Genomic DNA, 56,758 nt, shown 5'->3' on the forward strand with positions numbered 1-56,758 from the left:
CGGGGTGCCGTCCGGGTGGTGCAGGCCGACGATCTCGCCGTCCCTGCGGGCCGCGCCCGGCCGGGTGCCCTGGACAATGATGCGGTCTCCCACGGCGGCTTCCATGCCGTCCTCCCTGGGTCGGTACCGGGCCGGGGCGCGCCCCGGCCGTTCGTACTCCCATCGCACCACTGACGGGGAGGCCCGGCAGGGGCCGGTCGGTCCTCGGCACCGGGCCCGCCGGCCCGGGCCGTGGACGCCCGCCCCCGGTGGACGGGGCCGCCGGGGACGGGAGACCCGCCACGGACGGCCCCTCGGGGCCCACCACCGGGGCCGTCAGGCCCTCGGGCGACCGGGTACGTGACCGGAAGACTGAGTTACGGGAGCCCTTGCCCCCCGCTACGGAGGAGGCGCGACATGTCCGCCACTGTCACCGCATCCGGGCATCCGTCCTCGCACACGTCCCTGCGCCGGCACGTCCTCAGGGCGACCGGCAGGGACCACAGCCCGCTCTGCCGCCCGCTCGACCGGGCGTACAGCCGCCTCGTGGCAGGGCTGGCGCTGGCGATGCTCGGCACGCTGGTCGTGGCCGTCGTCACGGCCCTGCTCGTGTACCGCGCCGAGACGCGCACCGCCCAGCAGACCGCTCGGCACCGGCACACCGTCACGGCGGTCACCACGGGCCCGGCGCTGTCGGCCGACCCCCGCGCGGGCGGCGGGCGGGAGTACGCCCCGGCCCGCTGGGTGTACCCCCTCGGGCCCGGCACCGGGAGCGTGCCCGTGCCGGACGGCACCCTCGCCGGGACGGCCGTCCGGGTCGGACTGAACGACGCCGGAAGCCCCGCCGGTGCGCCCGAGCCGGCCGATCTGATCCTCACCGACGCCGTGCTCGCCGGCTTCGGCACGGTGACCGTGCTCGGCTTCGGCGCGGAGGGCGCCTTCGCGCTGCGCCGGCACGGACTGGACCGGCAGGCGGAGAAGGGCTGGGAGGCCGCCTGGGAGCAGGTGGAGCCGCGCTGGTCCGGGCGGCGGTGAACGGCGTCAGAGATGGAAGCGGCGGGTCTCGCCGGGCCGGATCGTCGCCTCGGTGCCGCGCAGGCGGATCCGGACCGGTTCCTGGCGGTCCTCGCGCAGGCCGACCGTGACCGTCCTGCGGTCGACGGCGACGGTGAGGCCCCAGTGCCCCCGGTAGCGCAGGTCGAGTTCCAGACGGCCGAGGGCGGACGGCAGGCGGGGGTCGAGCCAGAGGGCGTCCTCGCGGACCTCCAGGCCGGTGTAGCAGCGTTGCAGCAGGTCGACCGCGCCCGCCATGGCGCCGAGGTGGACGCCTTCCGCCGTGGTGCCGTGCTGGCTGTCGCGGAGGTCCGCGACCAGGGCCTCGCGGAAGTGGTGCCAGGAGGCGCGGCGATCGGAGCGGGTGAGCACCCAGGCGTGCACCACGGAGCTGAGCGTCGAGCCGTGCACGGTGCGCCGCAGGTAGTAGTCGGTGGTGCGGCGCAGCAGCTCGTGGCCGGCCGGGTGGCCGAGGCGCCGCAGCAGGTCGCGGACCTCGCGGGCGGAGAACAGGAACCAGAGCATGAGCGCGTCGGCCTGCTTGGAGGCCTTGTAGCGGTTGACGGTGTCGCCCTCGGCCTCCAGGATCCGGTCGAGCCGGCGCAGGTCGGGGTAGCGGCGCCGGTAGCCCTCCCAGTCGAGTTCCGCCAGCCGCTCGTATCCGTCGAACTGGCTCAACACGCCGTCGTGGAACGGGACGTGGAGGTGTCGGCCGACCTCCTGCCAGCGGTCCAGTTCCAGGTCGTCCAGGGCGAGGCGTTCGCGCAACTCGTCGCGGCGGTAGCCGGGCAGGGTGTCCAGGGCGTCCCGGGCACGGGCCAGCACCCAGGAGGCCAGCACGTTGGTGTAGGCGTTGTCGTCCAGGCCGGGCCGGGCCGCCCAGGGGTAGGCGTCGTGGTACTCGTCGGGGCCGAGCACGCCGCGGATCGACCAGTGCTCGTGGGAACGGTCGTAGAGGGCGGCCGAGGACCAGAACCGGGCGATCTCCAGCAGCGTCTCGGCGCCGGCCGTGGCCAGGAAGTCCCGGTCCCCGGTGGACTGGTAGTACTGCCAGATGTTGTACGCGACGGCTGATCCCACGTGCCGCTGCAGGTGGCTGTGGTCGGGCAGCCAGCGGCCGGACAGCGGATTGAGGTGCAGCTGCTGGGACTCCTCCCGGCCGTCGGCGGCGCTCTGCCACGGGTAGGCCGCCCCGCGCAGGCCGAGTCCACGGGCCTGGCGGCGGGCGGCGTCGAGGCGGCGGTGGCGGTAGCGCAGCACGGCGCGGGCCAGCTCCGGGAAGCGCAGGTTGAGCAGCCGCAGCACGAACAGCTCGTCCCAGAAGACATGGCCCCGGTACGCCTCGCCGTGCAGCCCGCGGGCCGGGACGCCGACGTCCAGGTCGATCGAGTGCTCGGAGTAGGTCTGCAGCAGGTGGAACAGGTTCAGATGCAGCGGGCCGGCGCCGTCGAAGTCCGCCTCGATCCGGCAGCGCCGCCACAACTCCGCCCAGCGCAGCGCGTGTTCGGCCAGCAGCTGGTCGAAGCTCCCGGCCTCGGCGGCGAGCCGGCGGGAGGCGCGCAGCGGGGTGTCGATCGCCCGGTCGCGTGAGGTGTGCACCGCGACGGTCTTCGTCACGGTGAGGGGCCGGCCCTGTTCGGCGTCCAGGGTGAGGTGGTGGGCCGCCCAGCCCTCCCGGCACTCCGTACTCACCCGCGTCGCGCGGTCCGTACTCGTCCGGGCGCACAGGGCGATCCGCAGCGGGGAGTGGGCGGCACCGGCCTCCAGCCAGAGCAGACCCGCCTCGTCCACCCCCTGACCGGCCGGGACGAGGTGGCGCTCGGTGAGTCCCCGGTAGCGGGGCACGCCGGTGTTGGCGACATCGCCGTCCAGGGCCGAGCGGACCTCCAGCGGCCCGGACCAGTTCTCCGGGGTGAAGGTGCTCTCCAGGACGAGCAGGTGCGGCTGGGCCTGGCTGGCGAGGCGGCGCTGCACCAGGCGGGTCCGCCGCCCCCGTTCGTCCACCACCAGCGCGCTGCGGGTCAGCAGGCCCCGGCGCAGGTCCAGTTCCAGGGTCTGCTCGGCGGGCGGCCGGGCGAACCACGTGCCGTCGGCCGGGCGGAAGGTCAGTGGCAGCCAGTTCGGGCAGTTGACCAGGTCCTCGTTGGCGACCGTGCGCCCGGCGACCGTCGACTCGGCCCGGTCGTAGCAGCCCGCCAGATAGGTCCCCGGGTAGTGGACGCCGTCGGCGACGGACTCCGGCGCGGCGCCCCGGCTGACCAGGTAGCCGTTGCCGACCGCGCACAGGGCCTCGCGCAGCCCCTCCTCGACGGGGTCGGAGCCCTGGTAGCGGAGTGTCCACGGGTCCGGCATGTCCGGGTGTCCCGCCGGCGGGTCTGCTGCCACGACGCGACCTCCGTGCCGACTGGCCTGCCTCCAGTCTGCGCAGCCCGGCGCCGGACCGCTCGCCGTCGGCGTCGGCGTCGGCCGCCGGTCGGCTCCGCATGGGGCGTCGACCGGGGGCCGGCCCCGTCACCGGCGTGCCCCCCTCTGGGTTCGGCCCGCGAAGAACGTCGTTCGGCCCGCGACGTCTTTCGGCGGGCCGGTCGGGGCCGGTCGGCCCTGCCTTGGTGGGCGGCGGGCGCGGAGGCTGGAGGGGTAGCACGGCGAAGGCCGAGGAGGCGCCATGTCGACCGTCCACCCGCCGCGGAACACCGTCGAGGCCCTGCTGGCCGACGGCACCACCGTCGAACTCCGGCCGCTGGGCCCGGACGACCACCGGTCGGTGCTCGATCTGCACACCGAAGGGATGTCCGAGGAGAGCCGGCGGCTGCGGTTCCTCGGAGTGAGCCGCAACGCGCCGCAGCAGGCCGCCGACCGGCTGTGCGGGGCGCCGCGGCCCGGCCTGCTGGCGCTGGGCGCCTGGGCGGGGGAGGAGTTGGTCGGCGAGGCGGACTGCGAGCTGCTGGACGAGCCGCCGCAGACCGCCGAGCTGGCGCTCGCGGTGGCAGACCGCTGGCACGGCCGGGGCGCGGCCACCCTGCTGCTGGAACACCTGGTGCACGCCGCGCGGGCCGTCGGCATCCGCTTCTTCGAGGCCGACACCCTGTTCGGCAACCGGGCCGTCCACCAGGTCTTCGCCGACCTCGGGCTGCCGGTCGAGCGCCGTTACGCCCAGGGGGAGGTCAGGATCCGGGTGCCGCTGGACGACGAGGGCGGCGAGCGCTACCGCTCGGCCGTGGACGAACGCGGTCGCCGCGCCGACGTCGCGAGCCTGACGGCGCTGCTGCGTCCGGCCTCGGTAGCGGTGATCGGGGCGTCCCGGCGGGCGGGCTCGGTCGGGCGGACCGTTCTCGGGAAGATCCGGCGGGGCGGCTTCGAGGGCGAGGTCTGGGCGGTCAACCCGCACGCCCGGGAGATCGACGGCGAGCCCGCCCATCCGTCGGTCCGCGCGCTGCCCGCCGTGCCGGACCTCGCGGTGCTCGCGGTGCCCGCCGGAGCGGTCCCCGATGCGGCCGAGGAGTGCGGTGCCGTCGGCGTCCGGGCGCTGGTGGTGCTCACCTCCGGCCTGGGGCCGGAGGAAGCCCGCCGACTGATGCGGGCCTGCCGCCGGCACAGCATGCGACTGGTCGGCCCGAACAGCCTCGGCATGGCCCAGACCGATCCCACCGTACGGCTGGACGCCGAGTTCGGCGGCGCCTTCCCGAGGCCGGGCACCGCCGGAGTGGCCGTGCAGAGCGGCGGCGTGGGGATCGCGCTGCTCCAGCGGCTGGCCTGGCTGGGCATCGGGGTGTCGAGCTTCGTCTCACTCGGCGACAAGTACGACGTCAGCGGCAACGACCTGCTCCAGTGGTGGGAGTCGGACGGCCGTACCGACCTCGCGCTGCTCCACCTGGAGTCCTTCGGCAGCCCGCGCGCCTTCGCCCGTACTGCCCGCCGCGTCACCCGGACCATCCCGGTGCTGACCGTCGACGCCGGGCGCTCCACCGCCGGCCGCCGGGGCGCAGCCTCGCACACCGCGGCCGCCGCCACCCCCACCGTCACCCGGGAGGCGCTGTTCCGTCAGGCCGGCATCACCGCGACCCGCAGCATCGAGGAACTCGTCGAGGTGGCGGCCCTGTTGCACGCCCAGCCGCTGCCCGCACCGCGCGGCGCGGTCGCCGTGGTGTCCAACGCGGGCGGAATCGGCGTCCTGGCCGCCGACGCCTGCGCCGAGGCGGGCCTGACACTGCCAGAACTCCGCCCGGAGCTGGGTGAGTTGCTTCCGCCCGGCGCCTCCGTCCGCAATCCGGTGGACACCACGGCGGCGGTGCGCCCCACCGAACTCGCGCTGTTCCTGCGCGCGTTGGAGCTGGAGGAGGCCGTCGACGCGATCCTGGTCTGCCTGGTGCCGACGGCGCTGTGCGAGACCCCCGGCCAGGATCCGGCGCCCGCCCTCCTGGAGGGCCCGGCCCGACGCCGCGTCCCGATCGCGGCCGTGCTGCTCGACCAGCAGGTGCCCGTGCGCTACCGCGGCTGCGCCGACGGCGGCAGCCTTCCGGTCTACTCCGACAGCCTCTCCGCCGCCCGGGCCCTCGCCCACGCCAGGGACCGCGCCCGCCGGCTCGCCGAGCCGTTCTCGCCGGCGGCCGACGCCCCGGACTGTGACCGGCGCGCCGCCCGCAGTGTGGTGGACGGCTACCTCACCGCCCACCCCGAGGGCGGCTGGCTCGACCCGCTGTCCACCGCCGACCTGTTGGAGGCCTACGGGCTGCCGCTGACCACGACCGTCTGGGCCCGCGACGAACACATGGCGGCCGTCTCCGCCGACGGGCTGCGTCGCCTCGGGCACGAGGGGAAGGTGGTGCTGAAGGCGTACTGGCCCGGGCAGGTGCACAAGAGCGCCGCGGGCGCGGTGCGCACCGGGCTGGCCGGCGATTCCGACGTGCGCTCCGCCTACCGGGAGTTCACGCGTAGGTTCGGCCCGGATCTGGCCGGAGCGGTGGTCCAGCCGATGGCCGCGCCCGGTGTCGAGCTGCTCGCGGGAGTCGCGCAGGACCAGGTGTTCGGCCCGCTGATCGTCCTCGGCCTGGGCGGCACCGCCGCCGACCTGCTGGCCGACCGGGTGGCCCGGCTCGCCCCGCTGAGCGAACGCGACCTGAGCACCATGATCACCGAACTGCGCAGCGCGCCGCTGCTGTTGGGCAACGGCGGGGCGGCTCCCGTCGACCTCGCCGCCGTACGGTCCGTCCTCGCCCGGCTGTCCCGGCTCGCCGACGACTTCCCCGAACTCGTCGAGGCCGACCTCAACCCCGTCATCGCCCGCCCGGACGGCGCGCTCTGCGTGGACGCCCGGGTCCGCCTCGAACGCCGTCCGTCCTTCGACCCCTACCTGCGACGGCTGCGGCGTCCGACGGCCGCAGAAGGGGAGTGAACCGTCATGAAGCACAGCATCCTCGACGGAACGGCGGCCGACACCTTCCCCGCCGTCGAGTCCGCACGCACGCCCGCCCGCACCCGGGTCCGCGACTGCATGAGCCATGCCGCCGTCGCCGTCACCCCCCGCACCGACTTCGCCACCGTGGCCGCCGTGCTGATCGCCTCCCGGCTCGGCATCGCGCCCGTGGTGGGCGCGGACGGCACCGTCACCGGTGTGGTCGCCGCCTCCGACCTCCTCGCCGCCCATGCCGCGCAGGACCCGGACCGGGAGCTGCTCGCCCGGGACCTGATGGCCTCCCCGGCGGTCACCGTCACGGAGGACACGACCGTCACCGAGGCGGTGGCCCTGGTCGCCGAGCACTCCGTGCACCACCTGCCCGTCGTGGACGCCGACGGCCGCCTGACCGGCCTGCTCTCCACGCACGACCTGCTGGACGCACTGCGCCGCGACGACGAGGCCGTCCGCTCCGAGGCGTTCGCCCTCGCCCTCACCCCTGGCAGCGGAGTCGTCCCGGCCTCCCTGCACATCCGCTGCGAACGGGGCCTGCTCTCGGTCACCGGCCGCACCCGCACCCGCGGCGACGCCGCCACCCTCTGCCTCCAACTCGCCCGCATCGACGGACTCAGGGCCCTGGCCGACCACCTCACCTGGGACCTGGACGACATCGATCCGGGGCCGCCCGGTCGCTGACGGCGCGGACACCACGGGCTCCGGCGGTGGGCCGAGCGGGTGAGGCTCGGCGCAGCGCCGACCGGCCGCGTCCGGATCGTTCCGCGGTGGCGGCCGCTGCGTGATAGACGTCGGGGACGCGGCCGCCGCCGCGTGTCCACCCGCAGACCGGCGCCGAGGAGGGCGATGCGCTTGTCGGCCGACCACCGGTCCCCGGCACCCGGCGCGGACTCATCGGATCCGGCGGCGCTCGTCCGCACCTTCGGCTACCTGAAGCTGCTGGCGCTGTCGGCCGTCCTCGGGGTGCTGGTCTCGGCCGCGGCCTACGGCTTCCTCGCCCTGGTCTCCGAACTGCAGTCGGCGACCTACACGGACCTGCCGAAGGCGCTGGGCTTCCACGGGACACCGCCCTGGTGGCCGCTGCCGCTGCTGGGCGTCGCCGGGCTGCTGGTCGGCGCGGCCGTCCGCCACCTCCCCGGTACCGGCGGCCACGAACCGACCGCGGGCCTGGTGACCATGGGAGCCCCGAGCGCGATCGAGCTACCGGGAGTGTTCCTCGCCGCACTGGCCACCCTCGGCCTGGGCGCGGTCCTGGGACCGGAGGCGCCGCTGATCGCCCTGGGCGGCGGGCTGGCGGTGCTGGCGGTCGAGCGGCCCGGCCGGGACGTCGCCCCGCCGGTCGTCGCCCCGCCGGTCGTCGCCCCGCCGGTCGTCGCCCCGCCGGTCGTCGCCGTCGTCGGGGCCGCCGGAAGCTTCGCCGCCGTCAGCACGCTGCTGGGGTCGCCGCTGCTGGGCGCCTTCCTGCTGATGGAGGCCTCGGGGCTCGGGGGCCCGACGATGGGGGCGGTGCTGGTCCCCGGCCTGCTCGCCGCCGGTATCGGTTCCCTGGTCTTCCTCGGCCTCGGCAGCTGGACCGGCCTCGGCACCTACTCCCTGACGCTGACCGACGTGCCGCACGCGGACCGACCCGACCTCCCGGAGTTCGGCTGGGCGCTGGTGGTCGGGGTGGCGGCGGCCCTGCTCGGCGCCGGTATCCGTCGGCTGGCCCTCGTGCTCCGGGCGCGGGTCGAGCGGCGCAGGGTACCCGCGACGGTGGTGATGGGCCTGGTGGTCGCCGGGTGCGCCATCGCCTACGCCGAGGCCACCGGCAAGGGCGCGGCCGAGGTGCTCTACTCCGGACAGGGCGTGATGGGCCCACTGCTGGCGGGCCATGCGGGTTATTCGGCCGGTGCCCTGGTCCTGCTCGTCGCCTGCAAGGGACTGGCCTACTCCGCCTCGCTCAGCGCCTTCCGGGGCGGGCCGGTGTTCCCGGCGATGTTCGTGGGAGCGGCCGGGGGCACGGCCCTCTCCCACCTGGCGGGGCTGCCGATCACCGCCGCGTTCGCGACGGGGATCGGTGCCATGTGCGTCGCGCTGCTGCGGCTGCCGATGACCTCGGTGCTGCTCGCGACCCTGCTGCTGGGGACCGACGGGCTCACCGTCATGCCGCTGGTGATCGTCTCGGTGGTGGTCTCCTACGTCCTGACGCTGCGGATCGGTCCGAGCGGTGCGGGGGCGGCCGCCCCTGGGGTCCGGGGCTGAAGGGGAGACGGAGCACGGGGTTCGATGACCGGTGGGGTGTGCGGCACGTCAGGCGGGCGGTGGAGTCGGGCAGGAAGCGGTTCTCCGGTACCTGGGCCGGGGCGTTGCGGCAGCGGCTGCAGGACGCCGGCTTCATGAACCTGGGCATTCAGTTCGCCGCCCCCGATCAGGGTGGTCTTCTTCCTCGTGTCCTGGCTGATCGCCGTCGGCGTGGTGATCATCCTGGGGGCGGTGACGGGCATCGTCCGGCGGGAACGGGGCCTGTCGGTCACCGCCGGCCTGAAAGGACTGCCCCGGCCGGGGAAGCGCGGCCGGGGCTGAGGGATCACGGGGCGGAGCGACGTCCGGCCCGCAGCGGGTCAGGTACCGAGGAGCTTCGCCTTCTGGGCGGCGAACTCGGCCTCGGTCAGGATGCCCTGCTCCTTGAGGGCGCCGAGCTTCTGGAGCTGGGCGATCGTGTCGTCGGTGCTGCTGGGAGCGGCGGCCGGCGGCGGTTCCCGGTACGCGGCGGCCTGCGCGTCCTGCTGGGCCCACCGGCCTGCCTGCCGCCGTGAGACGCGGTTGGAGACGGCCGTGGCCGTCCCCGCGACCACGGCGGTGCGGGCCACTCCTCGAATCAGTCCGGGCACGGGTTCCTCCTTCGGTCGTGCTTCGGTCGGTGCGGGTCGTACGGCACCGGTCAGACCGGGCTGTCGGCGTCCTCGACGGCTGTCAGAGCCGCCAGGACGTCCTGGACCGGGATCCGACCGCTGGCGACGAGCTGGGCGCCGGCGCGGCGCAGGGCTCCCACCATCGGAGCGGCCCAGAGGTTCTCGTAGACGAGGACGGCGGCCGAGTTGCCGGGTTCCAGGGCCTTGGCCGCCTCGCTGATGTCGTCGTCGCCGAGCAGGCCCGAGGAGGCCCCCTCGAACACGGTGAGGTCGAGCTGTCCGTCGCCGGTCAGATCGGCGAGCTCCAGCGCGGTCAGCGAGCCGTCCGTCTCCTTCTTGACGAAGGTCAGGTCCAGGATCCGGATGATGCCCCGTTCGACCAGGTCCAGGAGCAGGGGCATGCCCTCGCCGGTCAGACGGGTACCGGGGAACTCCACGATCAGGTAGTCGATCGGACCGGTTTCGTTGAACTCTTCGTCGATGGTGTCGCTCATGGCAGCTCCTCGTGCTGTTCGGTGGGATCACCTGGGCCGCCCGGAGGCGTACCGCGGGTGCGGGCCGGGACGCGGCCGAGGCCGCTCCAGGTGGCGGGCAGCCGACGGGTGAAGGGGAAGCCGGCCAGGGTGATGCCGGCGGCGGCCAGAACGGCCACCTTCAGGCCGTTGAGCTGGGCCGTCCGGTAGGCCGAGACGACGGCGTCCGCCTCCTCCGGCGGGATCGAGGTCTTGGCGAGGGCAGCGGCGGCCTGGTCGGCCGGTACGAAGTTGAGCCCCGACTCGATCTGGACGCCGGCCTGTCGGCGGACCGTCTCCGAGATCGCCGGGTCCTCGGCCAGCGCTGCCGTGAAGGCGGCCGCCAGGGCGCTGATCACGATGGCCCCGATCAGCGCGGTGCCCAGGGACGACCCGAGGTTCTGGGCGGTGTACTGCAGGCCGCCGACCTCGCTGCGCTCGGACTCGCCGACGCTCGACTGCACGACGTTGCCCAGCTGGGAGGCGAGCAGGCCCATGCCGAGACCGAGCAGCGCCATCGCCAGGGCGAAGGACAGGTCGTCGAGTTCGGGCCTGATGGTGCCGAGCATCCACAGGGTCGCGGCGAAGAGCACCAGCAGGCCGGTCCGGACCACTGTCCGCGGGGACGCGAACCTGTTCAGCGCGGGGCCGCTCAGCGCCGCCACGAGCATCGTGACCGACACGGGCAGCAGTCTCAGCCCGGTCTCGAAGGCGTTTAGCCCCAGCACCACCTGGAGGTACAGCGGAATGGCGAAGAACAGGCCCAGCAGGATGACGTTCTGGCTGAACAGCATCAACAGGCCGGAGCGCAGGCTCGGAATGCGGAACAGGCTGAACCGCACCAACGGGTCCGCCCGGTGCTCCTCCCAGAGATGGAGGAGGTAGAGGAGGACGAGGCCGAGAGCGATGACGAAGACCGTCGGGGAGAACCCGAACACGGTGAACGGGGGGTTGCGCGGTTGGAGCCATCCCCACGAGCTGCTCTGCAGCACGGCCAGCACCACCAGGGCCAGTCCCGCGACCGACAGCAGCACACCGCCCAGGTCGAGCCGGGGCCGGGTCGCGGGCGCGGGCTGCGGCGCGATCCAGCGGATCAGGAGGAGGATGACCACCACGAGGACGGCCTCCCCGGCGAACACCAGGCGCCAGGTCAGGTACGTGGTCACCCACCCGCCGAGCAGCGGGCCCACCGCGATCCCCGCACCCGCGAGGCCGCCGATGACCCCGTAGGCGATCGCGCGGTCCCGGCCCTGGTAGGTGCTCGCCACGAGGGCGGCGAGGGCGGGGAGGACCAGCGCGGCACCGAAACCCTCGATGACGGACCAGCCCAGTGCCAGCACCCCGAGCGTGGGCGCGACGGCGGTGAGCGTCGATCCCACCCCGTAGACGACGAGCCCGCCGGCGAACACCCGGCGGCGACCGAACATGTCGCCGAGTTTGCCGCCGGTGATCATGAAGGCGGCCATGACCAGCGTGTAGAGCGTGATGACCGCCTGGATCGCCGTCACCTCGGTGTCGAAGTCGATGACCAGCTGGCTGATCGACACGTTCATCACCGATGCGTCCAGCACCATGAGGAACTGCGCCATCCCGAGGATGATCAGCGCCTTCCACCGGTTCACGACACCTCCCGAAGGGTTCACACGCCCGCGCGCGTCGACCCGGCCGTCGCAGACCGCGGCGGTGAGGAGCGGCGTGGTCGGCGGGGCCGGGCTCCGTGGGCCGAGCGCGGTGTGCGCTCGCGGGCCCGTTCCCCCGCGGCGACGGCGTCGGCGGTCATCGGTTCCACCGGGCCAGTGTGGCGGCCCCCGCCCCGGTCGGCCGCCCCTGGGCCGCCGATCGGGTGCAGACCCCGGGGCGCCGGTCACCTGTTCCGGGTGCTGAGGGCGTCACGCACGCACCCGCCGGTGCGCCGGGTGCGTGGCCGCCCTGACGCTCTCCAGGACGCGTGCGCCGGCGTGGGCCATCGCGCCGGTCAGGAGGAAGAGGGCGCTGATGAGGATCCATCCGTCCCTCTCGTCGACGCTCAGGGCGGCAGCGGGCGCGGGGCGGTGCGACGCGGGTGCACGTTCCGGAGCGGGGCGCAGCATCTCCTTCGCGATCGCGGCGACGCCCGACAGTGCGTGCCTGATCGCGCCGGCGACGATCATCGACGAGCCGATCACGACCCAGTCGACCCGTCCGAGCTCCGTGGGTCCGGCTGCGCCGGTGCGACGCGGTACCTGGTGGTGGGTGCCGGGCATGTGCCTCGCCTCCTTGTCGGATGCGGTGGGACGATCCCTATCTTCCGACGTTCGCAGGGTCCGCGCGGGGTGCCATGGGCCGTCCGGCCCACGACCCGGGGGCCGGACGCCCGCAGGGCTGCGCGTCACCGCGCCGCTCCTGGGGGCGACCGGGCGACGGGCAGGGCCGGACGGACCCCTGCCGCGGTCCGTGGGGCCCTGCCCGGCCGGAAGGGCCGGCCCTACGGTGGCCGCAGGGCTTCGGTTCCGAGGTTCTTCAGCCAGCCGAGCTAGCGAGGCGGTCGTTATGGAAGACGACTACCTGCTCCGTACCAGTACGGAGGCGTCCCCGGGCACCGCGTCGGTGGCCTTGGAGGGCGAACTCGACATCGCCACCGCGCCGCTCGTGATCGACGCCGTCGTGCGGGCCCTCGCGGCTCGCCCGCCACAGCTGGACCTCGACGTGGCGGCCCTCGCCTTCTGCGACGCCGCCGGTGTGCGCGCCCTCCTCCAGGCGCGCCGGATCTGCCGCGTGCACCACGCGGGGTTCCGGCTCGTCGGCGTCCGGCCCGGGCTCTGCCGGATCCTCGTCGTTCTGCGCCTCACCGACCTCCTGCCCGCTCCGGCCGAGCGGGTCGGGAGCCGGGCGGGTGCCGGCTCCCCGGATCCCCTCCACGCGACTTCTCCCCCCTCCCGCCTCCCGTTCCCGGCGAGGCTGCCGCTACCGAATGAGTCCATGTCATGACCAGCAGCGTCACCGATGCGGACCGCACCGCCCGGGCACCCGGACACCGCCCCTTCGCGACCGGGTGGACCGCCTTCGCCGCGATCATGCTGATTTCTGGAGGCATCATGGCGATCTTCGAGGGGATCGCCGGCATCGCCAAGGACAACCTGATAGTCGTCACCCGTCACTACGTGTACTCGATGAACACCACGGACGGGGAGGGATCCACCTGATCCTCGGGGCCGTCCTCGTCCTGGCCGGCGTGGCGCTGTTCAGCGGTGCCGTCTGGGCCCGTGTCGTCGGCGTGGTCGTCGCCGGGCTGGGAATGATCGCCAACTTCCTGTGGCTGCCCTACTACCCCGTCTGGGCGGTCGTCCTGATCGCGATCGACGTCTTCGTCATCTGGGCGCTGTGTGTCGGAACGGCCGGAAAGGAGACCTGACGGCCCGCAGGACGACCGTCCCGGGCCCGGACAGCGTGGCCGGCCCGGCCCCTGGCGACCAGCCGGGGGCCGGGCCGCTTCTCGCGGACCTCAGTCGTCCGCCGGGGCCGGCTCAGGAGTCGACAGCAGCCGGGCCAGTCGGCCCTGGCCCGCCACCACGTACCCGGTGCTGATCGCGAGCGTGACGGCCGTGAACACCACGATGAGCCAGCTGAGCAGGGTGAAGACCAGGCCGAGCGGACCGAACTGCGTCACACTGCGGTCCACCGAGCGGGGAATGTAGAGCCGCGACGCCGAGGAGAGCGCCGTCAGGGCGGCACCGGTCAGCACGGCCCCCGGCAGCAGCGGGAGCCAGCGGACACGGCCGCCGAGCAGCAGGTGTTGCGTCCACCACCAGAGAAGGGCGCCCGTGAGCAGGTAGAGGAAGATCCCGAGGCCGTGGCCCACTCCGAACCCGGACCGCACCTGCCCCTGGACGGTCAGGGCGGTGAGCCACACCAACAGCCAGGCGAGCCACCGCCAGGCCGCCAGGCGTCCCGACAGGTGGGGCAGGTGCCAGCTCCGCTCGCACAAGCGCTGCAGTACGCGGCTGCAACTCGTGGCCGAGAGCAGGGTGACCAGGACTCCGGCGGCGCCGAAAGCGTCGGTGGTCTGTGTCCGGTTGCTCCGAAGCACCTGTTTGACCTCGTCGAGCGAGGCGCCGCGCAGCCCCAGGACGGTGCGCAGGGACTCGGAGACGCTGTTGCGCACCGCCTGGGGCATGAACGCGGCCAGCACGAACAGCACCGGGACGGCGGTCAGGAAGGCCTGCGCCGCGAGGCGGGTGGCGGTGTCCAGGACGTGGACGTGGACCAGCTGTGCCACCAGCCGGCGCGGGAACGGGGCGTCGCGCAGCGTGGCCGTCCGCCCCCGCAGCCAGGTGGATCCGGCGCGGACCCACCGGGCGCGGCTGGGCCGACCACGCTGTTCCGTCACTTCGCCGTCCCTCCGATCGATGCCGGCGCTCCGGACGGGCGACGGGATCGCGAGGACACGCCGAGCACTCCGGATCCCGTCCAAGACTGGGCGACCGGATGGTCTGCGGCATCTCCGGCGGACCGCCGTTCGGCGCAACGGCCCGCAGCCCGCCGGCCACGGACCGCGGCTCTCGTCGTCCCCGCCGCCCGGCCGCCCCGCCCTGGGCCGGTCCGGCCCGTCGGTGGGGACCGTACGGCCCTGTCCGGCGCTTTCCGGCGGACGGACAGTGGAGGCGGAACCACCCGAGGAGGAGTGAGGACGATGCAGCACCGCAGCGTCAGCGACGTGATGACCCGTGAGGTCGTCACCGCCCGGCCCGACACACCGTTCAAGGAGGTCGCGGCGTTGTTCCACCGCAACGACATCACCGCCATCCCGGTGATCGACGACCAGGGACGGCCGCTCGGCATGGTGTCCGAGGCCGATCTGCTCCGCAAGGAGGCCGTCCTGCCCGACCCGGAGGGTCGCTCCCCCGGGCGCTGGCTCGACGCCGGGGACCGCGCCCGCGCCGAGGCGGAGACCGCCGGCGGACTGATGACCAGCCCCGCCGTCACGGCCCGCCCGGGCTGGTCGGTGCCGGAGGCCGCCCGTGCCATGGACAAGCACAGGGTCAAGCGGCTGCCCGTGGTGGACGAGGTGGGCCGACTGGTCGGCATCGTCAGCCGCCGCGACCTGCTGGAGGTCTTCCTGCGCCACGACGCGGCCATCCGGGACGAGATCAACCACGACGTGCTCGGCCAGACCCTCTGGCTCGCCCCCGGCGACGTGCGGGTCGGCGTGCACGAGGGCGTCGTCACGCTGAACGGGCGGCTGCCGCGCCGCAGTCTGATCCCGATCACCGAGCAGCTCTGCCGCGCCGTGGACGGCGTGGTCGCGGTGCACGCCAGCCTCGACTGGACCGAGGACGACACCGAACCTCGCCTGGAGCACCCCCGCGCCTACCACGCCACGTCTTAGGAGGCCGCCGTGACCAGCACACCGAGCACCGTCGCCGACGTGATGACCCACGCCGTGGTCGCCGTCGGCCGTCACGCGGACTTCCGGGAGGTCGCCGAGACCCTGCAGCGCTGGCGGGTGAGCGCCGTGCCCGTGCTGACCGGCGACGGCCGGGTGGTCGGGGTGGTCTCCGAGGCCGATCTGCTCACCGCCCGCGACCGCGACGGCGAGCGCGCCGACGCCCTGACGGCCGGGCGGATGATGTCCGTCCCGGCGGTCACCGTGCACCCCGGCAGCCCGCTCAACGAGGCCGCCCGGGCGATGGCCCGGGGCCACCTCAAGCGGCTCCCGGTGGTGGACGAGGAGGACTACCTGGTCGGCATCGTCAGCCGGGGCGACCTGCTGAAGGTCTACCTGGGCGACGACCGCGAACTCGCGGACCGGGTCCGCTTCGAGCTCGTCGCCACCTTCGGCCCGGAAGCCGGGCTGGGCACCGACGTCCGCTCCGAGAACGGCCGGATCACCCTGACCGGCGGCCTGCCGGACACCGTCTCCGCCGGCATCCTGGAGCGCCTGGTGCGCTCCGTGCCCGGCGTGGTCGGCGTCGAACTCAGGCTCGCCGCCGCGGCCTGACGGGGCCCGAGCCGTGCTGCTGCCCGCCGCCGACCGGCCCGTCCCCGGCCGCACCGGGCACCGCCCCGGCCCGGTCGCCTTGGCGGTGACCGACCGGCCCGGTGCCCGGCCGCCGTCGTCCCGCGCGGCCGACCCGGTGCGCCCGGCGGCGCGAACGCGCAGAATCGGTGATGTCACCGTCGGCGCGTCCCAGGGAGCAGGCCATGGACACCCCCCAACCCGTACGGGTGTTCCTCTTGGACGACCACGAGGTGGTGCGCCGCGGCGTCCGAGACCTCCTGGAGGCCGAGGAGGACATCGAGGTCATCGGCGAGGCCGCCACCTGCGCCCAGGCCCTCGCCCGGGTGCCCGCGCTGCGCCCGGACGTCGCCGTGCTGGACGTACGGCTCCCCGACGGGGACGGCGTGAGCGTCTGCCGGGACCTGCGCGACCGGATGCCCGACCTGGTCTGCCTGATGCTGACCTCCTTCGACGACGACGACGCCCTGCTCGACGCGATCATGGCGGGCGCGGCCGGCTACGTCCTGAAGCAGGTCAAGGGCGTCGAACTGGTCAGCGCCGTCCGCACGGTGGCCTCCGGCCAGTCCATGCTCGACCCCGCCACCACCCGCAAGCTGATGGAGAGCCTGCGCCACCACGAGGAGAGCGAGACGGACGCCGCACTCGCCGGGCTCACCCCGCGCGAGCGGGAGATCCTCGTGCTGGTGGGGGAGGGCAGGACCAACCGGCAGATCGGCCAGGAGCTCTACCTCGCCGAGAAGACCGTGAAGAACCACGTCTCCCGGCTGCTCGCCAAACTGGGCGTCGAACGCCGCCTCCAGGCGGCCGTCCTCGCCGCCCACGCCGAGGAGCCTGCCGAACCGCGTCACCCGCGCCGGGTTTGAGCCGACCGGGCCCGGAGAGGGAGCCGAACGGCCCAAGCCCCCCGCCGGAACCCGGCCGCACGGTGGAAGTGACCCACCCGTCATGACCGAGCAGACGGCGATGGGGTACTGGAACGACCACGGTACGAACGGGCGGGGCCTCGGCCCGGTGACCACGTGCCCGCCGCTCTTCCAGGACACCTCCCGGCTCCTCCAGGACACCTCGCGCCGCTGCGCCGAGCCGTCCGTCTCCGGCTGACACCGATCCGGGAGGCCGCCATGCCCGCCCTCGCCCTCGACGCCGCCGGCCTGGAGAAGCTCGTCTCCGCCTCCGTCGCCGCACCCTCGATCCACAACAGCCAGCCCTGGCGCTTCCACCTCCAGCCGGCCACCTCCACCCTGGAGGTCCGGGCCGACCGCGGCCGCGCCGTCACGGCCGCCGACCCCCAGGGCCGGGCGCTGCACATCTCCGTCGGCGCGGCCGTGCTCAACCTGCGGGTCGCCGCCCGCCACCTCGGATGGGCGCCCGAGGTGCGGCTGCTGCCCGACCCGGCCGACCCCGACCTGTTCGCGGCCGTCCGACTGGACGCCGCGGCCGCCGCGCCCGTCCCGGGCACCGACCGGCTGTACGAGGCGATCTGGCGCCGGCACTCCATCCGGACACCGTTCACCGGCGAGCCCGTTCCCCCGGCCGTCCTCGACGAACTGGTCGCGGCCGCCCGCACCGAGCGCACCGCCCTCCAGCTGCCCGACCACGCGGAGACCGTCCGGCTGCTCCACCTCACCGCCGAGGCCGAGCGCCGCAACACCACCGACGACGCCCAGCGCACCGAGAGCCGCAGCTGGATCCGCACCGCCGGGGACGCCCCGCCGTACGGCATCCCGGTCAGCGCGCTGGGCCCCCAGGACCAGGCCGGCCACCTGCCCATGCGGGACTTCGCCGCCCTCCACGCCGCCGAGCACCAGGCTCCCGCCCCGTTCGAGCACGAGCCGCGCATCGCGGTCCTGACCACCGAGCACGACACCCCCGAGGAGTGGCTGCGCGCCGGCCTCGCCCTGGAGCACGTCCTGCTCGCCGCCACCGTCCACGGTGTCCGCGCCTCCCTGCTGCACCAGGCCATGGAATGGCCCTACCTGCGCTGGGAGGCCCGCGACCCGCACCGGGGCCCCGGCTACGTCCAGATGCTGATCCGCCTCGGCTACGGCCCCGAGGGCGCCCCGACGCCACGCCTCAGGGCCGGGGAGGTGCTGGACCGCGAGGAGTAGCGACCGGTCGGTCCCGGGCGGCCTCAGGACTCCGGCAGGGGAACCCGCCAGACCAGTTCGGTGCCACCCGCCGGGCGGGTGCGGGCGGTGAAGGTGCCGCCCAGGGCGGCGGCCCGGTCGGCGAGGTTGGTGAGCCCGCTGCGGCGGCCGCCCTCGGGGAGGCCGACGCCGTCGTCGACGACCGTGACGCTCAGGTCCTCCTCGGCGGCGACCGAGGCGTCGACGGCGTGGGCCCGGGCGTGACGGGCGGCGTTGGAGAGGGCCTCCTCCAGGACCGCGACGGCCGCGTCCGCGATCTCGGCGGGCACGGTGGCGTCCAGCAGGCCGGTCATCCGCAGAGCGGGGGTGAAGCCGAGGGAGCGGGCGGCCCGGTCGACGACGTCGACGAGGCGGGTGCGCAGGCCGCTCGCCGCCGGGCCGGACTCCCGCAGCCGCAGGCCGAAGATGGTGGCGCGGATGGTCTTCGCCGTCTCGTCCAGGTCGTCGATCGCCCGCAGGACGCGGTCGGTCGCCTCGGGGTGCTCGATGAAGCGGGTGGCGCCCTGGAGGGTCATCCCTGTGGCGAACAGCCGCTGGATGGCCAGGTCGTGCAGGTCGCGGGCGATCCGGTCGCGCTCCTTGAGCAGCGCCACCTGCTCGGAGTCCCGGCGGCGCTCCGCGAGCTCCATCGCCACCGCCGCCTGACCGGCGAAGCCCAGCAGCGGCCCGGACTCCCCCTCCTCGAACAGCGGCGCGCCGGCCGCCCTGGCCAACAGCAGCACGCCGCGGACCCCGCGCTCGGCCGTGCCGACGGGCACCGCCACCGCCGGGCCCAGGCCCTGCCAGCGCGGCGTTCCGGCGGTGATCCGCGGGTCCTTCTGGACGTCCGGACTCACCACCAGGCCACCGGTGCGGAAGGCCGCACCCATGAACGAGCCCTCGACCGAGAGCACCAGACCGCGGTGCTGCTCCGCACCGAGCCCGACGGCGATCCGCACTTCCAGCTCCCCGGTGTCCGGCAGCGGCACGGCGACGACCGCGAGGTCCGCGCCGGCGATCTCGGTGGCCCGGGAGAGCAGCAGGTCCAGCACCTCCTCCTCGGCGCTGCCCGAGAGCAGGGCGCTGGTGACCTCCGCACTCGCCTCCAGCCAGCGCTGACGCCGTCTGGCCCGGTCGTAGAGCCGGGCGTTGTCGATCGCGACCCCGGCGGCGACGGCGAGCGTGGCGAGCACCGACTCGTCCTCCTCGTCGAAGTCGCCGCCGCCGCGCTTCTCGGTCAGGTACAGGTTGCCGAACACCTTGTCCCTGATCCGGATCGGCACCCCCAGGAAGCTGTTCATCGGAGGGTGGTTCGACGGGAAGCCGTACGAGGACGGATGGTCCGAGATCCGGGTCAGGCGCAGCGGCTCGGGATGGCGGATCAGCTCGCCCAGGATGCCGTGACCGGAGGGCAGGTCGCCGATCAGCTTGACCCGGTCGTCCTCGATGCCGACCGGGATGAACTGGGACAGCCGTTGGCCCTCGCCGATCACTCCCAGGGCGCCGTACTCGGCGTCCACCAGGGTGACCGCCGCCTCCACGATGTGCTGGAGGGCCTGGGACAGCTCCAGGTCGCGCCCGACCGACAGCACCGCCTCCAGCAGGCTGTGCACACGGTCGCGCGTGCCCCGGGCCGTGTCCAGCCGTGCCTGGAGCTCCTCCAGGAGCTCGTCCAGGCGCAGCTTCGGCACAGGGGCCGAACTCTCCGGTGCGCTGGCCAAGGAATCCTCCACGCTCGCCCCCTGCCACTGACCAGCGTAGACGTGCGAGCCGTGCTCCGCCGGACACCGAAGGGGCCCATCGGCCCACCGGCCGGAGCCTACCGGGCCCCTGCCGACGGCGCACCGGCGGCGGACGCTGGAAGTGTGAGAGGAACCGGCCCGGCTCCGCCGCCCCGAGAGGAGTGTTCAGGGCATGAAGGCGCTCACCTACCACGGACCCGGCCGCCGTACCTGGGGCGACGTCCCCGACCCGGTCGTCCGCGACCCGGAGGACGCCGTCGTCCGCGTCGACGCGGTGACCATCTGCGGTACCGACCTGCACATCCTCAAGGGTGACGTCGCCGAGGTGGAGCAGGGCCGCGTCCTCGGGCACGAGGCCGTCGGCACCGTCACCCGGACGGGCCCGGGCGTCCGTACGGTCGCGGCCGGCGACCGCGTCCTGGTCTCCTGCATCTCCGCGTGCGGCCGCTGCGCCTACTGCCGCGGCGCGAGCTACGGCCAGTGCACCGGCGGTGGCGGCTGGATCCTCGGCCACCTGATCGACGGCTGCCAGGCCGAGCACGTCCGCACCCCCTTCGCGGACACCTCCCTCCACAAGCTGCCCGAGGGCGTCAGCGACGAGGACGCCCTGCTGCTCGCCGACATCCTGCCCACCTCGTACGAGGTCGGGGTGCGCAACGGCCGGGTCGGCCCCGGCGACACGGTCGCGATCGTCGGCGCCGGGCCGATCGGGCTCGCCGCGATCCTCACCGCACGCCTGTACAGCCCGTCCCGGATCGTCGCCGTCGACCTCGCGCGGAGCCGCCTCGACGCCGCCGGGCGCTTCGGCGCCGATGCCACGCTGACGGTGGACGAGGCCACCCCGGAGGCCGTGCGCGAACTGAGCCGGGACGGGCTCGGCGTGGACGTCGCGATCGAGGCGGTCGGCGTGCCCGAGTCCTTCGAGCTGTGCACCCGTCTGGTCCGCCCCGGCGGCCGGGTCGCCAACGTGGGCGTGCACGGCAAGCCGGCGGTGCTCCACCTGGAGGACCTCTGGATCCGCGACGTCACCGTCACCACCGGGCTGGTCGACACCGACAGCACCCCGCTGCTGCTCGACCTGCTGGCCGCGGGCCGGCTGGAGGTCGGCGGACTGGTCACCCACCGCTTCGGGCTCGACGAGATGCAGGACGCGTACGACGTCTTCGCCGGCGCGGCCGACACCGGAGCCCTCAAGGTCGCGCTCTTCCGGACGTGACCTCCCGCGCGCAGGAGCCGCAACCATGACCGAACACACCGAACCCGACGCCATCGCCCGCCGGATCGCCCAGCGCTGCGACCAACTCGGCCTGAGCGAAGGGATGCTGGCGTACCGGACCCACATGTCGCCGGCCTACCTTCGGCAACTCCTGCGCAACGGGCCGGAGTTCGACGAGGAGGCGTTCCTCCGGATCGCCACCGCCCTCGGCACGACCTGGCCGGAGCTGCTGACCGGCCGGCGCCCCGACGCCCCGCCGGGACAGGCCGGTGCCGGCCCGCGCCCGCTCCTGCTCCACCTGACCGGACCCCAGTGCTGGGAACTGCTCGGCACCCGCGGTGTCGGCCGGATCGGCCTGCCCGGGCGCGCGGCACCGGTCGTGCTCCCGGTGAACTACGCGGTCGACGCCCGGACGATCGTCTACCGGACCTCCCCCCGGGGCGCCGCCGCCCCCGCCGAGGGCTCTCCCGCCTCCTTCCAGGTCGACCACATCGACGACCACCGCAGCCAGGGCTGGAGCGTCCTCATCCTCGGCGAGGCCCACCGCATCGACGACCCGGAGGAGGAGCGGCGGCTCTCCGCCCTGCCCGGCGCCACGCCGTGGGCGGGCGGCGCCCGCCCGCTGTGGGTCCGCGTCAGCCCGAGTGAGATCGCCGGCCGCCGGATCGGCACGGGGTGACGCCGCCGCCTGCCGACCCGCAGGGGCCGGCCGGCTAGCGCGGCAGCAGCACCGCGACGCCGGTCACCCGGTCCGCGGCGAGGTCGGCGAGCGCGGTGTCGGCCTGCCGTAGCGGGTAGCGGTTGACCCGCACCTCCGGGCGGGTCCGGGCGGCTTCCGCCAGGAAGGCGCGGCCGTCGTCCCGGGTGTTGGCGGTGACGCTGCGCAGCGTGCGTTCCTGGAAGAGGTGGCGCTGGTAGTCGAGCGGGGGTACGTCGCTGAGGTGGATGCCGGCGACGGCGAGGGTGGCGCCGCGGTCCAGCGCGCTCAGGGCGACCGGCACCAGTTCGCCGGCCGGGGCGAAGAGGATGGCGGCGTCCAGCGGTTCCGGTGCGGGGTCGTACGAGTCGCCGGCGAAGGCCGCGCCCAGCTCCAGGGCCAGCCGGCGGGCCGCCGCACCCCGGGTGAACACGGCGACCCGGGCGCCCCGGGCCAGGGCGATCTGGGCGGTGAGGTGGGCGGAGGCGCCGAAGCCGTAGATGCCCAGGAGGCCGCCGGGCGGCAGGTCGGCCCGCTCCAGCGCGCGGTAGCCGATGATCCCGGCGCACAGCAGCGGGGCGAGTTCCTCGGCGGGTGGGCCCTCGGGCAGCCGGTAGGCGAAGCGGGCGTCGGCGGTCGCGTGGTCGGCGTAGCCGCCGTGCCGGTCCCACCCGGTGTAGTGCGACTGCGGGCAGAGGTTCTCCCGCCCGTTCCGGCAGTACGCGCAGGCGCCGCAGGTCCGGGCCAGCCAGGCGATCCCGGCGCGGTCGCCGGTCGTGAAGTCCCCGACCGCGGAGCCCACCGCCCGTACGCGTCCGACTACCTCGTGCCCGGGCGTGCACCTGGGCACCCTGGGGGAGAGGTCCCCCTCCGCCAGGTGCAGGTCGGTGCGGCAGACCCCGCACGCCTCCACCTCCACCAGGATCTCCCCGGGCTCCGGCTCGGGGACCTGCCGCCGCTCCCACTCCAAGGGCCCCGGGCCCGCGCCGCCCACCGGGCCGGGGTGCGCCACCACCCACGCGCCGGTCCCACCCGGCGCCAGTCCCGTCGTGTCCATCACCGACTCCCGCCGTCCACCGGACGCAAGGCTGCTCCTCCCAGCCTGCGCCCGGGAGGGGCACGGTGCGAGACCGGGCGCGGGGCCGACGGGGCCGGGGGGCGTCGGGCCCGCACCCCCGAGGGGCCTGGGCGAGTCGGCCGACGGCGGCACGCATGAGCCTCGTCGGGGCCTTGCCGGTCGGCCGCGCGTCCTACCCGGCCGCCGACCCCAGGCGTGCGGTCCTCCACGCCGTCGTGGAGCGGGAAGCCGGGCGAGTCCTGTCCTTCGGGGCCGATCCCGGCGCGACGGCCCCGGGTCCGCGTGCGGCGGCCGCCGGCGGCGGTGCCGGACCCGCACCACCTGTCCTGCTGTCTGACAGGCTCACGGGCCGATCCTGGGCCGTCGATGACGTGGTGTCAAGTCGTCGTTCGCCCGTTGTTCACTGGTTGAGGGTGGCGGGGTTCCCTGATCGTCTCCGTCATCTGCCGCTTCGGTTCCGCTCGTGTACGGACTCCCGAGGAGGGACAAGTCCACAACTGATCGGATTTGATCGGACAGCTTCGGCGAGGCAGGCTCAGTGCGCACAGTGGCGGATCCGCCACGGTCCGGCACGGAGGGAGCCGCATGTCCGGGACCGAGCACACCGAACCGACCGCACATGTCGTCGTCGGGTACACACCCCAAGACGGTTTCGTCGCCGTCCAGCTCAGCCCGCCCCCGGCGGAATACGTGTGGCACGACCGGCGGGCCGAGCACCAGCAGGAACGGTTCGGCCCGGGAAACCGCTACCAGCAGTGGCTGGCCGTCGACCTCGCCACCGGCGCCGTGTGGTTCGGGGACACCGACTGGCGGGCGCCGTCGGAGGATCCCTCCGCGGAACTCCCGGGACATCGGCGGGCCGAGGCCGGGGACGGGGCCCTGCCCTCGCCCGCCGTCCTCGTCCACCCGTTCAACCACCGTGCCGGCGACGGCCAGGGCCGGTGCACCTGGCGGTTCTTCACGGCCGCGGAGCTCCATGAGCTGTCCGAACGGGTACTGCCCACGGTCCAGCGGGTGATCGACTCCCTGCACCGGGTGGGTCCGGCCGGCGACCTGGAGTGGTCCGCCGAGGCCGCCACGGCCTGGTCCGATCTCGAACGGGCCTGCGAGCACAGCTCCGACGCGACGGGCGCGGTGGTCTGGGCCGACCCTCGTACGAGCCGGGTCCCCGGCACGCGGGTCGAGGTGGCGGAGTTCCTCGCCCGGAATCCGGAGCTGTGCGATCCGTCCTGGTCGACGGCCACCGACGCGGAGCTCGACGCCTACGCCGCCTACGAACCGGTGTCCGGTTACGGCGGAGTTCCGGGGCGGATGTGCGCTCCGGCGCACGTTCACATCGAGGAGGGCTACACGTTCTACGGCCACCGCGCGGCGCTGTACGCCTACCGTGCGGCCGCCTGCGGCGACCGCACGCCGGTCGAGGCCCGGATCTGGCTCCGGACCACCGACGCCGGGCGCACCGCCTGGGAGGCCGCCAAGGTCGTGGGCGCGAGTCTTGCCGACGCCCCGGACTGCGTGCTCGGCCACCTCGCCGAGACGTTCCGCGGTGCCGCGGACGACGACGGTGTGGTCCTCACCGGATTGCCGGCCTATCTGTGGCAACAGCGGGCCGAGGAGAGGACGGCGGTCGACGAGACGCTCGCCGCCACCGGGGAGGAGCTGAAGCGGCTGGAGGAGATGGTCACGGAACTCCGGCGCGTGCGCAACACCGTCCTCACCCGGGTCCTCAGCTGGACCGACGGGCGGGACGACGAGGAGATAGCCGGCCTGGCCACGATGTCCCCGATGGCCGTGGCCGAGTGGCGTGAACGGCTCACGGGGGACCGGGGCGACCGGCCGGAGTAGGGCCCCCGCGGGAGGGCCCGCCCGCGGAGGCCCCGGCGGGAGGGGTGTCCGCGGCGGCCCCTCCCGGCGGGCGGGGTGTCCGGCGACGTCCGGTTCGTCGCGTACGCCTCAGGAGAGCGCGGCCAGTGCCTGCGCGGCGAGCATCTGCTCCAGGGCCAGCAGGGCGTGCGGGGCGTGCCGGGTGTCGATGCGGACGGCGTAGATGAAACGCGTCAACTCCGGCTCCGCCAACGGGCGCGCCACGACCCGGGTGGTGCCGCGGGGGAGCGCCAGCTGCGGCATGACGGCGACGCACAGGCCCGCGGCCACGAAGCCCAGCACGGTGTTGAAGTCGTCCCCCTCGTACTCCAGTCGCGCCCGGAACCCCGGCGTCTTGGCGATCTGGGCGAGCAGTTCCAGGCGCAGCGCCGCTTCCGGAGCCGCGATCCAGGTCTCGGACGCCAGGCTGGCCAGGTCGATGACGTCCCGGTCGGCGAGGTGGTGGCCGGTCGGGACCACCGCGACGACCGGATCCCGCGCGATCAGCGTCCGGCGCAGCGTCCGGGGCGGCGGCTGGGGTATGAAGTCGTAGTCGTAGCTGAGGGTCAGGTCCATGTCTCCGCGCTTGAGGCGGCTGTAGCCCGCTTCGGGCTCAAGCTGGGAGAGGCTGACCTGAACGTCCGGGTACGTCGTGTGCAGCTGTGCCAGCGCCTTCGGGACGATGCTGGTGGCTGCGGAGGCGAAGGCGGCGAGCCGGATCCGTCCGGCCGTGCCGGCGCGCATGGCGTCGAGTTCGACGGACGCCGCCGCCAGGGCGCTCCTGACCCCCTGCTCGGCGTCGAGCAGGACCTCGCCGGCCGGGGTGGGCCGCACGGGCCGGCGCTCCAGCACTCTGAGACCCGTGCGGCGTTCGAGTTCGGCGATCTGCTGCGAGACGGCGGGTGGGCTGTAACCCAGCTCGCGTGCGGCGGAGTTGAAGGATCCGTGGCGGACCACGGCTTCGAGGGTGGCGAGCAGACGGGGGTCCAGTCTCTGCATGGAGTTAACGCTCACTTAACTGTCGCGAAGACGTCTTTTCTTGTACTTGAAGGTGAACGGCAGCAGGATTCTTGCTTGCGGCCCGGATGTGCAAGCCAACGCCTCCGCGCAGTGGCCGATCGCCTCGCCCCGCGGTTGCCTCCGTGTGCCGCAGCGCCGTGCACCCCCTCCTGCGTCGCCCGCCCGCCCGAACGCGTGGCCGGGCGGGCGACGCAGGAGACGGCCGTTGACATCGGACCCAGCCCTGGAAGGAAGTGCTGTGCGCAGGCCCCTCTCTGCCGCGAGCGCCCGCCTGGGCCGTGCTTCCCGGCGGGCCGTGCGAACTCTAGGACAGTCCAAGGGGGTTGAGCCGTCGAGCCGAGGGCCTTGACATCATCGCACGGATCCCCCAGGATCAGCCCGTGAACCTGTCAGACAGCCAGACAGCCAGGCCGATGCCCCGGCGCGTGAGCGCGATGGAAGCGGTGTTCGGCCATCTCCGCGGTGCCATCGAGCGAGGCGAGTACGTGGTGGGGGACAAGCTCCCCTCCGAAGCGGAGCTCTGCCGCACCCTGGAGGTCAGCCGGCCCGTGCTGCGGGAGGCGCTCAGGGCGCTCCAGACCATGGGACTGACCGTCTCCAAGACCGGGAAGGGCACCTTCGTCGTGGCGAACACGGTCGAGGACCCCACCTTCGGCGACTACGCCGCCAGCGACCTCCTGGAGGTGCGCCGGCACGTCGAGATCCCGGTCGCGGGGTACGCGGCTCTGCGCCGCACCCCGGAGGACCTGGACCACCTGGCCCACCTGCTCGACCGGATGGAGCGGGAGACCGACACCACGGCGTGGGTCGCACTCGACACCGTCTTCCACCTGGCAGTGGCCGAAGCCTCCCGCAACCCGGTCTTCCGCAAGGTCATCGAGGAGATCCGCGACGCACTGGCGCGTCAGTCGGCCTTCCTCAACGAACTGGGCGATCGACGCGAGCAGTCCAACTGCGAGCACCGGGCGATCGTCGAAGCCCTGGCCGACGGCTCCGAGCCGGACGCGGTGGAAGCCATGTCCCACCACCTGAGCCGGGTCGAGGCGACCCTCACCGACATCGTGCGCCCCCAGCGCGCGAACACACCGACAGAAGGCAGACCCGAGGCGTGAGCGAGCATTTCCTCAAAGACGAGAAGCGCCCCTCCACCCGTCACGTCGACGCCGGGGACACCGGCTACAGCAAGTCCTTGAAACCCCGGCACGTCAACATGATCGCCATCGGCGGTGCCATCGGCACCGGCCTGTTCCTCGGCGCGGGGGGCCGTCTCGCCCAGGCGGGGCCCTCCCTGTTCGTGGCCTACGCCGTCTGCGGCGTCTTCGCGTTCCTCGTCGTGAGAGCGCTCGGTGAACTCGTCCTGTACCGGCCGTCATCCGGAGCCTTCGTCTCGTACGCCCGGGAGTTCCTGGGCGAGAAGGGGGCGTACACCGCGGGCTGGATGTACTTCCTCAACTGGGCGACCACCGGTATCGCCGACATCACCGCGGTCGCCACGTACACCCACTACTGGCACCTGTTCTCGGACGTCCCGCAGTGGGTGATCGCGCTCGTGGCCCTGGCGCTCGTCCTCACCGTGAACCTCATCTCGGTGCGGATCTTCGGTGAACTGGAGTTCTGGTTCGCCATCGTCAAGGTGAGCGCGCTGGTCGTCTTCATGGGCATCGCCATCGTTCTCCTGGTCACCCGGCACCCGGTGGACGGCACCGTGCCCGGTCCCTCCCTGATCGTCGACAACGGCGGCGTCTTCCCCAACGGTCTGCTGCCGATGCTGCTGATCATCCAGGGCGTCGTCTTCGCCTACGCCTCCGTCGAACTGGTCGGCGTCACCGCGGGCGAGACGGAGAACCCCGAGAAGATCATGCCGAAGGCGATCAACTCGATCATGTGGCGGGTGGGCCTGTTCTACGTCGGCTCGGTGCTCCTGCTGTCGATGCTGATGCCGTGGAACAGGTACACCGGCGGCCAGAGCCCGTTCGTGACCGTGCTCTCCCACATCGGCGTGCCGGCGGCCGGCAGCGTGATGAACCTGGTGGTCCTCACCGCGGCGATGTCCTCGCTCAACTCCGGTCTCTACTCCACCGGCCGCATCCTTCGCTCCATGGCCGTCAACGGCTCGGCCCCGCGCTTCACCGCCCGGATGAGCCGCACCCAGGTGCCCTACGGCGGCATCCTGCTCACCAGCGGCATGTGCGTTCTCGGCGTGGGCCTCAACTTCGTGGTGCCCGCCGACGCGTTCGAGATCGTGCTCAACCTCGCGGCGATCGGCATCCTCGCCACCTGGGGCATGATCATGATCTGCCACCTCTTCTTCTGGCGGAAGACCCGGGCCGGCGAACTGACCCGCCCCGGCTACCGGCTGCCCGGCTCGCCCTGGACGGAACTCGTGACGCTGGCCTTCCTGGTCACCGTCCTGGTCCTGATGTACGCCGACGGCGGTGCCGGCCGTACCACCGTCCTGTGCGTACCGCTGATCGCCGCCGCGCTGGTCGCCGGCTGGTACGCGATCCGGGGCCGCGCCGGGCGCGCGGCCGCCGGGTCCGACGACTGACACCGGGCGGCGGCCCCCGACGCGGAGACGATCCCGCCGCTGTCGGGGGCCGCCGCCCGGCCGACGAACCGGCAGTGACCCACCACCGATCGAGGCAGTGATGCACAGAAGTTCCCCCGCGGACGCACCCGCGATCCGCGAGCCCCGGCACGTCCCCGTGGCCCACGTCACCCGTGGCGGCGTGATCGAGGGAGTCCACCACGGCTCCGTCGTCGTCCTCGACGGCGACGGAGCGGTCCGCTTCCGGCTCGGCGACACCGAGGTCGCCTGTTACCCACGGTCCGCCCTCAAGCCGCTCCAGGCCGTCGCCATGGTGCGCGCCGGGCTGCCGCTCGACGGCGAACTCCTCTCCCTCGCGATGGGCAGCCACTCCGGCGAGGAGCGCCATCTCGCGGGCACCCGCCGGATCCTCGAACTGGCCGGTCTCGGCGAGGACCACCTGCGCAACGTCCCGGACCTCCCGTACGACCCGGCGGTGCGGGACACCTGGGTACAGGGTGGGCGTCCGCCCTCCCGCCTCGCCCAGAACTGCTCCGGCAAGCACGCCGCGATGCTCTACCTCTGCCGGCTCAACGGCTGGCCCCTGGCGACGTACCTCGACCCCGCGCACCCGCTCCAGACCGCGGTGGCCGAGGTCGTCGAGGAGCTCACCGGCCAGCGCGCCGCCCACGTCAGCGTGGACGGCTGCGGCACCCCGCTGTTCGCCGTCTCCCTGCACGGCATGGCCCGTGCCGCGGCCCGCATCGCGACGGCGCCGCCGGGCACTCCCGAGTTCAGGGTCGCGGACGCGCTGCGCGGTCACCCGGAGATGGCGTCGGGGACCGGACGCGACACGGCCGCGCTGATGCGCGCGGTACCGGGACTGCTGGCCAAGGACGGTTTCGAGGGCGTCCAGATCGCCGCGCTGCCGGACGGCCGCGCCATCGCGGTGAAGATCGCGGACGGGGCGAACCGGGCACGGATCCCGGTGGCGGCGGCCGCCCTGGCGCTGGCGGGCGTCGATCCCCGCCTGCTGGTGGACTGCGCCGGCGAGGCGACAGCGGGCGGCGGCCGGCGCGTCGGCAGCGTACGGCCGGTACCGGCACTGGCCCCGCACGCTCTCACCCGTTCCGCGTGACCGACCCCCGACCCGTGACCACCCCACCTCAGGAAGAGGACCCGCACACGATGACGACCGCCACCCGGAGCGAACACGACCTGCTGGGCGACCGCGACGTCCCCGCCGGCGCCTACTGGGGCGTCCACACCCTGCGTGCCACCGAGAACTTCCCCATCACCGGCACGCCCATCTCCGCCTACCCGCACCTGATCGACGCCCTCGCCGCCGTCAAGGAGGCCGCCGCCCTCGCCAACGAGGAGCTCGGCCTGCTGGAGCCCCGGAAGGCCGCCGCGATCGTCGCCGCGTGCCGGGAGATACGCGGCGGAAAGCTGCACGACCAGTTCGTCGTCGACGTCATCCAGGGCGGCGCCGGCACCTCGACCAACATGAACGCCAACGAGGTCGTCGCCAACCGGGGGCTGGAGCTGCTGGGACACGCCAAGGGCGAGTACCCGCACCTGCACCCCAACGAGGACGTCAACCTCGGCCAGTCCACCAACGACGTCTACCCGACCGCCGTCCGGATCGCCACCGCCTACGCGGTGCGTGGCCTGCTCGACGCGATGGCCGTCCTCCAGGACGCCTTCGCCCGCAAGTCCGTCGAGTTCCGGGACATCCTGAAGATGGGCCGCACGCAGCTGCAGGACGCCGTGCCGATGACCCTCGGTCAGGAGTTCTCGGCTTTCGCGGTCATGCTGGACGAGGACCGCAGCCGGCTCTCGGAGGCCGTCGAGCTGATCCACGAGATCAACCTCGGCGCGACCGCGATCGGCACCGGCCTCAACGCTCCGGCCGGATACGCCGAGGCCGCCCGCCGCCACCTCGCGGACATCTGCGGGCTGCCCCTGGTCACCGCCGCCAACCTGGTCGAGGCCACCCAGGACTGCGGCGCGTTCGTCCAGATGTCCGGCGTGCTCAAGCGCATCGCCGTCAAGCTGTCGAAGACCTGCAACGACCTTCGACTGCTCTCCTCGGGGCCGCGGGCCGGCCTGGGCGAGATCAACCTGCCGCCGGTGCAGGCCGGTTCGAGCATCATGCCCGGCAAGGTCAACCCGGTGATCCCCGAGGTCGTCAACCAGGTCGCCTTCGAGGTGATCGGCAACGACGTCGCGATCACCATGGCCGCCGAGGCGGGCCAGCTCCAGCTCAACGCCTTCGAGCCGATCATCCTGCACTCGCTGTCGGAGTCGATCACCCACCTGCGCGCCGCCTGCCTCACCCTCGCCGAGCGCTGCGTCGTCGGCATCACCGCCAACACCGAGGTGCTGCGCGCGACCGTCGAGAACTCCATCGGCCTCGTCACCGCCCTCAACCCGCACATCGGGTACACGGCCGCCACCGACATCGCCAAGGAGGCCCTCGCCAGCGGCCGAGGCGTGGCCGAACTCGTGCTGGAGAAGGGGCTGCTGCCGGCGGAGCGCCTCGCCGCCCTGCTGCGGCCCGAAGTGATCGCGGGCCGCGGCGCTCCCGCGGTCTGACGGACCGCGAAGGAGACCGACAACGCGCCGCCGCACCGGGGTCCGGTGCGGCGGCGCGTTGCTCGTGCCGGTGGACGACGACGCCTCAGCGTTGCGACACGCGCGACACGACCTCGGCGCGCGCGGTGGCGGCGTCGTCGGCGAGCAGGGCCAGCCCGGCGAGTTCCCGGCACTCTGCGAGGGTGTGGGTGGCCAGCGCGGCCCGCAGCCCGGGGAGGGAGGCGGGTGCGGCGGACAGGCTGGTGATCCCGAGACCGACCAGCACCAGGGCGAGTGCCGGGTCGGCGGCGGCCTCGCCGCAGACGCCGATCGGACGACCGTGCCCGGCCGCCGATCGCGCCGCGGCGGCGACCAGTTCGAGCAGCGCGGGCTGCCACGGGTCGAGGAACTCGGCGAGGCCGCCGAGCGTACGGTCGGCCGCGAAGGCGTACTGGGCCAGGTCGTTGGTGCCGACGCTGAAGAAGTCGCAGGAGGCGGCCAGCCGGTCGGCGCGCAGGGCGGCCGCCGGGACCTCGATCATGGCACCGGCCATCGGCAGGCCGTGCGCGCGGACCCGGGCGGCGAACTCGGCGGCCTCACGCGGGACGGACACCATCGGAGCCATGACCCATACCTGCGCGGTGCTGTCCCGGGCGGCCTCGGCGATCGCGGCGAGCTGGGTCTCCAGGAGCTGCGGATCGCGTGCGGCCGTCCGCAGACCGCGCACGCCCAGCGCGGGGTTCTGCTCGTCGGCGGAGTGGACGAAGGGCAGCGGCTTGTCGGCGCCCGCGTCCAGCGTGCGCACGACCACCCGGCGGCCGGCGAACGCCGCGAAGACCTTCCGGTAGGCGGCGGCCTGTTCGGCGAGGCCCGGAGCCTCGGCACGGTCCAGGAAGAGGAACTCGGTACGGAACAGGCCCACCCCCTCGGCGTCGGCGCCGGCCGCGCCGGCCAGTTCGTGCGGCGCGCCCAGATTGACCAGCAGAGCGACCGGGTGGCCGTCCGCGGTGCGGCCGGGCCCCTGGAACCCGGCCAGCAGCTCGCGGCGCCGGTGCTCGTGCGCGGCGGCCCGCTCGACCGCTTCCGGACTCGGGTCGGGCTCGATCACGCCGTCCGCGCCGTGCACCAGGACCTGCCGTCCGTCCTCCAGCTCCGTGGCGCCGGTGCAGCCGACCACGGCGGGCACGCCGAGGGCCTTGGCGAGGATGGCCGTGTGGCTGGTCGGTCCGCCGCGAACGGTGACGAGGGCCAGCACCCGGGCGGGGTCGAGCAGTGCGGTGTCGGCGGGCGCCAGGTCGTCGGCGACCAGGACGTACGGGTGCCCCGGGTCGGGCAGGCCCGGCACGGGCAGACCGAGCAGGTGGGCCACCGCGCGGTCGCGCAGGTCGTCCAGGTCGGGGGCGCGTTCCGCGAAGTAGCCGCCGGCGGCGACCAGCGCGGCGCGGAAGCCGTCGAAGGCGGTGGCGAGCGCGTGGGCGCCGTCGGTGCCCTGCTCGGCGAGCCCGGCGGCCCGGTCGGCGAGCGCGGGGTCGGCGGCCATCATCGTCAGGGCCGAGAGCACCTGGGAGCCGGTGCCGCTCGCACGGGCGGCGCGCTCCTCCAGGTCTGTGACGACCGCACCGAGGGCGGCGCGGACCGCCGCCGCCTCGGCCGCCGGATCGGCGACGGTCCTCGGCGCGGGCAGCGACGGGACGGGTGCCATCCGGGCGACCGGGCCTGCCGCACTGCCGGTGCCGACGCCGATCCCGCGCATCAGGTCGCTCACGCCGCGGCGTCGAGGTCGGCGGAGAGCAGGTCGGCGAGCGCCTTGAGCGCCTCCTCGGCCCCGTCGCCGGAGGCGGTGAGCTCCAGGGTCTCGCCGCACCGGGCGGCCAGGGCGAGGACGGACAGCAGACTGCGGGCGTCGACGGGGGCCTGGCCGGGGCGGCCGAGGGTGACCTTGGCCTGCTGGCGGGCGGCGGCCTGGACGAACAGGGATGCCGGGCGGGCGTGCAGACCGCTGCTGGAGCCGACGGTGATCCGGATCGAGTGCATGGGAGTCCTTGGGCGAGACGGAGTGGACGTGGTGGAGGGAGGAGACGATCGCCGGCCCGGGTGGGAACCGGGTCGGCGGGACGACGGACCCGGTGGCCCGCGCGGAGGGTGGTGAAGCGGGGCCACCGTGGCCGGGTGCCTGGTCCCCGCGGTACGGGGGCAGTCGCGGAGACCGGGCATCCTGTGGTTTCACGCCCGTCAGAGCGTTGTTTCGGTTGGTTCTACGCCCGATTACGCGCAGGTGTCAACACATTCGGGCGCATTCGATGAATCGGGCGAGAGGCGGAACGACCTCTTGCTTTTTGGCCCGAAGCGCGTATGGTCGGGCTTCATCAGGCGTAAACAGACATGAAACGGACCCGATCCCACATGTATGCACCGGAGCGGCAGCAACAGATCCTCCGCCTCGCCCAGGAGCGGGGCAGGGTGGACGTGCCGACGCTGGCCGAGGACTTCGGCGTCACGCAGGAGACCATCCGGCGTGACCTGAGCGCCTTGGACCGGGCAGGCCTGCTGCACCGGGTGCACGGCGGGGCACTGCCCGTCGGCGCACTGCACCTGGAACCCGGCCTGGCCGAACGGGACTCCACCGCCGCGGCCGAGAAGGAGCGCATCGCCAGGGCGGCCCTGGACCTGCTGCCCCGAGAGGGCAGCGTGATCCTCGACGCCGGGACGACCGTCTCCCGCCTGGCCGGCCTGCTGCCCGTGGACTGCGCCCTCACCGTCGTCACCAACGCCCTGCCGGTCGCGGCCCGGCTGGCCGACCACCCAGGGCTCGCCCTGCACCTCGTCGGCGGGCGGCTGCGCCACCGCACCCAGGCGGCCGTCGACGCCTGGGCGCTGCGCGACCTGGCCGACGTCCACGCGGACGTCGCGGTGGTCGCGACCAACGGCTTCTCCCCGGAGGGCGGCCTGTCGACGCCGGACCTCGCCGAGGCCGCCGTCAAGAGGGCGATGCTCGCCGGGGCACGCCGAGTGGTCCTGGTGGCCGATTCCTCCAAGTACGGCGCCCGCCATTTCGCCCGGTTCGGCTCGCTGGACCAGGTCGACGTGCTGGTCACGGACACTGGACTGACCGACGAACAGACCGCAGAGATCGAGAACCACGGACCGGAAGTCATCCGCGCATGATCGTCACCATCACCCCGAACCCCAGTCTCGATCGCACCTACGAGCTGCCGGCGCTCACCCCGGGCGAGGTCAACCGGGCCGCGCACGACCGGCTCGACCCCGGCGGCAAGGGCGTCAACGTCTCCCGGGCGCTGACCGCCGCGGGCCACCGCACCACGGCCGTCCTGCCGCTGGGCGGCCTCTCCGGCGGGTTGCTCTCCGACCTGCTGCGCCGCCAGGGCATCGACGTGGCGGCCGTCGCGATCGCGGGCGACACCAGGATCAACGTCTCGATCGCCGAGGACGGCGGCAGCCTCACGAAGATCAACGCCGTGGGCCCCGAACTCAGCCCCGCCGAGTCGGCGGCGCTGCTGGCGCTCGTCCGCGACACCCAGCAGATCGGTCGGGACACCGGGAACGGCGTCGACTGGCTGGCCTGCTGCGGCAGCCTCCCGCGCGGCCTGGCGCCCGAGTGGTACGCCGAGCTGGTGGCCCAGGTGCACTCGGGCGGCGCCCGGATCGCCCTGGACACCTCCGGCCCCGCGCTGCTCGCCGCGCTCTCGGCCCGTCCCGACGTGGTCAAGCCCAACCGGGAGGAACTCTCCGAGGCGGTGGGCCGCCAGGTCACCACCGTCGGCGACGCCGTGGACGCGGCCGGGGAACTTCGCAAGCGCGGTGCCCAGCAGGTCCTGGCCAGCCTCGGCGCGGACGGGATGCTGCTGATCGCCGAGGAGGGCAGCTGGTACGGCAGCGCCCCGGTCGCCGTCGTGCGCAGCGACGTGGGAGCGGGCGACGCCTCGCTCGCGGGCTTCCTCGGAGCCGGTGGCACCGGCCCCGAGGCACTGACGGCGGCACTGGCGCACGGCGCCGCCGCCGTGCAACTGCCGGGGAGCGTCATGCCGACCCCGGCCGATCTGGACCCGGCCGCCGTGGTCGTGACGGCGGACATCCCGCTCGAACGACCGCTTCGCGGTTGAGAACGGCCTCCAGGCGGAGGCTGCACGCCCGACCGTGTGGGACGGAACGGCGACCATTCCCGGGGGCAAGGGAAGACTGTCAGGCACCAGTTGAAGGACCGACACGATGAGCGACACCAGCGGACTGATCACACCCGCACTCGTTGACCTCCACCTCGCCCCGGCGGACAAGGGCGAAGCCCTCCGCTCCCTCGCCCAGCGGCTGGTCGCGGAGGGCCGGGTGACCGACCTCGACGGCTTCCTCGCCGACGTGGCCGCCCGCGAGGCCCAGGCTCCGACCGGGATGGGGGACGGGATCGGCATCCCGCACTGCAGATCGGCACATGTCACCCGGCCGAGCCTGGCCTTCGGCCGCAGCACCAGGGGCGTGGACTTCGACGCCCCGGACGGCCAGCCGGCCGACCTGGTCTTCATGATCGCGGCGCCAGCCGGCGCGGACGACAGCCACCTGCAGATCCTCGCCGCACTGGCCCGCCGACTGATGGACCCCGCCTTCACCGGCGCGCTCCGTGAGGCCGGTAGCCCGGGCGCGGTCGCGGCCCTGATCAACGGCGAGGAGGTGCCGGCCGGCGCTCCGGAAGCGGCCCCGGTCTCCGCCCCGGCGCCGGCTCCGGTCTCGGCCCCGGCTTCGCAGGCGGCCGCTTCGCACGGCGAGCTGCGGCTGGTCGCCGTGACCTCCTGCCCGACCGGCATCGCCCACACCTACATGGCCGCCAAGGCCCTCGAACTGGCCGCCGCCCGGGCGGGTGCGCGGATCGAGGTCGAGACCCAGGGGTCGGCCGGGACGACGGTGCTCGCGCCCGAGGTGATCGCGGCCGCCGACGCGGTGATCCTGGCCCATGACGTCGAGGTCCGGGACCGTGCCCGTTTCGCCGGCAAGCCGACCGTGGACGTGGGGGTGAAGGCGGCCGTCAACCGCGCCGACGACCTGATCGCCCAGGCCGCCGGGCTGGTCGCCGAGTACGGCGGGGGCACGCGTCCCGCCGCCGCACCGGTTCCGCCGCGCACGGCGACGGGCGAGCACTGGGCCCAGCGGCTGCGCAAGTACCTGATGACGGGCGTCAGTTACATGATCCCCTTCGTCGCGGCCGGTGGTCTGCTGATCGCCCTCGCCTTCGCCGTCGGCGGCTACCAGATCGCCTCCGCGCCGTCCGTGCTGGGCCACTTCGACTGGACCTCCTCGCACAGCTGGGCGGCGATGCTGTTCCAGACCGGCAAGGCCTCCTTCGGCTTCCTCGTCCCGATCCTCTCCGGGTACATCGCCTGGGCGATCGCGGACCGGGCGGCACTGGCCGCCGGCATCGCGGGCGGCGCCGTCTCGGTGGCGGTCGGCGCCGGCTTCCTGGGCGGCATCGTGTCAGGACTGGCCGCGGGCTTCCTGGTGCTGTGGATGATCCGCTGGAACGTGCCGCGCGCGGTCAAGGGCATCATGCCGGTCGTGGTGATCCCGCTGGTGTCGGTGGCGGTGGTCGGCTTCCTGATGTTCGTGGTGGTCGGCTCGCCCATCGCCTCGGCGATGAACGGCCTGACCGACTGGCTGAACGGCCTCTCCGGCTCCAACGCGATCCTGCTCGGCGTGCTGCTCGGCGCGATGATGGCCTTCGACATGGGCGGTCCGCTCAACAAGGTCGCCTACACCTTCGCGGCCGGTGCGCTCACCACCGCGGGCACCACTCCGGACGCCGGCAGCCTGAAGGTGATGGCCGCCGTGATGGCCGCCGGTATGACCCCGCCGCTGGGCATGGCCCTGGCCACCGCCGTCCGGCGCGGGCTGTTCACCGCCGAGGAGCGGGAGAACGGCAAGGCGGCCTGGGTGCTCGGAGCCTCGTTCATCACCGAAGGCGCGATCCCGTTCGCGGCGGCGGACCCGCTGCGGGTCATCCCGGCGAGCATCGTCGGCAGCATGACGGCCGGCGGACTGGTGATGGCCTTCGGCTCCACCCTGCGGGCCCCGCACGGCGGGATCTGGGTGCTTCCGCTGATCGGCAGCCCGTTCCTCTACCTGCTCGCGGTCGTGGCGGGCACGGTGGTCACCACGGCGGTGGTCGTCCTGCTCAAGGGGATGCGGAAGAGTGCCGCCGCGGAGGCTCCGGAAACCCCCGCCGCCGAGAAGGGGCTGGCCGCCGTCTGATCCGACGGCCCGTGTGACGGGCCCCGACCGAGCCGGTCCGCCGGCTCGGTCAGGGCCCGGCCGGTGCAGGGCGCCCGCTCCGACGAGCGGGCGCCCGCTCCGTTTCCGGCCCGTGGACCGGCGCCCGGTGGGGCCGACCGCGGACCACCGGTTCCGGCCGGGCCCCGGCCGTCAGCCCGCCGGGGTGAAGCCGCCCCAGACGGTGGCGGGGCCCGCCGTCGACTGGGCCTCGACGCGGTAGCCGTCGCCGGTGGCCGCACGGACGCCGGCGGCGTGGTTGTACTGACCGGCGAACTCGTGCTCTCCGGGCGGTACGGTGCGGCCCGGCTTGAGGACCCAGCGGTAGACCAGCGCACCCCCGGACTCCTGGACGGTGACGGTGAAGTCGTCGGGCGGCAGGGTCCGCCAGTTGCCGGTGTCCCGCACGCCGCCGGTCTGCGCGACGCGCAGTTCCACGGTGAGCGAGGTGAGCGGCTGGCTGGTCCTGAGGACGAGGTGGCTCTCGCTCCAGTACGGGTTGCCGTGCGAGCCGATCGATCCCGCCGACCACAGCGGACCGTTCTGGGGCCGGGAGCCGGCCGAGGGGGTCGGACGCGGGCCCGTCGGCGTGACGGCGGCCGGGGCCGGAGCGGTGGTGGGCGGGGGAGCCGGCCGGGTCGGACTCGGCGTGACCACGGGAGAGGGGGACGCCGGAGCGGTCGTGGCTTCCGACGGTGGCGGCGCCTGGGTGATCCCCGCCACGGCGAGACCGCCGGTGGCCAGGATGCCGGCCGCGGCCAGCCCGGCGATCGCGGCCCTGGGCCAGGACCTCAGGCCCGACCGGGTGCGGTGACGGGGGGCGGGACCGGCTGCGCCGCGCTGCACTCGGGCCAGCATCCTCGCGCGGTCGGGCTGGTGGGCCCCGGCCGCCTCGCGCAGCTGCCGGGAGATGTGCTCGTTCACCGGTTCCTCCTTCCTGTCGTCAGTTCGCCGACCGCTCGTGCACCGAGCAGCTGTGCCAACTCGGCCATGGCCTTCGAGGTCTGGCTCTTCACCGTACCGACCGATATGCCCAGCGCTGCCGCGGTGTCCTTCTCCGAGAGGTCGAAGGCGTGTCGCATGACCACGCACGCCCGCTTGCGGAACGGCAGCCGGGCGAGTGCCGCGCGGACGTCCAGTACGGCCGCGACGTCGGGCCCCGAAGTCCTCTCCGGGGTGCGCGACCAGAACAGCAGGACCCGCCGGCGCTCGCGGACCGCGCTGCGGATCCGCTCCCGGGCCATGTTGGCGACCACCCCGCGGGCGTAGGCCAGCGGGTGGTCGGCCGCGCGGAGCCGGTCCCAGCGTTGCCACAGGGCGACCAGGGCGTCCGCGGCGAGGTCGTCGGCCGCGTCCGTCTCGCCGGTCAGGAGATGGGCGAGACGGGCGAGTTCGGCGTAGTGGCGTTCGAAGAAGTCGTGGAACTCCGCGGACGCGTCATCGACGAGCATGTCCCCCGGTCGCCCTCTCCCTGCAATGTGAGCGTTAACAAGAGGCATGAGCGTAGCAGTGCCCTCCTTCGGGTCGGGGTGGTGGACCTGCCCGCCGGAGACCGCCACCCGCCGACGGGCGAGCCGCGCGCTCAATGCCGGGCGAACTGGACGCGGGCCGGCTGCACGACGTCCGGCCGCAACGCGATCCCGTCGACGGTCAGTTGCTCGCCGTAGATGTCGGTGACCCTGATCGGCCCGCCGCACCCGCTGCCGTCGGGGGAGAGGAAGTAGTTGTAGTCGGTACGGGTCAACGGCCGCCAGCCGCCGGCGGTCCGGACGTCGAGCGATGCCACCGGGTTCCGGTGCCCGATGACCTGGATGCCGCACCACCACTGGCTGGACCCGGTCTTGTACCGGACCGACATGCCGTCCGGCGCGCCGGGGCTCAGAAGCGTCCAGGTGATCGGGAGGCGGCCCACCGAGAGGTCGGCGAGCTTGGCGAAGGCCTCGTGACTGAGGTCGAGCTGACCGGGAGCGCAGGGCAGCGGGCATTCGTTGACGATCCGCACCGTGACGCTCGCCCCGTCGGCGGCGTGGACCTGCACGTACGCCCCGCATGCCCTGGACGTCTCGTAGTCGGTGTGGTTCATCGCCGCGACCATGGGATCGCCGGACGGACCGAACGAACAGGCGCCGTTGCCGTCCGCCGCGTCGTACGAGGTCGCGACGCCCTGGTAGCTCGTCCCGGGCTCGATCCGCCCGGCCTGCACGGTCGCGGCGGCCGCCGTACGCGCGCTGCCGGCCGCCGAGGGCGGCGGCGTCGCGGCGGCGGAGGGCGTCGCGGCGGGGGACGGCTTCGAGGGGGCCGGAGCCGAGGCCGACGGCGTGCCGGTGGACGGCGTCGGTGACGGCCCGGTGGGCGACGGCGCGGTGGGCGACGGCCGGGCAGCCGAGGGCGTGGCGCCGTCCGGACCGCCGCCGGTGGTCGGCACGCTCTGCGCGGCGGCTCCGGCGGCGGCTCCGGCGGGCTGCCCGGAACCGGCCCCGCTGCCTCCGGTGAGCCCGAGAGCCAGGCACACCAGCAGGCCGACGGCCACCAGCGCCAACGGAACACCCATGACCAGCCCTCGCCCGCCCCGCGCCCGGGGGGCGGCGTGCCTCGTTGCCCTCATGCCCATCCAAATCGGTAGATCGAGTCGACCTTGCACCGGTCAGTGGCCGCCGGGCGCGGAAAGGTTGCCGCTCGGGCACCGATTCTCTCCGCGGCCTTCCACGGCCGCCCCGGGGCGGGCGGCGGAGTGGGCGGCGGGGTGGCTGCGCAGCGGCGGTCGACGGTGCTGTCCGGACGACCCGAGGGGTGTTCCGCCCTCGGTGTCGCCCGTCAGCCGCCGCGGGCCGAAGGAGGTTGCCGCGCACCGGAGGACCTTGAGGGAACCGGTCCGCGCCGCAGGGAACGCGGAAGGACGGGCACGGTGCCGAGGCACCGTGCCCGTCCTTCGGTGGACCGGGTCAGGATCCGGCCCGGCGCTTGTTGTAGACGTCGAAGCCCACGGCTGCGAGCAGCACCAGGCCCTTGATCACCTGCTGGTAGTCGGTGCCGACGCCGACCAGCGACATGCCGTTGTTCAGTACCCCGAGCACCAGCCCGCCGATGATCGCGCCCAGGACCGTGCCCACGCCGCCGCTGGCGGAGGCGCCGCCGATGAACGCGGCGGCGATCGCCTCCAGCTCGAAGTTGATGCCCGCCTGCGGGGTGCCGGCGTTGAGCCGCGCGGCGAAGACCAGCCCGGCCAGCGCCGCGAGCACGCCCATGTTGGTGAAGGCCAGGAAGACGACCCGCTTGCTCTTCACCCCGGACAGCTTGGCCGCCGCCTCGTTGCCGCCGATCGCGTAGGTGTGGCGACCGATGATCGAGTTGCGCATCAGGTAGCCGAAGCCGACCAGCAGGGCGCCGAGGATCAGCAGCACGATCGGCACGCCGTGGTAGCTGGCGAGCAGCAGGGTGAAGACGAGCACGGCCGCCGTGATCACGGCGAGCTTGGCCAGGAACAGCCCGGGCGGGAGCACCTCCAGCCCGTAGGAGGCGGTCTGCCGCCGACCGCGCAGCTCCTGGAGGACCGCGACGACCAGCACCGCGAGACCGAGCAGCAGGGTCAGGTTGTGGTAGTCGGTGTGCGGGCCCACCTCGGGGAGGAAGCCGCTGCTGATGCTCTGGAAGCCCTTGGGGAAGGGTGCCACCGACTGGCCCTGCAGCAGGATCTGGGTGCCCCCGCGGAACAGCAGCATGCCCGCCAGGGTGACGATGAACGACGGGATCCCGAGATAGGCGATCCAGAAGCCCTGCCAGGCACCGGCGAGGGCGCCGATCACCAGCGCGACCAGCATCGCCACGGGCCACGGCAGGTGGTGCTCGACCATCATCACCGCGGCGGCGGCTCCGACGAAGGCCGCCAGCGAGCCGACCGAGAGGTCGATGTGCCCGGCGATGATGACGATCATCATCCCGATCGCCAGGATGAGGATGTAGCCGTTCTGCTGGATCAGGTTGGTGATGTTGAGCGGCTGGAGCAGGATGCCGTCCGTCCAGATCTGGAACAGCAGCACGATCAGCGCGAGCGCGACCAGCATGCCGTACTGGCGCACGTTGCCGCGCAGGGCGCGGGCCAACACGGAGCCGACGGACGGACTCCGGTCGGGCTCAGGGCCGTTCTGGGTGGAGTCCGCGATGATCTCGGTCTGGGCCATTACCTACACCTGCTCGTTGCTGGATGCCGTGCTCATGGTCATGAGCCGCATGAGGGATTCCTGGGTGGCGTCGGCGCGGGCGACCTCGCCGGTGATCCGGCCTTCGGCCATGGTGTAGATCCGGTCGCACAGGCCCAGGAGTTCGGGGAGTTCCGAGGAGATGACGAGCACGGCCTTGCCCTGGGCGGCCAGCTCGGCGATGACGGTGTAGATCTCCGCCTTGGCGCCGATGTCGATGCCCCGGGTGGGCTCGTCGAGGATCAGCACCTCCGGCTCGGCGAAGATCCACTTGCTGAGGACGACCTTCTGCTGGTTCCCGCCGCTGAGCGTGCCGGTCCGGGTGAACACCGTCGGGGCCTTGATGTTCATGGTCCGCCGGAACGATTCGGCGACTCTGCTCTCCTCGTGCCGGTCGACCCGGCCGTACCGGGTGACCTTGCCGAGCGCGCTCAGCGAGATGTTCCGGCTGATGTCGTCGATCAGGTTGAGACCGAAGTGCTTGCGGTCCTCGGTGACGTACGCGATGCCGTGCCCGATGGCCTCGGGCACCGTACGGGTGCGGACCTCCCGGCCGTGCAGCAGCACCCGGCCACCGCTCCAGCGCCCGTACGAGCGGCCGAAGACGCTCATCGCGAGCTCGGTGCGGCCGGCGCCCATCAGGCCGGCGATCCCGACGATCTCGCCGCGACGTACGGTCAGCGAGGCGCCGTCGACCACCGTGCGCTGCTGGTCGATCGGGTGGCGGACGGTCCAGTCCTGGACCTCGAAGGCGACCTCGCCGATGTCGGGGGTGCGGTCGGGATAGCGGTGCTCCAGGTCGCGGCCGACCATGCCGCGGATGATCCGGTCCTCGGAGATGCCCTCGGAGCCGATCGCGATGGTCTCGATGGTCTGTCCGTCGCGCAGGATGGTGACGGCGTCGGCGACCCGGGCGATCTCGTTCAGCTTGTGCGAGATGATGATGCAGGAGATGCCCTGCGCCTTGAGCTCCAGGATCAGATCGAGGAGCTTGCGGCTGTCCTCGTCGTTCAGCGCGGCGGTCGGCTCGTCCAGGATGAGCAGCTTGACCTTCTTGGCCAACGCCTTGGCGATCTCGACCAGTTGCTGCTTGCCCACGCCGAGGTCGGCGATCCTGGTGTGCGGGCTCTCCTCCAGACCGACCTGCCGGAGCAGTTCGGCGGCGTGGGTGAGCGTCCGGTGCCAGCTGATCACGCCGCGGGTGGCGTGCTCGTTGCCCAGGAAGATGTTCTCGGCGACGGAAAGGTACGGCACCAGGGCGAGCTCCTGGTGGATGATGACGATTCCGCGCTGCTCACTCGCCCGGATGTCCTTGAACCGGCAGGGCTCGCCCTCGAAGAGGATCTCGCCCTCGTAACTGCCGTGCGGGTAGACCCCGCTGAGCACCTTCATCAGGGTGGACTTGCCCGCGCCGTTCTCACCGCAGATGGCGTGCACCTCGCCGGCGGCCACGGTCAGGTTGACCTCGGAGAGCGCCTTGACGCCGGGGAACGACTTGCTGATCGACCGCATTTCGAGAACGGGTCCAGCCATGGTTGTGCGTCCGTATCGTTCGGGGCGGTGCGGCGCGGGCAGGTCTTCCGGGCGTCGCACCGCCGGTTCGGCTCGGGGCCCGGCCGACCGGGCCCCGTGGGCTACTTGAGCTGGTCCGCGGTGTACTGGCCGCTGTCGACCAGGATCTTCTGGTAGTTGTCCTTGTCGACGCTGACCGGCTGGAGCAGCTCGGCGGGAACGACCTTCGCGCCGTTGTTGTACTGGGTGGTGTCGTTGACCTCGGGCTTGCCGCCGGTCAGCAGCGCGTCGCCCATCTGGACGGCGACCTTGGACAGTTGGCGGGTGTCCTTGTAGACCGTCTCGGTCTGCTCGCCCGCGATGATCGACTTGACCGAGGCCAGCTCGGCGTCCTGGCCCGTGACGATCGGCAGGGACTTCGCGGTGCCGTAGCCCACGCCCTTGAGCGAGGAGAGGATGCCGATCGAGATGCCGTCGTACGGCGACAGCACGGCGTCGACGTGCGCGGTGGTGTAGGCCTTGCTCAGCAGGTTGTCCATCCGGGACTGGGCGACACCACCATCCCAGCGCAGCGTGGCGACCTGGTTGAAGTCGGTCTGTCCGCTCTGCACGACCAGCTTCTTCTGATCGATGTACGGCTTGAGCACGCTCATCGCGCCGTTGAAGAAGAACGTCGCGTTGTTGTCGTCCGGCGAGCCGGCGAAGAGCTCGATGTTGAACGGCCCCTTGCCGTCCTTCAGGCCGAGCTTGTCGGCGATGTATCCGCCCTGGAGGACACCGACCTTGTAGTTGTCGAAGGTCGCGTAGTAGTCGACGTTCTGGGTGCCCCTGATCAGTCGGTCGTACGAGATGACCGGAATGTGCGCATCGGCGGCCTTCTGCAGCACGTTGGTGAGGGAGGAGCCGTCGATGGCGGCGATCACGAGCAGCTTGGCGCCCTTCGTGATCATGTTCTCCACCTGGGAGACCTGGTTCTCCACCACGTTGTCGCCGTACTGCAGGTCGGTCTTGTAACCCTTGGCCTGGAAGTCCTTGACCATGTTGTTGCCGTCGTCGATCCAGCGGGCCGACGACTTGGTCGGCATCGCGATGCCGATGAGCCCACCCTTGGCGTCGCCCTTGGCCGCCCCGTCGCCGGCTCCGTTGGCGCTCTGCCCGCAGGCCGCCAACGAGAGCGTCAGGCCCACCGCGACGAGGCCCGCTGAAAGCTTCCGCACAGTTCCTCCAGTGAATGATGATCCGCGACCGTGCAGAGCGACCCTGGCGGGGCGACTCGGGGCGGTCGAGCGGGCCGGCCGGAGCGGTCCCTCGCGCTGTGGAACGTCGGGGCTGTGATAGCTCTGGCCTGGCGTGAAATGAAGTGTTAACGCTAACAACCGTGCCGTCAAGGGGCGCGAGATCACCGTTGGGTCGCGGTGCCGCGCCGGCCCGTCGGCCCGGGTCCGCTCACCTGCGCGGGCGTCTCCGCCGGGGGATCCGGCTGCCGTGACGGGCGGGAGGGGTCATGACCTCCGCGCCACGTGCCGGGCGCGGAGCCGGTCGGCCGTGATGGCCAGGCCGAGGACGCAACCGAGCACGATGTTGGTGTAGTCGGAGTTGACCTGAAGGGTGGTCAGTCCGTTGTTGATCAGCTCCAGCAGGACGGCGCCGGCCACGATCCCCAGGACGCGGCCCTGGCCCCCGGTCAGGCTGACCCCGCCGATGACCGCGGCCGCGATCGCCGTGAGTTCCCAGCCGACGCCGACGCCGCTGGCGGAGCCGACCCCCATCCGGCCCAGTACGAGCATGCCGGCGAAGGCGGACAACAGCGAGGAGGTCACGTACATGGACACCACCCGCCGGTCGCCGCGGATGCCGGCCAGCCGGGCCGCCTCGGGGTTTCCGCCGACCGCGTAGACCTGCCGTCCGGCGTAGGTGCGTTCCAGGAAGAACCACGCGGCGAAGGCGACCGCGGCGAACAGCACCAGCGGCACCGGGACCTGGGCGAGGTAGCTCTGGCCGATGTCGCCGAAGAACGGTGAGATGCCGGTGATCGAGGTGCCGGAGGTGATCGCCAGGGTCACGCCCTGCGCCACGGTGTAGGTGACCAGGGTGACGACGAACGGCGGCATCCGCAGCCGGGTGACGGCCAGTCCGTGGACGAGGCCGACCAGTCCCGCGACCGCCAGTGTGGCCGGCACCGCCAGTCCGGCGGGCAGGCCGGCCCGCACGTTGAACCAGGACATGAGGATCACACTGGTGCCCAGCAGGGCGCCCACCGACAGGTCGATGCCGCCGGTCAGGATGACCAGCGACTCGCCGATCGCGATCAGCCCGTACTGCGCCAGATCGGCGCCCATGCCCTGGAGGTTGACCGCGCTCGCGAAGGTGTCCCGGGCCAGTGCGAGCGCTGCGAACACCGCGAGGCAGGCCACGACCACGCCCACCTCGGGTGTGTCGACCAGCGCGCGCAGCCGGCCGCGGGTCGGCGCCTGGGCCCTCTCCGGGGCGGGAGCGGTCCGGGTGGTCATACGGTCGCCTCCGTGCTTGCCGCCGGCTCGGGCCGGCTGGTGGCCGCTGTCATGATCCGTTCCTTGCTGAAGAGTTCGCGTGGCAGGTCGGCGACGATCCGCCCGTGGGCCATGACGAGGATCCGGTGGCAGATCCACAGCAGTTCCTCCAACTCGGAGGAGGCGGCCAGGACGGCCAGACCGTCGGCCGCGGCGCGGTCGACGAGCCGGTAGATCTCGGCCTTGGCGCCCACGTCCACGCCACGAGTGGGTTCGTCGAGCAGCAGCACCTCGGGGGAGGCGTGCAGCCACCGCCCGAACACCACCTTCTGCTGGTTGCCGCCGGACAGCGCACCGGCGCCCTGGGCGACCCTGGCGCGCCGGCCGAGCAGCAGGTTCTCGGCCACGCTCAGTCGGCCGACGAGTGGGAACTCCTGCGCCACCAGGCTGACGCCGAGCGCCTTCGCGTGGTCGGGCCGACCGGGCTGGAGCGGGCGGTCGGCGATCAGGACCTCGCCGGAGGTGGGGGAGACGGTGCCGGCCAGCACCCCCATCAGGGTCGACTTCCCGGCGCCGTTCTCGCCCACGACACAGGTGATCTGACCACGCGCCAGCTCCAGTTCGGGAATGTCCAGCACGGTGACCGGCCCGTAGCTCTTGCGCACCGCACGCAGGGCGGCGGCCGGCCGGTCGGCGGTGCGGTCGGTCGTCCCGGTCATCCCGTGATGCCGAGCTGGGTCTGCTTGGCCCGGAAGGCGGCCAGGTTGTCCGGGGTGACCACGCCGACCCCGGAGCTGAGGGTGCTGCCGTCGGACTCCAGGAAGGGCTTGACGACGGCCGTCGTGGCGTCCCTGCCCAACACCTTGAGCGCGGCCAGCAGGTAGGCGCCGGTGTAGCCCTGCTGGTAGGGCGACTGGACGACGGTCGCCTGGATGACGCCCTGCTGGATGAACGTCAGGGTCTGGGCGTCGCTGTCGTCGGAGATCACCTTGACCTTGCCGGTCCGGCCGGCGGCCTGCACGGCCTGTGCGGCGGAGGGGCCGTCGTAGGAGTAGACGCCGTACAGGCCGGTCACGCCCGGGTCGGTCTGGATGGCGGTCTGCGCGTTGGTGAGGGCCTTGGCCGCGTCCATGTTGTCGGCGAGCTTGTTGGACACCTTGATGTCGGTGCCCTTCAGCGCGTCCTCGAAGCCCTGGATGCGCTCGACGGCGTTGGACGCGGTCAGCGACCCGACCAGCACCACGACCTTGCCCCGGCCGCCCAGCGCGGCCTTCATCGCCTCGCCGGCCCGCTTGCCGGCCTGGTAGTTGGGCGTGCCGAGGTAGAGCGCGGCGCCGTCCTCGGCGGGCAGTGGCGAGTCGATCGCCAGCACCGGGATCCCGGCCGAGGACGCGGACTGGATCGGTGACTTGACGGCGGTCGGGTCGATCGCGGAGAGCGAGAAGGCGGAGATGTCCTGGCCGCGGAGGGTCTGGAGGATGGACAGCTGCTGGTCCAGCCGGCCGTTCGCCGGGGCCTGGAAGGTGCCCTTGACGCCGAGGTCGGCGAGGCCCTTGTTGAAGCCGGCCTTGCCGGCGTTCCAGTAGTCCACGGCGACGTTGACCACCATGGCCACGTCCAGCTGGGAGAGGTCCTTGCCCTGGAGCGCCGACTTGAGCGCGGCGTCCAGGCGGGTCAGGTTGTCGTCGTTGAAGGTGATGTCGCCCTGGATCGCGGGCGCGGCGGCCGGCGTGCCGCCGGTGGCGGAGCCCGGGTCGCCGGCTCCCTGCTTGCTGCAGCCGACGGCCAGGGCCAGGGTGACGATCGCGGCGGACGCGATGCGGGCGGCTCTGGAGGGGCGGGGGAGGGTGCGCGCACGGGGTTGTTCCTCTCGATCGCTGCCGGTGGGTGGGGAGCTGGTGAAAGGTGCGGCGAACCGGCGCGAACGCTCAGGTGTGCCGCTGAGTGTGAGCGCTCACATCTGCCAGCGTCAACCACCGTGCAACCACGGAAGTGTCACTCCTGACGGCCGGTCATGGACAATCAGCGGCCTCCTCACGAGAACGGGGTCGGCACCCTTGACGGGGCGCCGTCGGTGCGGGCACTGTCATCGGTCCAGGAGCTCCACCCACCTCCCGCCCCGGCCGAAGTGTGTTGCCGTGGGCAGAGTTGTTAACGCTCACACTTCCTTGGCCGCGCTCAACGTCGAGCAGGGAGACACCGGATGAGCAGGGAGACACCATGAGTGACACCCACAGCACCACCCGTGGACGGGGCGCACTGCGCCGCCTCGCCCGGGCCGGGGCGGCCCTCGCCGTCCTCGTCGGCGCCCTGGCGGGCGCCACCGCGACCAGCGGGGTGGCCCAGGCGGCCACCCAGGGGCCGTGCGACCTCTACGCCGCCGGCGGCACGCCCTGTGTGGCCGCGCACAGCACCACCCGCGCGCTCTACGGCGGGTACGGCGGGCCGCTCTACCAGGTCCGCCGTGCCTCGGACCAGGCGCTGCGGGACATCGGCGTCCTGGGCACGGGCGGCTACGCCGACGCCGCCGCCCAGGACTCCTTCTGCGCCGGCACCAGCTGCGTGATCACCGTGATCTACGACCAGAGCGGTCGGAAGAACCACCTCACCCAGGCCCCCGGCGGTGGGGCCGCACCCGGCCCGGACAACCTCGCGGACGCTACCCTCGCGCCCACCACGCTGAACGGCCACCGCGCCTACGGCGTGTACGTCGCGCCGGGCACCGGCTACCGCAACAACCACACCTCCGGCGTCGCCACCGGCGACCAGCCCGAGGGGATGTACGCGATCCTCGACGGCACCCACTACAACGGCGCCTGCTGCTTCGACTACGGCAACGCCGAGACCAGCAGCAACGACACCGGCAACGGTCACATGGAGGCCATCTACTTCGGCAACATCAAGGTCTGGGGCTACGGCAGCGGGCCCGGCCCCTGGGTGATGGCCGACCTGGAGAACGGCCTGTTCTCCGGCGTCAACACGCGCTACAACGCCAACGACCCGACGGTGAACCACCGTTACCTGACGGCCATGGTCAAGGGCGCCCCGAACCAGTGGGCGATCCGCGCCGGCGACGCCCAGTCCGGCGGGCTGTCGACCTTCTACTCCGGTCCGCGCCCGAACGCCTCGGGCTACAACCCGATGCACAAGGAGGGGGCGATCATCCTCGGCATCGGCGGCGACAACAGCAACGGCGCCCGCGGCACCTTCTACGAGGGCGTGATGACCTCCGGCTACCCGTCGGAGTCCACCGAGAACGCCGTCCAGGCCAACATCGTCGCGGCCGGCTACGCCAGTGTCCCGGCGGCCGCCACGGGGGCGCTGCGCGGAGCCGGTTCGGGCAAGTGCCTGGACGTTCCCAACGCCTCCACCGCACCGGGGACGCAGGCACAGATCTACGGCTGCTCCGGAGCGGCGAACCAGACCTGGACCCGCACCGCCGACGGCCGGCTCACCGTGGACGTCGCCGGCACGACGCTGTGCCTGGACGCCTACGGTGCCGCGACGGCCGACGGCACCAAGGTGGTGACCTGGCCCTGCAACGGCGGTGCCAACCAGCAGTGGCAGTTCAACTCCGACGGGAGCGTCACCGGCGTCCAGTCCGGCCGCTGCCTGGACGTCGCCGGGGCGCTGACCGCCGATGCGACGCCCGTCCAGCTGTGGAGCTGCTGGGGCGGGGACAACCAGAAGTGGGCGCTCGGATAGCTGCGCTTCCGCCCGGCCCCGGCTCCGGCTCCGCCCGGCCTGCGGAGCCGGGGTCGGGGCCGGGCTGCCGGACGGGTCGGGGCCGGGCCGCCGGGCGGCGGCCGGGCGCGGCAGCCAGGGGACCCGTCCGTGTGCGGCGAAACGACCGCGCCTGCCGTGACGGGGCGGACCGAAGGGTGGTGGATGCCGGGATGCGGCAGGAAAACGGATCGCCCCGGCGCGAAGGAGCCCGTACCGTCGGGGGCATGAAGCTGCTCTCCGTCAACGTGGGCAGGCCCCGGCCCAATCCGTGGAAGGGGCTCGGCGCGACGGGCATCGACAAGCGGCCCGTGGACGGTCCGGTCGCGGTCACCGACCCCGGTCCTAAGGGCAGCGGTGCGGTCGGTCTCGCGGGTGACCGCGCCTACGACGTGAAGAACCACGGCGGCGCCGATCAGGCCGTCTACGCCTACGCCCGCGAGGACCTCGACGGTTGGGAGGCCGAGCTGGGCACGGCGCTTCCGAACGGCGTCTTCGGGGAGAACCTCACGACCGTCGGTCTCGACGTCAACGGTGCGCTGATCGGCGAACGTTGGCGCGTCGGGCCGGACGCGGTCCTGGAGGTGTCGTGCGCACGGATACCGTGCTCGACGTTCCAGGGGTGGCTGGAGCGAGAGGGCTGGATCACGCGCTTCACCGAGGCCGCGGTGCCGGGTGCCTACCTGCGCGTGATCGCGCCGGGGGCCGTCCGGGCCGGCGACCCCGTCGAGATCGTGCACCGGCCCGACCACGACGTGACCGTCGAAGTCGTCTTCCGCGCGATGACGCTCCAACCGGCCCTGCTGCCGCGGCTCCTGGTCGCCGACGCGCTGCCGGAGCCGGACCGGGCACTGGTTCGGCGGCGCATGGCCGGGTAGCCGCCCGGCGCGGAGCGGACGCGTTGCGTGCCGCACCGTTCACGCAGCGCCGCCGATTCGCGGCCGCGGGACGGTCGACCTGGCAATCTCCTTCACGGAGAAGATGCGCGCGTTAACTTGGCGGTATCGGCACATGTCGCGCGGTCCGAAGCGCTGGTAGGAAGGGAAGCCGCCGGTCGGACCGTGGGCGACGGATCGGCCCGGACCTGGTCGCGTACTGTGGTCCACAACCGAGGAGGGGACTGCGAGTGGGAACCGACAGCGCCGGGACTGAACAGCGCCAGCCCGTGATGGCGGACGTGGCGAAACTGGCGGGAGTGTCCCACCAGACGGTGTCCCGCGTGCTCAACGGCGCCCCGCACGTCCGGCCCGACACCCGGGACCGGGTGCTGGCCGCCATAAGGGAACTGGACTACCGGCCCAACTCGGCCGCCCGCGCGCTGGTCACCCGCCGCTCGCAGACCCTCGGGGTGGTCAGCTTCGACTCGACCCTCTACGGCCCCGCCTCGATGCTGGACGGCATAGAGCGCGCCGCGCGCAGCGCCGGGTACTTCGTGAGCGTGACCAGCCTGCGGTCGCTGGACGGCCGTTCGGTCCAGGAGGCCGTCGACCGGCTGCGCGACCAGGGGGTGGAGGGCGTGGTGGTGATAGCGCCGCAGACCTCCTCGGTCAGCGCGGTGGCCCGGCTCTCCAGTTCGGTGCCGGTCGTCGCGGTCGGCTCGGGCGACCAGAGCCGGGTGCCCATGGTGTCGGTGGCCAACCGCTCCGGCGCCGGGGAGGCCACCGGTCACCTGCTCGACCTCGGGCACCGCACGGTTCACCACGTGGCGGGGCCGGCCAACTGGCTGGAGAGCCGGGACCGCGAGGAGGGGTGGCGCCTCGCGCTGCAGGCGGCCGGAGCTCCCGTGCCGGAGGTGGAGCGCGGTGACTGGAGCGCCCGCTCGGGTTACCAGGCGGGTCTGCGGATCGCCCGACTGCCCGAGGTCACCGCCGTCTTCTGCGCGAACGATCACATGGCCCTCGGCCTGTTGCGCGCCCTGCACGAGGCCGGCCGCTCGGTCCCTGAGGGCATCAGCGTGGTCGGCTTCGACGACATCCCGGAGGCCGCGTACTTCACCCCGCCGCTGACCACCGTGCGGCAGGACTTCGCCGAACTCGGCCGCCGGGCCCTGGAGCTGCTCGTCGGGGAGTTGGAGGGCGTGGCGTTCTCCGACTCCCGTGTGGAGATCCTGCCGGAGATGGTGCTGCGGCGCAGCGTGGGCCCTGCCCCCGGGGCGTTCAGCCGGTAGCCGCGGGCCGGCGCGCGGATCACCCGGTTTCGAGGGTTCCGTCCTCGTGAAACTTTCCTTGACACCATGGTTGTGAGCGCTAACAATCTCTGTGAGCGTTAACAACAACAACGCCCCCTCACTCCGCCGGCCGGGCCACCTCATCCCGCTTCCACGCGCCCGGCCGACGGATCCGCGTTCCGCTGCCTTCCGAGGGTGGGGTGGCGGAATGAAGCCTGTCGCCGGTGCGTTCCGCCCTGCCCCGGTCGAGGACCGCACCGGCGACAGACCGAAGACGGCGAGACGACGGGCGACCAACTCAGCCCTCCCGTACGAAGGATGACGAAGTGACCGTTCCCCCTGCCGCCCGCGACGCCGACCGGTACGTCATCGGTGTCGACTTCGGCACCCTCTCCGGCCGCGCAGTGGTGGTCCGGGTCCGGGACGGCGAGGAGATGGGCACCGCCGTCCACGACTACCCGCACGCCGTGATCGAGCGCGAGCTGCCCGGCACCGGCCGCCGGCTCCCGCCCGACTGGGCGCTCCAGCACCCGGCGGACTGGCGCGAGGTGCTGCGCACCGCCGTCCCGGCCGCGATCGCCGCCTCCGGAGTCGACCCCGCCCAGGTCATCGGCATCGCCACCGACTTCACCGCCTGCACCGTCCTGCCCGTGCTCGCCGACGGCACCCCGCTGGCCGAGACCGCCGCCTGGTCGGCCCGGCCGCACGCCTGGCCGAAGCTCTGGAAGCACCACGCCGCACAGCCCCAGGCCGACCGGATCAACGCAGTGGCCCACGCCCGCGGTGAGAAGTGGATCTCCCGGTACGGCGGCAGGATCTCCGCCGAGTGGCAGTACGCCAAGGCGCTGCAGGTACTGGAGGAGGACCCGGCGGTCTACGCCGCGTGCGCCCGCTGGATCGAGGCCGCCGACTGGATCGTCTGGCAGCTCACCGGCGCCGAGAGCCGCAACACCTGCACCGCCGGCTACAAGGGCATCCACCAGGACGGCAGCTACCCGAGCGAGGACTACCTCGCCGCGCTCCACCCGGAGTTCGCGGACTTCGCCCGCACCCGCCTGGAGCATCCGCTCTCCCCGCTGGGCACCCGGGTCGGCGCGCTCACCGCGCAGGCGGCGGAGTGGACCGGCCTGCCCGAGGGCATCGCCGTCGCCGCCGGCAACGTCGACGCCCACGTGGCCGCTCCGGCCGCCCGGGCCGTCGACGACGGTCGACTCCTCGCCATCATGGGCACGTCCACCTGTCACGTGGTCAACGGCGCGACCCTCGCCGACGTCCCCGGAATCTGCGGCGTGGTCGAGAACGGCATCGTCACCGGCTCCTACGGCTACGAGGCCGGACAGAGCGCCGTCGGCGACATCTTCGCCTGGTGGCTGCGCCAGGGGGCGCCCGCCGAGTACCTGGCCGAGGCCGAGGCGAACGGCGAGGACCTCCACCAGCTGCTCACCCGCAAGGCCGCCGGCCAACCCGTCGGCGCCCACGGGCTGGTGGCGCTCGACTGGATGAACGGCAACCGCTCCACCCTGGTCGACCACCACCTGTCCGGGGTGATCGTCGGCCTGACCCTGGCCACCCGGCCCGAGGAGATCTACCGGGCCCTGCTGGAGGCCACCGCGTTCGGCACCCGCGTCATCGTCGAGGCCCTGGAGCGGGGCGGCGTCCCGGTCACCGAGTTCATCGTCACCGGCGGCCTCAAGAAGAACGCCCTGCTGATGCAGATCTACGCCGACGTGCTGCGCCGCCCGGTCTCGGTCGCCGAGTCCGAGCAGGGCCCGGCGCTCGGCTCCGCGATCCACGCGGCCGTCGCCGCCGGAGCGTACCCGGACGTCCGGACCGCGTCAGCCGCCATGGGCCGGGTACGGCAGGGCGCCTACCGGCCCGACGCGGCAGCCGCCGACACGTACGACCGGCTCTTCGCCGAATACCGCGCCCTGCACGACCACTTCGGCCTCGGCGCCGACAAACTGCTGCACCGCCTGCGCGACATCCGCAACGCCGCCCTCACCACACCGAGCGAGGCTCCGTGAACGCGACCATCGACCGCATCCGCCGCCAGGTCAGCGACCTCCACCAGGAACTGGTCCGCTACAACCTGGTGGTCTGGACGGCCGGCAACGTCTCCGCCCGCGTCCCCGGCGAGGACCTGCTGGTCATCAAGCCCAGCGGCGTCTCCTACGACGAGCTGACGCCCGCGAACATGATCGTCTGCGACCTCGACGGCAAGGTCGTGGAGGGCGATCACGCGCCGTCCTCCGACACCGCCGCGCACGCCTACGTCTACCGCCACCTGCCCGAGGTCGGCGGGGTGGTCCACACCCACTCCACCTACGCCTGCGCCTGGGCGGCCCGCGGCGAGGCCGTGCCCTGCGTACTGACCGCGATGGCCGACGAGTTCGGCGCGGAGATCCCGGTCGGTCCGTTCGCCCTGATCGGCGACGACTCGATCGGCCGGGGCATCGTGGACACCCTCACGGGCCACCGCTCGCCCGCCGTCCTGATGCAGAACCACGGCGTCTTCACCATCGGCAAGGACGCCGAGGCCGCCGTCAAGGCCGCCGTGATGTGCGAGGACGTGGCCCGCACCGTCCACCTCTCCCGCCAGCTCGGCGAGCCCCTGCCGATCTCCCAGGCGGACATCGACAGCCTCAACCACCGCTACCAGAACGTCTACGGCCAGCCCCAGGCCCGGTAAGGAGCCCCCCGTGAAGAAGCCACTGGACGGACGACAGGTCTGGTTCCTGACCGGCAGCCAAGGGCTCTACGGCGAGCAGACGCTGCGTCAGGTCGCCGAGCAGTCCCGGCGGATCGCCGCAGCCCTGAACAGCGACCCGGCCGTGCCGGTCGAGGTGGTGTGGAAGCCCGTCCTCACCGACGCGAGCGCCATCCGCCGGGTCTGCCTGGAGGCCAACTCCGCAGACGACTGCATCGGCCTGATCGCCTGGATGCACACCTTCTCCCCGGCCAAGATGTGGATCGCCGGACTCGACGCCCTGCAGAAGCCGCTGCTCCACCTGCACACCCAGGCCAACGTCGACCTGCCCTGGGACTCCATCGACATGGACTTCATGAACCTGAACCAGGCCGCCCACGGCGACCGCGAGTTCGGTTACATCCAGTCCCGCCTCGGTGTCACCCGCAAGACCGTCGCCGGACACGTCAGCGACCCGACCGTGGCCGCCAGAGTCGCCACCTGGGCCCGAGCCGCGGCCGGCCGGGCCGAACTGCGCGGCCTCAAGCTCGCCCGCTTCGGTGACAACATGCGCGACGTCGCCGTCACCGAGGGGGACAAGGTCGAGGCCCAGCGCCGGTTCGGGGTCTCCGTCAACACCTACGGCGTCAACGACCTGGTCGCCGCGGTGGACGCGGCCGACGACGGCGACGTCACCGCACTGGTCAAGGAGTACGAGGACAACTACCGTCTCGTGCCCGAGCTGCGCGCCGGCGGCGGTCGCCACGACTCGCTGCGGTACGCGGCGCGCGTCGAGCTCGGCCTGCGCGGCTTCCTGGAGCAGGGCGGCTTCAAGGCCTTCACCACCAACTTCGAGGACCTCGGCGGACTGCGCCAGCTGCCCGGCCTCGCGGTGCAGCGGCTGATGGCCGACGGCTACGGCTTCGGCGGCGAGGGCGACTGGAAGACGGCGACCCTGCTGCGGACCCTCAAGGTGACGTCCGGCGGACTGGCCGGCGGCACCTCCTTCATGGAGGACTACACCTACCACCTGGAGTTCGGCCGTGAGCTGATCCTCGGCGCGCACATGCTGGAGGTCTGCCCGAGCATCGCGGCCGACACCCCCTCCTGCGAGATCCACCCCCTGTCCATCGGCGGACGGGAGGACCCGGTCCGCCTGGTCTTCGACGCCGAGCCGGGCCCGGCCGTCGTGGTCGGCCTCGCCGACCTGGGCGACCGGTTCCGGCTGGTCGCCAACGAGGTGGACGTGGTCGCGCCGCCGGCGCCGCTGCCGCACCTGCCGGTGGCCCGGGCGGTGTGGGAGCCCCGCCCGGACCTCCACACCTCCACCGAGGCCTGGCTGACGGCCGGCGGGCCGCACCACACCGTGCTCTCCCGCGCGGTCGGCGCCGAGGAGCTCGACGACCTCGCGGAGATGCTGGGGGTGGAACTCCTGCTGATCGACGAGGACACCTCCCTGCGCCGGTTCACCAAGGAACTGCGCTGGAACCAGGCCTACCACCGCCTGGCCCAGGGCCTGTGAGCCGCCGGCCCCGGTCCGACGACGCCCGCCCTCGCGGCGGGCGTCGCCCGTTCTCCCCCCGGCCCGGCAGGGATCGGAGCACCCCCGTGCCGGAAGACGCACTCGTGTCCCCGGGCGAGCTGACGGTCTCCCAGGGAGTCGCGGCGACCCTGCCGGACGGGCGGTCCGTCACCCGCTGGACCATCGGTTCGCCCTCGGGCCTGCGGGCGGAGGTGCTCAGCCTGGGCGCCCGCCTCCAGTCCCTGTACGTGCCGGACCGGGAGGGGCGGCGGGCGAACGTCGTGCTCGGCTGCGAGCGCGTCGCCGACCTGCTCGGGGAGGGCGCGTACTTCGGTGCGACGGTCGGCCGCTACGCCAACCGGATCGCCGACGGCGTCCTGCCGCTCGACGGCACGACGCACCGGCTCACCACCCAGCCGACCGGCCACACCCTGCACGGGGGGAGGGACGGCTTCGCCACCCGGCTCTGGGACGGCGTACCGGTCCGGGAGGGTCGCCGGGCGGGGGTGCGCCTGCGCCTGCACAGCCCGGACGGCGACCAGGGCTTCCCGGGCGCGCTCACCGCCGAGGTGACCTACCTGCTCGACCCGGCAGGTCGGCTCTGGATCGGCTACCGGGCGACCACGGACGCGCCGACGGTGGTCAACCTCACCAACCACACCTACTTCAACCTGGCCGGTGAGGGCAGCGGCACGGTGCTCGACCACCTGCTGCGCGTCGAGGCCCGCGGCTACCTCCCGGTCGATGCCGAGCTGATCCCGACCGGGCCCCTCGCGCCGGTCCGGGGCACGCCCTTCGACCTGCGCGAGGCGCGGCGGATCGGGGACCGCGTCGTCGACGGGGACCAGCAGATCCGCCGGGCCGGCGCCGGGTTCGACCACAACTGGGTGCTGGACGGGAACGGGTTCCGGCGGGCCGCCGTCCTGAGCCACCCGGCCAGCGGCCGGCGGGTCGAGTGCCTGACGACGGAACCGGGGCTGCAGGTGTACACGGGCAACCACTTCGACGGCACGCTGCGCGGGCCCTCCGGCCGCCCGTACGGAGCGTACGCGGGCGTCGCCCTGGAGACCCAGCACTTCCCGGACTCGCCCAACCACCCCGAGTACCCCTCCACCGTCCTGCGCCCGGGGGAGGATTTCCGCTCGATGACGGTGTACCGCTTCTCGGCCGAGTAGGGGCTTCGGGCCGAGGGGAACGGGCGGTGGGCCGGGTAGGGCCCACCGCCCCTCTTCATTCCGCGACGAGGACCCGCACGTCCCAGGCACCCAGGGCGACCGGCCCGCCGGCGGGCACCGGGGTGCCGCTGAGCACGTCGACCAGCGCCACGGGCGCCGGCACGTCGACGGGCTGCCAGCTCCAGTTGTGCACCACGTGGACGCGGCGCCCGTCCGGGGCGGTTCCCGTGGTGGAGGTGACGGAGGCGGGCGGCTCGCCCCAGCCGCTCGCCGGGCAGGGTGCCAGCCAGGCGGCCAGCGCCCGGGCCAGGTCGCGCCCGGGCACGGTGCCG

50 protein-coding genes and 1 pseudogene (2 of these 51 cut by a window edge) are annotated in these 56,758 nt (G+C 73.3%); 29 read left to right on the top strand and 22 right to left on the bottom strand.

Translation table 11 applies throughout. The annotated features are described in order from the left end of the window. A protein-coding gene (locus tag ACFV1W_RS12420; protein ID WP_380415654.1) for a DUF1918 domain-containing protein crosses the window boundary here: on the bottom strand, window positions 1–105 show its start. It extends 129 nt beyond the left edge of the window; only the first 105 of its 234 coding nucleotides appear in the window; the start codon lies at window positions 103–105; its stop codon lies off the left edge, out of view. Window positions 106–396: 291 nt separating this feature from the next. On the opposite strand from ACFV1W_RS12420, the gene ACFV1W_RS12425 reads away from it, so the two are divergent. After that, window positions 397–1,014 (top strand): hypothetical protein, encoded by a 618-nt coding sequence (locus ACFV1W_RS12425; RefSeq protein ID WP_380415656.1) that lies wholly within the window; start codon window positions 397–399, stop codon window positions 1,012–1,014. A 6-nt stretch (window positions 1,015–1,020) separates the two neighbouring features. Here ACFV1W_RS12425 and ACFV1W_RS12430 read toward each other — a convergent pair whose 3' ends face one another. Then, window positions 1,021–3,417 carry a glycoside hydrolase family 65 protein gene (locus ACFV1W_RS12430; RefSeq protein WP_380415657.1) on the bottom strand — a complete coding sequence of 799 codons (2,397 nt, stop codon included), beginning with the start codon at window positions 3,415–3,417 and terminating at the stop codon, window positions 1,021–1,023. A 280-nt stretch (window positions 3,418–3,697) separates the two neighbouring features. On the opposite strand from ACFV1W_RS12430, the gene ACFV1W_RS12435 reads away from it, so the two are divergent. From ACFV1W_RS12435 to ACFV1W_RS12450, 4 genes are all read left to right on the top strand, one after another. Beyond that, window positions 3,698–6,424: a GNAT family N-acetyltransferase gene (locus tag ACFV1W_RS12435; RefSeq protein WP_380415659.1), complete on the top strand. Its 2,727-nt coding sequence runs from the start codon at window positions 3,698–3,700 to the stop codon at window positions 6,422–6,424. Between the two features lie 6 nt (window positions 6,425–6,430). Next, window positions 6,431–7,120, top strand: coding sequence for a CBS domain-containing protein (locus ACFV1W_RS12440; RefSeq protein ID WP_380415660.1), 690 nt, complete (start codon window positions 6,431–6,433; stop codon window positions 7,118–7,120). 165 nt (window positions 7,121–7,285) lie between these two features. Next, window positions 7,286–8,680 (top strand): chloride channel protein, encoded by a 1,395-nt coding sequence (locus ACFV1W_RS12445; RefSeq protein ID WP_380415662.1) that lies wholly within the window; start codon window positions 7,286–7,288, stop codon window positions 8,678–8,680. Between the two features lie 171 nt (window positions 8,681–8,851). Then, entirely contained in the window at window positions 8,852–9,001 is a 150-nt protein-coding gene (locus ACFV1W_RS12450; protein ID WP_380415663.1) for a hypothetical protein, read from the top strand. A gap of 38 nt (window positions 9,002–9,039) precedes the next feature. On the opposite strand, the gene ACFV1W_RS12455 is transcribed toward ACFV1W_RS12450, so the two are convergent. From ACFV1W_RS12455 to ACFV1W_RS12470, 4 genes are all read right to left on the bottom strand, one after another. Beyond that, on the bottom strand, window positions 9,040–9,309 hold the full coding sequence (locus tag ACFV1W_RS12455) for an SHOCT domain-containing protein (protein ID WP_380415664.1): 270 nt from the start codon (window positions 9,307–9,309) through the stop codon (window positions 9,040–9,042). A 50-nt stretch (window positions 9,310–9,359) separates the two neighbouring features. Then, window positions 9,360–9,824, bottom strand: coding sequence for a DUF6325 family protein (locus tag ACFV1W_RS12460; RefSeq protein WP_380415666.1), 465 nt, complete (start codon window positions 9,822–9,824; stop codon window positions 9,360–9,362). Next, entirely contained in the window at window positions 9,821–11,464 is a 1,644-nt protein-coding gene (locus ACFV1W_RS12465; protein ID WP_380415668.1) for an MFS transporter, read from the bottom strand. Before ACFV1W_RS12465 ends, ACFV1W_RS12460 begins: the two co-directional genes overlap by 4 nt. Before the next feature lie 267 nt (window positions 11,465–11,731). Continuing rightward, window positions 11,732–12,085, bottom strand: coding sequence for a hypothetical protein (locus tag ACFV1W_RS12470; protein ID WP_380415670.1), 354 nt, complete (start codon window positions 12,083–12,085; stop codon window positions 11,732–11,734). Between the two features lie 286 nt (window positions 12,086–12,371). On the opposite strand from ACFV1W_RS12470, the gene ACFV1W_RS12475 reads away from it, so the two are divergent. Both ACFV1W_RS12475 and ACFV1W_RS12480 read left to right on the top strand, forming a co-directional pair. Next, complete coding sequence (locus ACFV1W_RS12475) at window positions 12,372–12,809, top strand: STAS domain-containing protein (RefSeq protein ID WP_380415672.1); 438 nt, start codon at window positions 12,372–12,374, stop codon at window positions 12,807–12,809. Next, window positions 12,806–13,233: pseudogene (locus ACFV1W_RS12480) on the top strand (hypothetical protein). The gene ACFV1W_RS12475 and the pseudogene ACFV1W_RS12480 overlap by 4 nt, the downstream one beginning before the upstream one ends. Window positions 13,234–13,323: 90 nt before the next feature. Here the strand turns inward: ACFV1W_RS12480 and ACFV1W_RS12485 are convergent. After that, window positions 13,324–14,208, bottom strand: a complete 885-nt coding sequence (locus ACFV1W_RS12485; RefSeq protein ID WP_380415674.1) for a ribonuclease BN — start codon at window positions 14,206–14,208, stop codon at window positions 13,324–13,326. Window positions 14,209–14,511: 303 nt separating this feature from the next. On the opposite strand from ACFV1W_RS12485, the gene ACFV1W_RS12490 reads away from it, so the two are divergent. The 5 genes from ACFV1W_RS12490 to ACFV1W_RS12510 all read left to right on the top strand — a co-directional run bounded on the left by ACFV1W_RS12490 (window position 14,512) and on the right by ACFV1W_RS12510 (window position 17,948). Continuing rightward, window positions 14,512–15,207, top strand: coding sequence for a CBS domain-containing protein (locus tag ACFV1W_RS12490; RefSeq protein ID WP_380415675.1), 696 nt, complete (start codon window positions 14,512–14,514; stop codon window positions 15,205–15,207). A 9-nt stretch (window positions 15,208–15,216) separates the two neighbouring features. Further along, complete coding sequence (locus ACFV1W_RS12495; RefSeq protein WP_380415677.1) at window positions 15,217–15,819, top strand: CBS domain-containing protein; 603 nt, start codon at window positions 15,217–15,219, stop codon at window positions 15,817–15,819. Window positions 15,820–16,022: 203 nt separating this feature from the next. Continuing rightward, window positions 16,023–16,703, top strand: a complete 681-nt coding sequence (locus tag ACFV1W_RS12500) for a response regulator (RefSeq protein ID WP_380415679.1) — start codon at window positions 16,023–16,025, stop codon at window positions 16,701–16,703. Window positions 16,704–16,785: 82 nt separating this feature from the next. Further along, window positions 16,786–16,941, top strand: coding sequence for a hypothetical protein (locus ACFV1W_RS12505; RefSeq protein WP_380415681.1), 156 nt, complete (start codon window positions 16,786–16,788; stop codon window positions 16,939–16,941). Window positions 16,942–16,961: 20 nt separating this feature from the next. Beyond that, window positions 16,962–17,948, top strand: a complete 987-nt coding sequence (locus ACFV1W_RS12510; RefSeq protein ID WP_380415683.1) for an Acg family FMN-binding oxidoreductase — start codon at window positions 16,962–16,964, stop codon at window positions 17,946–17,948. A gap of 23 nt (window positions 17,949–17,971) precedes the next feature. On the opposite strand, the gene ACFV1W_RS12515 is transcribed toward ACFV1W_RS12510, so the two are convergent. Beyond that, window positions 17,972–19,687 carry a GAF domain-containing protein gene (locus ACFV1W_RS12515; RefSeq protein WP_380415684.1) on the bottom strand — a complete coding sequence of 572 codons (1,716 nt, stop codon included), beginning with the start codon at window positions 19,685–19,687 and terminating at the stop codon, window positions 17,972–17,974. 193 nt (window positions 19,688–19,880) lie between these two features. Here ACFV1W_RS12515 and ACFV1W_RS12520 point away from each other — a divergent pair, with 193 nt between their 5' ends. Together ACFV1W_RS12520 and ACFV1W_RS12525 are read left to right on the top strand one after the other, a co-directional pair. Then, complete coding sequence (locus ACFV1W_RS12520) at window positions 19,881–20,924, top strand: zinc-dependent alcohol dehydrogenase family protein (RefSeq protein WP_380415685.1); 1,044 nt, start codon at window positions 19,881–19,883, stop codon at window positions 20,922–20,924. Window positions 20,925–20,949: 25 nt separating this feature from the next. Then, complete coding sequence (locus ACFV1W_RS12525; protein ID WP_380415686.1) at window positions 20,950–21,603, top strand: helix-turn-helix domain-containing protein; 654 nt, start codon at window positions 20,950–20,952, stop codon at window positions 21,601–21,603. A gap of 34 nt (window positions 21,604–21,637) precedes the next feature. On the opposite strand, the gene ACFV1W_RS12530 is transcribed toward ACFV1W_RS12525, so the two are convergent. Next, complete coding sequence (locus tag ACFV1W_RS12530; protein WP_380415687.1) at window positions 21,638–22,678, bottom strand: zinc-dependent alcohol dehydrogenase family protein; 1,041 nt, start codon at window positions 22,676–22,678, stop codon at window positions 21,638–21,640. 606 nt (window positions 22,679–23,284) lie between these two features. On the opposite strand from ACFV1W_RS12530, the gene ACFV1W_RS12535 reads away from it, so the two are divergent. Next, entirely contained in the window at window positions 23,285–24,544 is a 1,260-nt protein-coding gene (locus ACFV1W_RS12535) for a hypothetical protein (RefSeq protein WP_380415689.1), read from the top strand. Window positions 24,545–24,652: 108 nt separating this feature from the next. Here the strand turns inward: ACFV1W_RS12535 and ACFV1W_RS12540 are convergent, their stop codons facing one another. After that, window positions 24,653–25,561 carry a LysR family transcriptional regulator gene (locus ACFV1W_RS12540; protein ID WP_380415690.1) on the bottom strand — a complete coding sequence of 303 codons (909 nt, stop codon included), beginning with the start codon at window positions 25,559–25,561 and terminating at the stop codon, window positions 24,653–24,655. 455 nt (window positions 25,562–26,016) lie between these two features. Here ACFV1W_RS12540 and ACFV1W_RS12545 point away from each other — a divergent pair, with 455 nt between their 5' ends. From ACFV1W_RS12545 to aspA, 4 genes are all read left to right on the top strand, one after another. After that, window positions 26,017–26,694, top strand: a complete 678-nt coding sequence (locus ACFV1W_RS12545; RefSeq protein WP_380415740.1) for a FadR/GntR family transcriptional regulator — start codon at window positions 26,017–26,019, stop codon at window positions 26,692–26,694. Next, window positions 26,691–28,130: an amino acid permease gene (locus tag ACFV1W_RS12550; protein ID WP_380415691.1), complete on the top strand. Its 1,440-nt coding sequence runs from the start codon at window positions 26,691–26,693 to the stop codon at window positions 28,128–28,130. Before ACFV1W_RS12545 ends, ACFV1W_RS12550 begins: the two co-directional genes overlap by 4 nt. A gap of 100 nt (window positions 28,131–28,230) precedes the next feature. Beyond that, complete coding sequence (locus ACFV1W_RS12555; RefSeq protein WP_380415692.1) at window positions 28,231–29,247, top strand: asparaginase; 1,017 nt, start codon at window positions 28,231–28,233, stop codon at window positions 29,245–29,247. A 50-nt stretch (window positions 29,248–29,297) separates the two neighbouring features. Beyond that, the gene (gene aspA / locus ACFV1W_RS12560; protein ID WP_380415693.1) at window positions 29,298–30,707 is read left to right on the top strand and encodes an aspartate ammonia-lyase; all 1,410 of its coding nucleotides are present in this window, start codon (window positions 29,298–29,300) and stop codon (window positions 30,705–30,707) included. Between the two features lie 85 nt (window positions 30,708–30,792). Here the strand turns inward: aspA and ACFV1W_RS12565 are convergent, their stop codons facing one another. Further along, a complete protein-coding gene (locus tag ACFV1W_RS12565; RefSeq protein WP_380415742.1) occupies window positions 30,793–32,439 on the bottom strand; it encodes a putative PEP-binding protein in 1,647 nt (548 codons plus the stop codon). 8 nt (window positions 32,440–32,447) lie between these two features. Next, on the bottom strand, window positions 32,448–32,720 hold the full coding sequence (locus ACFV1W_RS12570) for an HPr family phosphocarrier protein (protein ID WP_380415695.1): 273 nt from the start codon (window positions 32,718–32,720) through the stop codon (window positions 32,448–32,450). Window positions 32,721–33,089: 369 nt separating this feature from the next. Between ACFV1W_RS12570 and ACFV1W_RS12575 the strand changes: the two genes are divergently transcribed. The 3 genes from ACFV1W_RS12575 (at window position 33,090) to ACFV1W_RS12585 (ending at window position 36,938) form a co-directional block, all read left to right on the top strand. Continuing rightward, window positions 33,090–33,851, top strand: a complete 762-nt coding sequence (locus ACFV1W_RS12575) for a DeoR/GlpR family DNA-binding transcription regulator (protein ID WP_380415696.1) — start codon at window positions 33,090–33,092, stop codon at window positions 33,849–33,851. Continuing rightward, a complete protein-coding gene (gene pfkB / locus ACFV1W_RS12580; protein ID WP_380415698.1) occupies window positions 33,848–34,807 on the top strand; it encodes a 1-phosphofructokinase in 960 nt (319 codons plus the stop codon). The genes ACFV1W_RS12575 and pfkB overlap by 4 nt, the downstream gene beginning before the upstream one ends. A gap of 106 nt (window positions 34,808–34,913) precedes the next feature. Then, window positions 34,914–36,938, top strand: a complete 2,025-nt coding sequence (locus ACFV1W_RS12585) for a fructose-specific PTS transporter subunit EIIC (RefSeq protein ID WP_380415700.1) — start codon at window positions 34,914–34,916, stop codon at window positions 36,936–36,938. A gap of 171 nt (window positions 36,939–37,109) precedes the next feature. On the opposite strand, the gene ACFV1W_RS12590 is transcribed toward ACFV1W_RS12585, so the two are convergent. The 9 genes from ACFV1W_RS12590 to ACFV1W_RS12630 all read right to left on the bottom strand — a co-directional run bounded on the left by ACFV1W_RS12590 (window position 37,110) and on the right by ACFV1W_RS12630 (window position 46,762). Further along, on the bottom strand, window positions 37,110–37,880 hold the full coding sequence (locus ACFV1W_RS12590; protein ID WP_380415701.1) for a hypothetical protein: 771 nt from the start codon (window positions 37,878–37,880) through the stop codon (window positions 37,110–37,112). Then, on the bottom strand, window positions 37,877–38,407 hold the full coding sequence (locus tag ACFV1W_RS12595) for a SigE family RNA polymerase sigma factor (protein WP_380415703.1): 531 nt from the start codon (window positions 38,405–38,407) through the stop codon (window positions 37,877–37,879). The genes ACFV1W_RS12590 and ACFV1W_RS12595 overlap by 4 nt, the downstream gene beginning before the upstream one ends. 131 nt (window positions 38,408–38,538) lie before the next feature. Further along, window positions 38,539–39,507, bottom strand: coding sequence for an expansin EXLX1 family cellulose-binding protein (locus ACFV1W_RS12600; protein ID WP_380415705.1), 969 nt, complete (start codon window positions 39,505–39,507; stop codon window positions 38,539–38,541). A gap of 391 nt (window positions 39,508–39,898) precedes the next feature. Further along, window positions 39,899–41,134, bottom strand: coding sequence for a multiple monosaccharide ABC transporter permease (gene mmsB, locus ACFV1W_RS12605; RefSeq protein ID WP_380415707.1), 1,236 nt, complete (start codon window positions 41,132–41,134; stop codon window positions 39,899–39,901). A gap of 3 nt (window positions 41,135–41,137) precedes the next feature. After that, window positions 41,138–42,685: a multiple monosaccharide ABC transporter ATP-binding protein gene (gene mmsA / locus ACFV1W_RS12610; RefSeq protein ID WP_380415709.1), complete on the bottom strand. Its 1,548-nt coding sequence runs from the start codon at window positions 42,683–42,685 to the stop codon at window positions 41,138–41,140. Window positions 42,686–42,786: 101 nt separating this feature from the next. After that, window positions 42,787–43,881, bottom strand: coding sequence for a multiple monosaccharide ABC transporter substrate-binding protein (gene chvE / locus ACFV1W_RS12615; RefSeq protein ID WP_380415711.1), 1,095 nt, complete (start codon window positions 43,879–43,881; stop codon window positions 42,787–42,789). A gap of 285 nt (window positions 43,882–44,166) precedes the next feature. After that, window positions 44,167–45,174 (bottom strand): ABC transporter permease, encoded by a 1,008-nt coding sequence (locus ACFV1W_RS12620; RefSeq protein ID WP_380415713.1) that lies wholly within the window; start codon window positions 45,172–45,174, stop codon window positions 44,167–44,169. Continuing rightward, the gene (locus ACFV1W_RS12625; protein WP_380415715.1) at window positions 45,171–45,872 is read right to left on the bottom strand and encodes an ATP-binding cassette domain-containing protein; all 702 of its coding nucleotides are present in this window, start codon (window positions 45,870–45,872) and stop codon (window positions 45,171–45,173) included. Before ACFV1W_RS12625 ends, ACFV1W_RS12620 begins: the two co-directional genes overlap by 4 nt. Next, window positions 45,869–46,762, bottom strand: a complete 894-nt coding sequence (locus ACFV1W_RS12630; RefSeq protein WP_380415717.1) for a substrate-binding domain-containing protein — start codon at window positions 46,760–46,762, stop codon at window positions 45,869–45,871. Before ACFV1W_RS12630 ends, ACFV1W_RS12625 begins: the two co-directional genes overlap by 4 nt. Before the next feature lie 611 nt (window positions 46,763–47,373). Here ACFV1W_RS12630 and ACFV1W_RS12635 point away from each other — a divergent pair. The 7 genes from ACFV1W_RS12635 to ACFV1W_RS12665 all read left to right on the top strand — a co-directional run bounded on the left by ACFV1W_RS12635 (window position 47,374) and on the right by ACFV1W_RS12665 (window position 56,426). Next, on the top strand, window positions 47,374–48,858 hold the full coding sequence (locus ACFV1W_RS12635; RefSeq protein ID WP_380415719.1) for an arabinofuranosidase catalytic domain-containing protein: 1,485 nt from the start codon (window positions 47,374–47,376) through the stop codon (window positions 48,856–48,858). 245 nt (window positions 48,859–49,103) lie between these two features. After that, window positions 49,104–49,754, top strand: a complete 651-nt coding sequence (locus tag ACFV1W_RS12640) for an MOSC domain-containing protein (RefSeq protein ID WP_380415721.1) — start codon at window positions 49,104–49,106, stop codon at window positions 49,752–49,754. 290 nt (window positions 49,755–50,044) lie between these two features. Further along, on the top strand, window positions 50,045–51,043 hold the full coding sequence (locus ACFV1W_RS12645) for a LacI family DNA-binding transcriptional regulator (RefSeq protein ID WP_380415744.1): 999 nt from the start codon (window positions 50,045–50,047) through the stop codon (window positions 51,041–51,043). A gap of 326 nt (window positions 51,044–51,369) precedes the next feature. After that, the gene (locus ACFV1W_RS12650; protein WP_380415723.1) at window positions 51,370–53,067 is read left to right on the top strand and encodes a ribulokinase; all 1,698 of its coding nucleotides are present in this window, start codon (window positions 51,370–51,372) and stop codon (window positions 53,065–53,067) included. Next, a complete protein-coding gene (locus ACFV1W_RS12655; protein WP_380415725.1) occupies window positions 53,064–53,732 on the top strand; it encodes an L-ribulose-5-phosphate 4-epimerase in 669 nt (222 codons plus the stop codon). Before ACFV1W_RS12650 ends, ACFV1W_RS12655 begins: the two co-directional genes overlap by 4 nt. 10 nt (window positions 53,733–53,742) lie before the next feature. Then, entirely contained in the window at window positions 53,743–55,251 is a 1,509-nt protein-coding gene (araA, locus tag ACFV1W_RS12660) for an L-arabinose isomerase (protein WP_380415727.1), read from the top strand. 86 nt (window positions 55,252–55,337) lie between these two features. Beyond that, window positions 55,338–56,426, top strand: coding sequence for an aldose epimerase family protein (locus tag ACFV1W_RS12665; RefSeq protein ID WP_380415729.1), 1,089 nt, complete (start codon window positions 55,338–55,340; stop codon window positions 56,424–56,426). Between the two features lie 55 nt (window positions 56,427–56,481). Here ACFV1W_RS12665 and ACFV1W_RS12670 read toward each other — a convergent pair whose 3' ends face one another. Beyond that, window positions 56,482–56,758 carry the 3' end of a beta-galactosidase gene (locus ACFV1W_RS12670; protein WP_380415731.1) on the bottom strand. It continues 1,841 nt past the right edge of the window, so only the last 277 of its 2,118 coding nucleotides appear in the window; its start codon lies off the right edge, out of view — the gene reads right to left on this strand; the stop codon is at window positions 56,482–56,484.

Origin of the sequence: Kitasatospora sp. NPDC059648 (genome assembly GCF_042734825.1) — a bacterium.
Classification (GTDB): Bacteria; Actinomycetota; Actinomycetes; order Streptomycetales; family Streptomycetaceae; genus Kitasatospora.

Bases quoted from the DNA above. Each gene is read 5' to 3' on its own strand.
- ACFV1W_RS12460 (WP_380415666.1), bottom strand. From the start codon at position 9,824: ATGAGCGACACCATCGACGAAGAGTTCAACGAAACCGGTCCGATCGAC.
- ACFV1W_RS12625 (WP_380415715.1), bottom strand. From the start codon at position 45,872: ATGACCGGGACGACCGACCGCACCGCCGACCGGCCGGCCGCCGCCCTG.
- ACFV1W_RS12535 (WP_380415689.1), top strand. From the start codon at position 23,285: ATGTCCGGGACCGAGCACACCGAACCGACCGCACATGTCGTCGTCGGG.
- ACFV1W_RS12490 (WP_380415675.1), top strand. From the start codon at position 14,512: ATGCAGCACCGCAGCGTCAGCGACGTGATGACCCGTGAGGTCGTCACC.
- ACFV1W_RS12500 (WP_380415679.1), top strand. From the start codon at position 16,023: ATGGACACCCCCCAACCCGTACGGGTGTTCCTCTTGGACGACCACGAG.
- ACFV1W_RS12545 (WP_380415740.1), top strand. From the start codon at position 26,017: ATGGAAGCGGTGTTCGGCCATCTCCGCGGTGCCATCGAGCGAGGCGAG.
- ACFV1W_RS12620 (WP_380415713.1), bottom strand. From the start codon at position 45,174: ATGACCACCCGGACCGCTCCCGCCCCGGAGAGGGCCCAGGCGCCGACC.
- ACFV1W_RS12630 (WP_380415717.1), bottom strand. From the start codon at position 46,762: ATGGTGGTCAACGTCGCCGTGGACTACTGGAACGCCGGCAAGGCCGGC.
- ACFV1W_RS12445 (WP_380415662.1), top strand. From the start codon at position 7,286: ATGCGCTTGTCGGCCGACCACCGGTCCCCGGCACCCGGCGCGGACTCA.
- ACFV1W_RS12525 (WP_380415686.1), top strand. From the start codon at position 20,950: ATGACCGAACACACCGAACCCGACGCCATCGCCCGCCGGATCGCCCAG.
- ACFV1W_RS12530 (WP_380415687.1), bottom strand. From the start codon at position 22,678: ATGGACACGACGGGACTGGCGCCGGGTGGGACCGGCGCGTGGGTGGTG.
- aspA (WP_380415693.1), top strand. From the start codon at position 29,298: ATGACGACCGCCACCCGGAGCGAACACGACCTGCTGGGCGACCGCGAC.
- ACFV1W_RS12555 (WP_380415692.1), top strand. From the start codon at position 28,231: ATGCACAGAAGTTCCCCCGCGGACGCACCCGCGATCCGCGAGCCCCGG.
- ACFV1W_RS12435 (WP_380415659.1), top strand. From the start codon at position 3,698: ATGTCGACCGTCCACCCGCCGCGGAACACCGTCGAGGCCCTGCTGGCC.
- ACFV1W_RS12640 (WP_380415721.1), top strand. From the start codon at position 49,104: ATGAAGCTGCTCTCCGTCAACGTGGGCAGGCCCCGGCCCAATCCGTGG.
- ACFV1W_RS12425 (WP_380415656.1), top strand. From the start codon at position 397: ATGTCCGCCACTGTCACCGCATCCGGGCATCCGTCCTCGCACACGTCC.
- ACFV1W_RS12470 (WP_380415670.1), bottom strand. From the start codon at position 12,085: ATGCCCGGCACCCACCACCAGGTACCGCGTCGCACCGGCGCAGCCGGA.
- ACFV1W_RS12475 (WP_380415672.1), top strand. From the start codon at position 12,372: ATGGAAGACGACTACCTGCTCCGTACCAGTACGGAGGCGTCCCCGGGC.
- ACFV1W_RS12510 (WP_380415683.1), top strand. From the start codon at position 16,962: ATGCCCGCCCTCGCCCTCGACGCCGCCGGCCTGGAGAAGCTCGTCTCC.
- ACFV1W_RS12645 (WP_380415744.1), top strand. From the start codon at position 50,045: ATGGCGGACGTGGCGAAACTGGCGGGAGTGTCCCACCAGACGGTGTCC.
- mmsA (WP_380415709.1), bottom strand. From the start codon at position 42,685: ATGGCTGGACCCGTTCTCGAAATGCGGTCGATCAGCAAGTCGTTCCCC.
- ACFV1W_RS12440 (WP_380415660.1), top strand. From the start codon at position 6,431: ATGAAGCACAGCATCCTCGACGGAACGGCGGCCGACACCTTCCCCGCC.
- ACFV1W_RS12570 (WP_380415695.1), bottom strand. From the start codon at position 32,720: ATGCACTCGATCCGGATCACCGTCGGCTCCAGCAGCGGTCTGCACGCC.
- mmsB (WP_380415707.1), bottom strand. From the start codon at position 41,134: ATGGCCCAGACCGAGATCATCGCGGACTCCACCCAGAACGGCCCTGAG.
- ACFV1W_RS12595 (WP_380415703.1), bottom strand. From the start codon at position 38,407: ATGCTCGTCGATGACGCGTCCGCGGAGTTCCACGACTTCTTCGAACGC.
- pfkB (WP_380415698.1), top strand. From the start codon at position 33,848: ATGATCGTCACCATCACCCCGAACCCCAGTCTCGATCGCACCTACGAG.
- ACFV1W_RS12585 (WP_380415700.1), top strand. From the start codon at position 34,914: ATGAGCGACACCAGCGGACTGATCACACCCGCACTCGTTGACCTCCAC.
- ACFV1W_RS12600 (WP_380415705.1), bottom strand. From the start codon at position 39,507: ATGGGTGTTCCGTTGGCGCTGGTGGCCGTCGGCCTGCTGGTGTGCCTG.
- ACFV1W_RS12505 (WP_380415681.1), top strand. From the start codon at position 16,786: ATGACCGAGCAGACGGCGATGGGGTACTGGAACGACCACGGTACGAAC.
- ACFV1W_RS12540 (WP_380415690.1), bottom strand. From the start codon at position 25,561: ATGCAGAGACTGGACCCCCGTCTGCTCGCCACCCTCGAAGCCGTGGTC.
- ACFV1W_RS12565 (WP_380415742.1), bottom strand. From the start codon at position 32,439: ATGCGCGGGATCGGCGTCGGCACCGGCAGTGCGGCAGGCCCGGTCGCC.
- ACFV1W_RS12520 (WP_380415685.1), top strand. From the start codon at position 19,881: ATGAAGGCGCTCACCTACCACGGACCCGGCCGCCGTACCTGGGGCGAC.
- ACFV1W_RS12635 (WP_380415719.1), top strand. From the start codon at position 47,374: ATGAGTGACACCCACAGCACCACCCGTGGACGGGGCGCACTGCGCCGC.
- ACFV1W_RS12575 (WP_380415696.1), top strand. From the start codon at position 33,090: ATGTATGCACCGGAGCGGCAGCAACAGATCCTCCGCCTCGCCCAGGAG.